54 protein-coding genes (1 of these 54 only partly in view) are annotated in these 57,671 nt (G+C 38.3%); 47 read left to right on the top strand and 7 right to left on the bottom strand.

What is annotated here, in order from left to right:
• The 6 genes from RG571_RS01260 to RG571_RS01235 all read left to right on the top strand — a co-directional run.
• A protein-coding gene (locus RG571_RS01260; protein ID WP_002307860.1) for a PTS sugar transporter subunit IIC crosses the window boundary here: on the top strand, positions 1-547 show its end. 770 nt of this gene lie to the left of the window's left edge; the window shows 547 of its 1,317 coding nt (coding positions 771-1,317); the start codon falls outside the window, past its left edge; its stop codon occupies positions 545-547.
• A 16-nt stretch (positions 548-563) separates the two neighbouring features.
• The gene (locus RG571_RS01255) at positions 564-1,979 is read left to right on the top strand and encodes a glycoside hydrolase family 1 protein (protein ID WP_308947423.1); all 1,416 of its coding nucleotides are present in this window, start codon (positions 564-566) and stop codon (positions 1,977-1,979) included.
• A gap of 463 nt (positions 1,980-2,442) precedes the next feature.
• Entirely contained in the window at positions 2,443-2,763 is a 321-nt protein-coding gene (locus RG571_RS01250; RefSeq protein ID WP_002287582.1) for a PTS sugar transporter subunit IIB, read from the top strand.
• Positions 2,764-2,788: 25 nt separating this feature from the next.
• Positions 2,789-3,106: a PTS lactose/cellobiose transporter subunit IIA gene (locus tag RG571_RS01245; RefSeq protein WP_002287579.1), complete on the top strand. Its 318-nt coding sequence runs from the start codon at positions 2,789-2,791 to the stop codon at positions 3,104-3,106.
• Positions 3,107-3,134: 28 nt separating this feature from the next.
• Positions 3,135-4,388 carry a PTS sugar transporter subunit IIC gene (locus tag RG571_RS01240; RefSeq protein WP_002287577.1) on the top strand — a complete coding sequence of 418 codons (1,254 nt, stop codon included), beginning with the start codon at positions 3,135-3,137 and terminating at the stop codon, positions 4,386-4,388.
• Between the two features lie 130 nt (positions 4,389-4,518).
• Positions 4,519-4,983, top strand: a complete 465-nt coding sequence (locus tag RG571_RS01235) for a GNAT family N-acetyltransferase (RefSeq protein WP_002299899.1) — start codon at positions 4,519-4,521, stop codon at positions 4,981-4,983.
• 28 nt (positions 4,984-5,011) lie between these two features.
• Here the strand turns inward: RG571_RS01235 and RG571_RS01230 are convergent, their stop codons facing one another.
• From RG571_RS01230 to RG571_RS01215, 4 genes are all read right to left on the bottom strand, one after another.
• Positions 5,012-5,332, bottom strand: coding sequence for a YrhK family protein (locus RG571_RS01230; protein WP_002287574.1), 321 nt, complete (start codon positions 5,330-5,332; stop codon positions 5,012-5,014).
• Between the two features lie 30 nt (positions 5,333-5,362).
• On the bottom strand, positions 5,363-6,496 hold the full coding sequence (locus RG571_RS01225) for an alcohol dehydrogenase catalytic domain-containing protein (RefSeq protein ID WP_002299903.1): 1,134 nt from the start codon (positions 6,494-6,496) through the stop codon (positions 5,363-5,365).
• Between the two features lie 527 nt (positions 6,497-7,023).
• Positions 7,024-8,718, bottom strand: a complete 1,695-nt coding sequence (locus RG571_RS01220; RefSeq protein ID WP_002326427.1) for an oleate hydratase — start codon at positions 8,716-8,718, stop codon at positions 7,024-7,026.
• Positions 8,719-8,774: 56 nt separating this feature from the next.
• Positions 8,775-8,903: a hypothetical protein gene (locus RG571_RS01215; RefSeq protein ID WP_002287569.1), complete on the bottom strand. Its 129-nt coding sequence runs from the start codon at positions 8,901-8,903 to the stop codon at positions 8,775-8,777.
• Here RG571_RS01215 and RG571_RS01210 point away from each other — a divergent pair.
• From RG571_RS01210 to RG571_RS01200, 3 genes are all read left to right on the top strand, one after another.
• Positions 8,902-9,150: a hypothetical protein gene (locus tag RG571_RS01210; protein WP_002321251.1), complete on the top strand. Its 249-nt coding sequence runs from the start codon at positions 8,902-8,904 to the stop codon at positions 9,148-9,150. The genes RG571_RS01215 and RG571_RS01210 overlap by 2 nt on opposite strands.
• 191 nt (positions 9,151-9,341) lie before the next feature.
• Positions 9,342-9,707 (top strand): DUF1622 domain-containing protein, encoded by a 366-nt coding sequence (locus tag RG571_RS01205; RefSeq protein ID WP_002287567.1) that lies wholly within the window; start codon positions 9,342-9,344, stop codon positions 9,705-9,707.
• Positions 9,704-10,069, top strand: a complete 366-nt coding sequence (locus RG571_RS01200) for a DUF1622 domain-containing protein (protein WP_002307868.1) — start codon at positions 9,704-9,706, stop codon at positions 10,067-10,069. The genes RG571_RS01205 and RG571_RS01200 overlap by 4 nt, the downstream gene beginning before the upstream one ends.
• A 91-nt stretch (positions 10,070-10,160) precedes the next feature.
• Here the strand turns inward: RG571_RS01200 and RG571_RS01195 are convergent, their stop codons facing one another.
• Positions 10,161-11,588, bottom strand: coding sequence for a helix-turn-helix domain-containing protein (locus RG571_RS01195; protein WP_258430218.1), 1,428 nt, complete (start codon positions 11,586-11,588; stop codon positions 10,161-10,163).
• Positions 11,589-12,057: 469 nt separating this feature from the next.
• On the opposite strand from RG571_RS01195, the gene tdc reads away from it, so the two are divergent.
• The 4 genes from tdc (at position 12,058) to RG571_RS01175 (ending at position 19,639) form a co-directional block, all read left to right on the top strand.
• The gene (tdc, locus tag RG571_RS01190; RefSeq protein ID WP_002338578.1) at positions 12,058-13,893 is read left to right on the top strand and encodes a tyrosine decarboxylase; all 1,836 of its coding nucleotides are present in this window, start codon (positions 12,058-12,060) and stop codon (positions 13,891-13,893) included.
• A 304-nt stretch (positions 13,894-14,197) separates the two neighbouring features.
• Positions 14,198-15,676: an amino acid permease gene (locus RG571_RS01185; RefSeq protein ID WP_002339529.1), complete on the top strand. Its 1,479-nt coding sequence runs from the start codon at positions 14,198-14,200 to the stop codon at positions 15,674-15,676.
• The gene (locus RG571_RS01180) at positions 15,642-16,973 is read left to right on the top strand and encodes an amino acid permease (RefSeq protein ID WP_308947425.1); all 1,332 of its coding nucleotides are present in this window, start codon (positions 15,642-15,644) and stop codon (positions 16,971-16,973) included. Before RG571_RS01185 ends, RG571_RS01180 begins: the two co-directional genes overlap by 35 nt.
• 113 nt (positions 16,974-17,086) lie before the next feature.
• Entirely contained in the window at positions 17,087-19,639 is a 2,553-nt protein-coding gene (locus RG571_RS01175) for an HAD-IC family P-type ATPase (RefSeq protein ID WP_002345779.1), read from the top strand.
• Positions 19,640-19,645: 6 nt separating this feature from the next.
• On the opposite strand, the gene RG571_RS01170 is transcribed toward RG571_RS01175, so the two are convergent.
• Entirely contained in the window at positions 19,646-21,085 is a 1,440-nt protein-coding gene (locus RG571_RS01170) for a helix-turn-helix domain-containing protein (protein ID WP_002339532.1), read from the bottom strand.
• Between RG571_RS01170 and RG571_RS01165 the strand changes: the two genes are divergently transcribed.
• Both RG571_RS01165 and RG571_RS01160 read left to right on the top strand, forming a co-directional pair.
• Positions 21,060-21,242 (top strand): hypothetical protein, encoded by a 183-nt coding sequence (locus tag RG571_RS01165; RefSeq protein WP_002349831.1) that lies wholly within the window; start codon positions 21,060-21,062, stop codon positions 21,240-21,242. The two genes, RG571_RS01170 and RG571_RS01165, sit on opposite strands and share 26 nt — an antisense overlap.
• A gap of 188 nt (positions 21,243-21,430) precedes the next feature.
• Entirely contained in the window at positions 21,431-21,793 is a 363-nt protein-coding gene (locus tag RG571_RS01160) for an MmcQ/YjbR family DNA-binding protein (RefSeq protein WP_002287552.1), read from the top strand.
• A 184-nt stretch (positions 21,794-21,977) separates the two neighbouring features.
• Here the strand turns inward: RG571_RS01160 and RG571_RS01155 are convergent, their stop codons facing one another.
• Positions 21,978-22,835, bottom strand: a complete 858-nt coding sequence (locus RG571_RS01155; protein ID WP_308947428.1) for a LysR family transcriptional regulator — start codon at positions 22,833-22,835, stop codon at positions 21,978-21,980.
• A gap of 119 nt (positions 22,836-22,954) precedes the next feature.
• Between RG571_RS01155 and RG571_RS01150 the strand changes: the two genes are divergently transcribed.
• From RG571_RS01150 to RG571_RS00995, 32 genes are all read left to right on the top strand, one after another.
• Positions 22,955-23,866 (top strand): ACP S-malonyltransferase, encoded by a 912-nt coding sequence (locus RG571_RS01150; RefSeq protein WP_114634718.1) that lies wholly within the window; start codon positions 22,955-22,957, stop codon positions 23,864-23,866.
• Positions 23,867-23,872: 6 nt separating this feature from the next.
• On the top strand, positions 23,873-25,519 hold the full coding sequence (gene mdcA / locus RG571_RS01145; protein WP_114634717.1) for a malonate decarboxylase subunit alpha: 1,647 nt from the start codon (positions 23,873-23,875) through the stop codon (positions 25,517-25,519).
• Positions 25,520-25,620: 101 nt separating this feature from the next.
• Positions 25,621-25,920: a malonate decarboxylase subunit delta gene (locus tag RG571_RS01140; RefSeq protein WP_002287548.1), complete on the top strand. Its 300-nt coding sequence runs from the start codon at positions 25,621-25,623 to the stop codon at positions 25,918-25,920.
• Positions 25,910-27,586, top strand: a complete 1,677-nt coding sequence (mdcD, locus tag RG571_RS01135) for a biotin-independent malonate decarboxylase subunit beta (RefSeq protein WP_114634716.1) — start codon at positions 25,910-25,912, stop codon at positions 27,584-27,586. The genes RG571_RS01140 and mdcD overlap by 11 nt, the downstream gene beginning before the upstream one ends.
• A gap of 3 nt (positions 27,587-27,589) precedes the next feature.
• Positions 27,590-28,183, top strand: coding sequence for a malonate decarboxylase holo-ACP synthase (locus RG571_RS01130; RefSeq protein WP_002325259.1), 594 nt, complete (start codon positions 27,590-27,592; stop codon positions 28,181-28,183).
• A 23-nt stretch (positions 28,184-28,206) separates the two neighbouring features.
• Positions 28,207-29,292 carry an acyltransferase family protein gene (locus RG571_RS01125; protein ID WP_139902974.1) on the top strand — a complete coding sequence of 362 codons (1,086 nt, stop codon included), beginning with the start codon at positions 28,207-28,209 and terminating at the stop codon, positions 29,290-29,292.
• A gap of 24 nt (positions 29,293-29,316) precedes the next feature.
• The gene (gene mdcB, locus RG571_RS01120) at positions 29,317-30,186 is read left to right on the top strand and encodes a triphosphoribosyl-dephospho-CoA synthase MdcB (RefSeq protein ID WP_002339538.1); all 870 of its coding nucleotides are present in this window, start codon (positions 29,317-29,319) and stop codon (positions 30,184-30,186) included.
• Positions 30,187-30,296: 110 nt separating this feature from the next.
• Positions 30,297-31,061, top strand: coding sequence for a TIM44-like domain-containing protein (locus RG571_RS01115; protein WP_002339539.1), 765 nt, complete (start codon positions 30,297-30,299; stop codon positions 31,059-31,061).
• A gap of 488 nt (positions 31,062-31,549) precedes the next feature.
• Positions 31,550-33,643: a PTS sugar transporter subunit IIA gene (locus RG571_RS01110; RefSeq protein ID WP_002339541.1), complete on the top strand. Its 2,094-nt coding sequence runs from the start codon at positions 31,550-31,552 to the stop codon at positions 33,641-33,643.
• Between the two features lie 24 nt (positions 33,644-33,667).
• Positions 33,668-33,970, top strand: coding sequence for a PTS sugar transporter subunit IIB (locus RG571_RS01105; RefSeq protein ID WP_002287534.1), 303 nt, complete (start codon positions 33,668-33,670; stop codon positions 33,968-33,970).
• Positions 33,971-33,996: 26 nt separating this feature from the next.
• Positions 33,997-35,286 (top strand): PTS sugar transporter subunit IIC, encoded by a 1,290-nt coding sequence (locus RG571_RS01100; protein ID WP_002294703.1) that lies wholly within the window; start codon positions 33,997-33,999, stop codon positions 35,284-35,286.
• An 18-nt stretch (positions 35,287-35,304) separates the two neighbouring features.
• Positions 35,305-35,712 (top strand): hypothetical protein, encoded by a 408-nt coding sequence (locus tag RG571_RS01095; protein WP_002307887.1) that lies wholly within the window; start codon positions 35,305-35,307, stop codon positions 35,710-35,712.
• A 22-nt stretch (positions 35,713-35,734) separates the two neighbouring features.
• Positions 35,735-36,604, top strand: a complete 870-nt coding sequence (locus RG571_RS01090) for a class II fructose-bisphosphate aldolase (protein WP_002294699.1) — start codon at positions 35,735-35,737, stop codon at positions 36,602-36,604.
• Between the two features lies 1 nt (position 36,605).
• Positions 36,606-37,226 (top strand): AAA family ATPase, encoded by a 621-nt coding sequence (locus RG571_RS01085; RefSeq protein WP_002294697.1) that lies wholly within the window; start codon positions 36,606-36,608, stop codon positions 37,224-37,226.
• Between the two features lie 448 nt (positions 37,227-37,674).
• Positions 37,675-38,280 (top strand): NUDIX hydrolase N-terminal domain-containing protein, encoded by a 606-nt coding sequence (locus RG571_RS01080; RefSeq protein WP_114634712.1) that lies wholly within the window; start codon positions 37,675-37,677, stop codon positions 38,278-38,280.
• Between the two features lie 134 nt (positions 38,281-38,414).
• The gene (locus RG571_RS01075; RefSeq protein WP_002294693.1) at positions 38,415-38,867 is read left to right on the top strand and encodes a MarR family winged helix-turn-helix transcriptional regulator; all 453 of its coding nucleotides are present in this window, start codon (positions 38,415-38,417) and stop codon (positions 38,865-38,867) included.
• Between the two features lie 36 nt (positions 38,868-38,903).
• Positions 38,904-39,401, top strand: coding sequence for an N-acetyltransferase (locus tag RG571_RS01070; protein ID WP_308947447.1), 498 nt, complete (start codon positions 38,904-38,906; stop codon positions 39,399-39,401).
• A 17-nt stretch (positions 39,402-39,418) separates the two neighbouring features.
• Positions 39,419-40,129 carry a B3/4 domain-containing protein gene (locus RG571_RS01065; protein ID WP_002296773.1) on the top strand — a complete coding sequence of 237 codons (711 nt, stop codon included), beginning with the start codon at positions 39,419-39,421 and terminating at the stop codon, positions 40,127-40,129.
• Positions 40,130-40,270: 141 nt separating this feature from the next.
• Positions 40,271-40,693 (top strand): VOC family protein, encoded by a 423-nt coding sequence (locus tag RG571_RS01060; protein WP_002376108.1) that lies wholly within the window; start codon positions 40,271-40,273, stop codon positions 40,691-40,693.
• A gap of 19 nt (positions 40,694-40,712) precedes the next feature.
• Positions 40,713-40,937 carry a hypothetical protein gene (locus tag RG571_RS01055; RefSeq protein ID WP_308947432.1) on the top strand — a complete coding sequence of 75 codons (225 nt, stop codon included), beginning with the start codon at positions 40,713-40,715 and terminating at the stop codon, positions 40,935-40,937.
• Between the two features lie 244 nt (positions 40,938-41,181).
• Positions 41,182-42,495, top strand: a complete 1,314-nt coding sequence (locus RG571_RS01050; RefSeq protein ID WP_002307889.1) for an NCS2 family permease — start codon at positions 41,182-41,184, stop codon at positions 42,493-42,495.
• A gap of 448 nt (positions 42,496-42,943) precedes the next feature.
• On the top strand, positions 42,944-44,581 hold the full coding sequence (locus RG571_RS01045; RefSeq protein WP_114634711.1) for an alpha-glucosidase: 1,638 nt from the start codon (positions 42,944-42,946) through the stop codon (positions 44,579-44,581).
• Between the two features lie 147 nt (positions 44,582-44,728).
• On the top strand, positions 44,729-45,163 hold the full coding sequence (locus RG571_RS01040) for a MarR family winged helix-turn-helix transcriptional regulator (RefSeq protein ID WP_002315975.1): 435 nt from the start codon (positions 44,729-44,731) through the stop codon (positions 45,161-45,163).
• A gap of 101 nt (positions 45,164-45,264) precedes the next feature.
• Entirely contained in the window at positions 45,265-46,356 is a 1,092-nt protein-coding gene (locus RG571_RS01035; protein WP_002328304.1) for an NADH-dependent flavin oxidoreductase, read from the top strand.
• 29 nt (positions 46,357-46,385) lie between these two features.
• Entirely contained in the window at positions 46,386-47,063 is a 678-nt protein-coding gene (locus RG571_RS01030) for a type 1 glutamine amidotransferase domain-containing protein (protein ID WP_002319529.1), read from the top strand.
• A gap of 342 nt (positions 47,064-47,405) precedes the next feature.
• Positions 47,406-48,701, top strand: a complete 1,296-nt coding sequence (locus tag RG571_RS01025) for an FAD/NAD(P)-binding oxidoreductase (RefSeq protein ID WP_308947759.1) — start codon at positions 47,406-47,408, stop codon at positions 48,699-48,701.
• A complete protein-coding gene (locus RG571_RS01020) occupies positions 48,691-50,151 on the top strand; it encodes a helix-turn-helix domain-containing protein (RefSeq protein ID WP_002339544.1) in 1,461 nt (486 codons plus the stop codon). Before RG571_RS01025 ends, RG571_RS01020 begins: the two co-directional genes overlap by 11 nt.
• A gap of 135 nt (positions 50,152-50,286) precedes the next feature.
• Positions 50,287-51,783, top strand: a complete 1,497-nt coding sequence (glpK, locus tag RG571_RS01015; RefSeq protein WP_002294668.1) for a glycerol kinase GlpK — start codon at positions 50,287-50,289, stop codon at positions 51,781-51,783.
• A 13-nt stretch (positions 51,784-51,796) separates the two neighbouring features.
• On the top strand, positions 51,797-53,620 hold the full coding sequence (gene glpO, locus RG571_RS01010) for a type 1 glycerol-3-phosphate oxidase (RefSeq protein ID WP_002317146.1): 1,824 nt from the start codon (positions 51,797-51,799) through the stop codon (positions 53,618-53,620).
• Complete coding sequence (locus tag RG571_RS01005) at positions 53,621-54,337, top strand: MIP/aquaporin family protein (protein WP_002292560.1); 717 nt, start codon at positions 53,621-53,623, stop codon at positions 54,335-54,337.
• A gap of 305 nt (positions 54,338-54,642) precedes the next feature.
• On the top strand, positions 54,643-56,571 hold the full coding sequence (locus RG571_RS01000) for an endonuclease MutS2 (protein ID WP_131774615.1): 1,929 nt from the start codon (positions 54,643-54,645) through the stop codon (positions 56,569-56,571).
• A gap of 125 nt (positions 56,572-56,696) precedes the next feature.
• Complete coding sequence (locus RG571_RS00995) at positions 56,697-57,251, top strand: CDP-alcohol phosphatidyltransferase family protein (RefSeq protein ID WP_002294657.1); 555 nt, start codon at positions 56,697-56,699, stop codon at positions 57,249-57,251.
• Positions 57,252-57,671 lie beyond the last annotated feature (420 nt).

Here is a 57,671-nt window from a genome sequence, read left to right as displayed (position 1 = left end):
TATCCATGGAAATCAAATGGTGAAGCCGATACGGGAACCGTTGCTTTTAGCGGCAATTGCTGTAAATACGGAAGCTTTTGAAGCTGGAAAAGAAGTACCTAACATTATTACTATGCCATTTTGGGATATGTATATGAGTATGGGCGGGTCTGGAGTCACGATCGGTTTACTGATTGCAGTATTGTTAGTTGGAAAACGGGAAGATATGAAACAAATCACCAAGTTATCCCTTGCTCCTGGGATCTTCAACATCAATGAACCAGTTATTTTTGGTATGCCGATCATGCTGAATCCAATTTTAGCTATTCCGTTTATCTTAACGCCTCTTATCACCGGAACGATTGGTTATTTTGCAACCGCTTTAGGATTTGCGGCGAAAGCAGTTGTAATGGTCCCTTGGCCGATGCCGCCGATCGTCAATGCTTATCTGGCAACAGCAGGAAATATCGGTGCAGTTATTACGCAACTTGTTTGTATTATTGTTTCTATTTTGATCTATCTGCCATTCGTAAAAGTAGCAAATCGTGTGGAAAATGATGGGGTCTAAAAAACAGGAGGAAATCATGAAAATTACTATTCCAAAAAATTTTATTCTTGGTGCTGCATCTTCTGCTTGGCAAACGGAAGGTTGGAAAGGAAAAAAAGAAGGACAGGATTCGTTTATAGATAGCTGGTATAAAAATGAACATTTTGTTTGGCATAATGGGTATGGCCCAGCCGTAGCAACTAATTTTATGGAACAATACCAGCAGGATGTGGATCTGATGAAATCCATCCATCTGACACATTATCGGACTTCTATCAATTGGGCTCGTTTTTTTACTGATTATGAGAACTGTATAGTAGATGAAGAATATGCTCATCATATAAGTGAAATGATCGACTCTTTGATCGAAGCAGACGTAGAACCGATGATTTGTTTGGAACATTATGAAGTCCCAGCTTTTCTTTTGGAAAAATATGATGGCTGGTCTTCAAGAAAAGTAGTTGATTTTTATGCTAAGTATGCTCAAATTGCCTTTGATCGTTACGGTGATAGGGTAAAAAACTGGTTTACATTCAACGAACCAATCGTTCCCCAAACGCGTTGCTATTTGGATGCTGTTCGCTGGCCGCATGAACAAAACACAAAAAAGTGGATGATGTGGAATTATCATAAAGTTTTAGCAACGGCTAAAGCAGTAGAGATTTACCGCAGCGGAAATTATGGTGGAAGGATTGGCTGTATTTTAAATCCTGAAATGGTCTATGCTCGATCCAATTCTCCAGAAGACCAAAAAGCTGCTTATATGTATGATTTGTTTTATAATCGAGTATCTTTTGATCCGATGGTAAAAGGGTATTACACAGAAGAGTTCCTGGAGTTGTGTCAAAAACAATCGATTTATTTCGATCCTGCAACAGAGGATTTAGAAACGATTCAGCATCATACAGTAGATTTCCTTGGAATCAATCAATATTATCCTAAACGCGTTCGCGCTCCTCGTTATCAATGGAATGAAGAGACACCTTTCCATCCAGAACGATATTATGAAGTCTTTGATTTACCTGGGAAGAAAATGAATAATTCCAGGGGATGGGAAATCTATCCGAAAATCATGTATGATATAGCCATGTATCTAAAAGAAAATTATCATAATATCCCTTGGCTGATAACAGAAAACGGTATGGGAAGAGAACATGAAGAACGGTATATGGATGAGAAAGAAATCGTGCAAGATGATTACCGTATCGAATTTATCGGACAGCATTTGCGTTATTTGATCAAAGCAACAGAAGAAGGCGCAAATTGCGAAGGCTATATGTTATGGGCATTCACTGACTGTGTGTCACCAATGAATGCATTTAAGAATCGATATGGATTAGTTCGAATCGAATTGAACGATGAACGAAGCAGAACATTGAAAAAATCTGCTTCGTGGTATCAGACTTTGATTGATAAGAGAGAATTGGATTTGCCTGACGAAATCTATAAATAAATAGAAGTTTTTTGTAGACGTTCATTGTATTTACTGGTTATTTGAAATAAAAGAGGTTGTGAATCCAGCGTTTTGAGCTAATACCCAGGGTCAGCTGATTGAACACCGTTTATTGAGAGGTTGTGAAAAAGCTGTCCTGCAACAAGTAATAAGAACAGCAAAGTAAAAACAACATCTTATGTTTTTAACTTGGTTGGACTTATTACCGCAGATGCAAGCTTTTGAATACCGTTTATTCGAAAAAAGTTGTGACAAGTTTTGTGTCACAACTTTTTTTGTGCACGTTAAAAGAAAAAAGGTAATAAAAATTAATTTGTGTGTTTAGTGTGCGCTTTCTTTTTTAGTGTGTATGCAACTTGGTATAGACCTTAAATGTGATGATATCAACTTTTTAAAGCGCTTTTAAAGTTGGCACGCTACTTGCTTATATACAAGTGTAAGTATAGAAAGGAACGTGTTTAAAATGGAAAAGAAAACAATCATGCTTGTATGTTCAGCTGGAATGAGTACAAGTCTCCTAGTCACAAAAATGCAAAAGGCAGCAGAAGCAAAAGGAATGGAAGCAGACATCTTTGCTGTATCTGCTTCAGATGCGGATAATCAACTAGAATCTAAAAATGTAGACGTTTTACTTTTAGGACCGCAAGTACGCTTTATGCAAAATCAATTTGCTGAAAAGCTAGCACCTAAAGGCATTCCTTTAGATGTAATCAATATGGCTGACTATGGCATGATGAATGGTGAAAAAGTACTCGACCAAGCAGAAAAACTAATAAACAAATAATAAAAATTATCGGAGGATACAATAAATGGAAGATCAAAAAAATCTAGAAGCCATCATGGGTCTGATCATGTTTGGCGGAAATGCAAAAAGCGATGCAATGGAAGCGATTGCTGCTGCGAAAAAAGGTGATTTCACTTTAGCAGATGAAAAAATCAAAGATGCAGAGGAATCTTTAGTCCAAGCACATCACTCTCAAACAGAGATGCTGACACAAGAAGCACAAGGAAATCACGTTGAAGTCACGCTTTTGACGGTCCACAGTCAAGATCATCTGATGACATCCATAGCTTTTACAGATTTAGCAAAAGAGATCATTGATCTGTATCGTCGATTGAACGCGTAATCTACAGTAAAGAAAAGAGGGAAGATTTATGGATAAATTTGTTGCATTTATGGAGAAACATTTTATACCTGTAGCATCAAAAATTGGTGCACAACGGCATTTAGTTGCGATTCGGGACTCATTTATGGTGAGTATGCCGTTAATGATCTTAGGAGCATTAGCAGTAATGATCAATAACTTACCGATTCCCGGGTTCCAAGAATTGATGAACTCAATTTTTGGTGGTGAATCATGGAAAGGATTCGGGGCTGCTGCTTGGAACGGTACATTTGCCATTCTTTCTGTCTTGATTGCTTTCTTGCTTGCTTATCATTTAGCTAACGGCTACCGAAAAGACGGTGTTTCCGCAGGTGTGATTTCTTTAGGCTCTTTCTTCGCTTTAGGCGGAGCATTAGGTATGAGCTCAAACGGTTTGTTTATTGCTATTATTGTTGGGATTATTTCAACAGAAATCTTTGTACGTTTAAGCGGAAATGAAAAATTGATCATCAAAATGCCTGATGGTGTGCCACCGGCAGTTGCAAAAGCATTTGCTTCATTACTACCAGCAATGATCACTATCTCTGCGTTTGCTTTAGTTGCTGCAATTTTTGCTGCATTCGGTGTTGATGATATCGTAGGTTCTTTCTATACAGTGGTCCAAGAACCATTTATGGGACTTGCAAACTCTTATCCATCTGCCTTACTGCTTGCATTTATCACACCATTCTTATGGTTCTTTGGTTTACACGGAGCGAATATGGTCGATCCTTTGATGCAAACAATCAATGCGCCAGCCATTGAAGCAAATGTTAATGCAATCGCAGCTGGACATAGCGCACCGTTTATCGTGAACAAACCTTTCTTTGACAGCTTTGTCAACTTAGGAGGAACAGGTGCAACTTTAGGTTTACTGTTAGCTATTTATTTAGTAGGACGTAAAAACAAACCATATATGGTTGTAACAAACTTGTCGATTGCGCCAGGTGTCTTCAATATTAATGAACCAACGATGTTTGGGTTACCTATCGTGTTGAACCCGATCATGTTCATTCCATTTATTTTGACACCAATGGTCTTAGTTAGTGTTGCTTACTTTGCGACTTCTACAGGTTTAGTGCCAGCAGCTACCGTTATGCCTCCATGGGTAACTCCACCAATTATTGGCGGTGTATTGGCAACAAAAAGTATTGCAGGTGGTGTACTAGCCGCTGTCAATTTGGTTCTTTCTATTTTGATCTATCTACCGTTCGTCAAGGTAGCTACGATCCAAGAAAGAAGAAAAGAAGCTTTAGATGCTTGATTAATCAAAAAACGGAGAACAAGTGATTGTTTTCCGTTTTTTTTTTACATCACTATTGTTGTCATTGCTAATTTTCATAAAGACTTGTATAATTTTTGTAAACGTTTTATTTTAGTCGGAGGTTTAAACATTGGTTACATATAACTGGATCAAATTAAGAGAACACCCAGAATTAGTAAAACAAAGTGCGAAGTGGTTTTCATCAAAATGGGGAGTTCCTGCTGTTGTGTATGAGGAAAGTATTCGTACTGGAATCGCTAATAAGGAAAGTATTCCTCAATGGTATGTGGTCTTAGATGAAAAAGAAACCATCGTCGGAGGAGCGGGCGTTATTGAAAACGACTTCCATAACCGCCCTGATTTGACACCAAATCTTTGTGCCCTGTTTGTTGAACCGGAAAAGCGTAAGCAGGGGATAGCCAAGCGGATATTAGCGGAAATCAGAAAAGAAATGCATCAACTTGGGTACGAAAAACTTTACTTAATTACAGATCATACCACGTTTTATGAACGATACGAGTGGACATTTTTGACAATGGTCAAGGAAGAAAGTGGGACGACCGCTCGTCTGTATCAAAGTGATACGATAGGGTGAAAAAAGAGGCATGAGATTTGAAAAATTCTCATGCCTCTTTTTTTTTGCTTGTTCTCTTCATTGCTTTTTTTTCGTCGTAAATAAAAATGTTCCTTACGATTCTGAGAATAGGACGAATCGTCAAGAAAATAGCACCAGCCAAATAAAAATAGGTGCCATATCGATCGGGGATTTTAGTTAAGGAAGCAAGGCTTCCAAAAATATAGAAAATCCCGGTTAATAAATCGACAGCCAGTGAGATCAATGTGTAACGATTTTGGAAATAGAAGCGGAAGCGACGTCCTCGTATTTCGATATCTTCTTCTTTTCCTATTTCGATCTCATGGGTATTTCGTTTGATTTTGGGCATAAAGAAAATCACCTGTATTTTTTACTGAATTCAAGGTTTCAAAACAACTTTTATATTTTTATCTTCTTTTTTGTCAAAGATCTCATATGCTTGTGCTGCTTCTGATAGTGGCAGCGAATGAGTAATGATTTGTGTAGGATCGAATAGTCCTTCTGCAATCATTTCGTAAATTTTTGGCATTAGATGGATAATTGGTGCCTGTCCATGCTTGACAGCGATATCCCGCATAAAAAATTCTTGCAGCGGGTAAGAAGAAGCTGGAGTCATATAAACACCAGTTACTTGGACTGTTCCGAATTTTTTGACAGCTTGCGATGCCATCTGTAATGGAGAGATTGTGCCGCTTTGTAAGCTTACTAAATTTTTCGCTTTTTCTTTGACAGGCTCTAATCCGTCCATTCCTACACAATCGATAATGACATCTGCGCCACCTTTAGCCAGTTCATACAATTCCGTTCCAGCTTGTGCCGTGTCTTCTAAGAAATAAGTTTCCACCCCATTGTAATTAGCTGCTTTATCTAGACGGTGCTGTACTGGATCTACTGCGATCACGCGCTCTGCTCCAGCCATAACAGCGAATTTTTGAGCGAATAGACCGACTGGACCAGAACCTAGAATCACAACTGTATCGCCTTTTTTTACTCCTGCATTTTCAACGCTCCAATAAGCTGTGGGCAAAATATCTGATAGAAATAAAACTTTTTCATCAGGAAGATCATTATCTGGTACAACAAATGAAGTAGAGTCTGCATAAGGAACTCTTAGATACTCCGCTTGACCACCCCAATGATTACCGTTCAACTTGCCAAATCCGAAAAGCCCGCCATATAACTGATCTGGATTTGATTCATCACATTGGCTTTCCATGTGATTCAGGCAGAAATGACAATGACCACAACTAATATTAAAAGGGATAACCACACGTTGCCCTTTTTTCAATGTTTGAACTTGAGATCCCACTTCTTCAACGATTCCCATTGGTTCGTGTCCTACAACATACCCTTTTTCCAAAACTGCTTCACCATGATGGTAAAGATGCAGATCGGAGCCGCAAATGGCTGTTGCTGTGATACGGATGATTGCATCTGTTGGTTCTAATATTTTTGGATCATCTACGTTTCTGATTTCCATTTTCTGTTTTCCTTGCCAAGTGACTGCTTTCATTGGAGATGCTCCTTTCAGATTCATAAAATTGTCTGCATTATTAGTACTACAGATAATTTCATTTTAAAGGAGATCTTACCTTTTTGATAATGAAACGCTTTTTTTCTTAAATGAAACATTCTATAGTCTTATGTATTTGTGTTCGGAGAGGTGTGTTTCCGATTTTTTAGTGTAATGGTAATCATTGAAATAGTTGTATCCGTTAGATGATGTTGGATTGGCAAGAGAGTAAACGTTGAAAAAATAGTTGTTTTCAAAAAGAAACAGACATAAATAAAAAGAGGTTATGACAGAAGGGATCAGTTTCTCGGTATTAAGTCAAATTTATGCAAAAACGTGAGGAACCATTTTCACAAAATTTTTCTTCATACTCGAAACTAAACGCCTTTTTCATAACCTCTTGGTAAACGGTGTTCAAAAGCTTGCATCTGCGGTAATAAGTCCAACCAAATCAAAAACATAAGAAGCTGTTTTAGCCTGGTTGTTCTTATTACTTGATGCAGGGCAGCTTTTTCACAACCTCTTGGTTATTCAAACATTTTTTTTGCGGCACGAGCTAGAGTAGGAATATCTTTGTCGTAACGCGGTGTTTTGACAAGACGGGACATAGGGATACCCGCAAAATGGAAAGCAGCGATTTCTCCAGAACGTACAGCACTTTGTTCAGTAAAGATCATCTGATAAGGCTGCTCGACAAATTCTCCTGTAAAGGCCAGATTGGTCGAATGTTTAGGAATGACTTTTGGCCGATCGCTTTTGGCACGATTATTGAACAACGCGGAAGCATAAGGCATATAGACAGGGATATTATTTATTACGCTGTCGAAAATTTCTGTTTCTTTTTCACGAATATTCACTGGTCCAGGATCTACTTTTGAAAGTTGTCCGATCAGTTCTTCTAGCATTTCTTTTCCATTCATTTTAATATACTGTTTATCCACAAATTCGCCACGTCGTCTTGGATAAAGGAAATAACCCCAAATAACTGTTTCATTTGGTTTCTGAGACGTAAAATGCGGTTGATGATGCACGACGATAGACATATTGACATCTTTTTGGCCTAACGGCGTGATCGGTGTGGATGAAATAAATGAATTCAAGGCATTTCCTGGTTCTTGAGTCGTGATACGGGTGATTTCATTCAACAACAAATGGTTTTTCGTCGTCAGGGTAAAGCTGACCCATTCGCTTGCATCTCGATCAGCAAAGAATTTGTCAGGATTTCCCAAGTTGTAGAAACGTTCACTGGCTTTTTTCCAGAGACTAGAAGCTGCACCATAATCCATATTTTCTACAGCTGGTGTTTCGTAATCTCCTAAAGTAGCTGAATCTGTAATGGACCCATTAGTGAAAATAACTGCTGTATCTTCATCGACCACAACGTGTTCTTCTTCTTGAGTCAGTGTATTGGTCATTTTCAAACCAGTCACAGTGATTTCATCTTGCATCGGTGTTTCTTTGAATTCCCAGTCAGTGACACGGCGGTTCAAAATGATTTTGCATCCTTGTTCTTTCAAGTACTCGATCAAAGGAAGCATAATACTTTCGTATTGATTGTAACGTGTTCGATTGACGCCCACTAGATGTTCGATTTGAGTGAATTCATAAATCATTTGATGCATATAGCGACGCAATTCTTGAGCAGAACTACGTGTTCTGAAAGCAAATGTTGTTTCCCACATAAACCAGAAGTTTGTTTCAAAAAAGTGTGGATCATCTTTGAAATATTCTTCGATAGTGATATTGTCTAGTTTTTCTTCTTCTGAATCAGGCATAGCAATCAGTTTAGTCAGAAGAATACGGTCTTTATTATTGAATCCCAGTTTTCCGCCATCAATGATTCCTTTGCCACCTTCCATCAAACGTGCTTTGTCAAAGGTTCGGTGTTTTGCATCAAAATCTCTCGTATCTTCTTCAGCAGTCATCCCTGGCTCAGTAACAGAAGGTATTCGACTTAACAGATCCATCAAATCTACATAGGTACGGTAATTAAGCATGCGACCGCCTCGAGCAATATAGCCTTTTTGGTTTTCTAATGGATGGTTTTTATTCCAATATTCATCCACTACAGTGTCGGTCGGTGCACCATCATTTGAACCGTGATCATCCAATGAATAAAAGGTGATCTGATCCCCTTTCCATTTGCCTTCTTGAATCAAATAAACAGCCGCTGCCATATTGGCAATACCGGCACCAATCATTATTGCTTTACTTTTTCTCATTGTGATTCCTCCAATGTCTTCCAAGTATGTCCGTAGTGATTCAACTAAATAGGATGCTAGATTGATTCGAATTCATCATATAAATGACTGTCATCTTCGAATAGTCCTGTCTTTTTTCCTAGATATGCAGCGCCAAGGGCAAGCAAACCTAAACCGATGCCGACTTTGATTAATTTTTTACTCATGAAAAACGCCTCCTTGTTTTCTCTTTCTATATCCAAGGATAGTTCGTTTTTATTAGAATGCCAAATGATAGGACGAGAAGAAAAAGGAAATTTTGACAAAAAAGAAGAAGTGTCTGATTTTCCTGTAAATAAAAATAGGGTAGGTAAGAAGAAAAGATTTGAGGAGGTGTATGGTTCTATTTTTAGAAATTTGGGTACAAAAAAAGCACCGAGACAGTGCTTCTTTGAAAAGCTGATGACGGACTAAGCCTTATTTTAACTTGCTACGTTGTTTTGGATACTTCCACGATTTATGGATGGGGGGAGAAAAATGGGAGAGTGAAAAAGAAAAATTTAAGCGAACCGTTATCATTAGAACAACTTTTAAATAGACGAACAAGGTAACTTTCTTTTACAATAAAAGAATAGGAACAAATTAAAAGAAAGTAGGTAGCGTATATGTTTCGCTCAAATTTAATTGAATTTCTAGAATGGATCATTGCTATTTTAAATATTTGTTCTATCGGTATCTTAATTGTCGGGATCGTTCTTGTTCTATTCAAACTTTTTGATTGGTCTCATGTCAAGAAAAACTATGCAGAACGTAATACTCGTAATGCAGATACAAGAAAATTGCTAGCAAGTTATATTTTGTTAAGCTTGGAAGTACTAGTCGTTGCTGATATCATCGAGTCAGTTATCAAGCCGACTTGGACAGATATTTTGAAGCTTGCACTTATTATTATCATTCGAACAGTCATTTCTTATTTCTTGAATCAGGAAATAGAAGACAAAGAAAAACAAAGAAGAGGAGAGGTAGGATGACGACAGAGTTGATGCAGTTTCTTCTTCCATATTTTGAAAAACTTGTACTGGGACTTGATATCTTTGCTATCTGTTTATTGGTTTGGGGTGTTTGTCTATCAATCAAGGATTTTTTGAAATATTTATTTGTCCATACAAAAGTGCAAAACGACCGAGTCAGCGAGAACAATGCTATTAAAAAGATGTTGGGAGGCTATATACTTCTAAGTTTGGAAATTCTTGTTTCAGCTGGGATCATCGAATCGATTATCAAACCTACCTTGCAGGATATTTTCCAACTAGCGGCGTTGGTAGTTATCCGAACCATCATTTCTTATTTTTTAAATAAAGAGATCGGACCCGTAGATGTCCAAAATAAGTGAGGTTGTGAGCCTGACGTGTATCAAGAGATTGTTACAGAAATGGGCATCTTCAACAAATAAGAGGCTGTGACATGATTTTTGTCACAGCCCCTTATTTGTTTTGCACAGCTGAAATGATAGCTCGATCGATCGTATTGATCGAAATAGGAATAATATTTTCATATTGGACCGCATCTGGTGTATATAATGTACGTTCACATAATACCCGGTTTGAGGACTGCTGCGCATACTTCTTTATATCAGATATACTTGAATAAATTGTTGGTGCAACTTGAAAATCGAAAGTAGTTACAGCTTCCAAGGCTTCCCGATAAATCAGATAATGAACATCCGAATTTGTGACGATATAGATAGTCAGATGTTCTTTTGTCAGACGGAGAATTCCGCTCAATTCGATCACAAAAGCCCGCATGCAATTAGGATTCAACCGTAGATCATAAGGTAACTGGCTGGACCAGCTGGAAAAAATTGTCTGGACTTCTTTATATAAATTTGTCTGTTCCTCATTTAAAAGATAAAATTTTTCTGGCATGAATAATTGATAGTTATCCCAAGCCGAACGCATCAGATGAATCAGCGCACGTTCGAACGGTTGGTTTCCGAATAATTCTTGATTGAAGTGAGATTCAAAGGTAGCAACTAGTTCTTTTATTTCGGGAGTATTGTCAATAAACACTTGGTATAGCTGTTGAAAGTCTTCCGCAATCAACTGATAAGAATGGAAACCATAATTACAAAGATTGAATAGTGTCAAAATAAAGGCGAATTCTTCTTTTTTATAATAGGTTTGGAAATCAGTGTTTTCCCATGCTGATTCGACATAATTGTAAATAGGACGTTTTTTGATTTCTTCGATAAATTTTGAATCTATTGTCACAGCACACACTTGCTGGCGTAGGAAACTGATAGCAAAACCAATCGATAAGATTTCTTTATTTTCTTTATCATAAAATCTACCACTATTTTCCGTTACGGATTCAATGAAACGATCGGCACGTTCAAAAAACGATTCAGGTAGCTCCCAAGAATTAAAACCGCCTAAACGATACGACACATTAAGAAGCAGCAGACGTCTTTCCATTTCAGTGAATCGAGGGGAGTAGCGGTCGATTTCGATCCCGCAGTCATTAAAATAAGCTAATACTTGTTTTTTTAATGAATAAGCTTTGCTGACAGAGATGAATTCACATTCAGTTAATTGAAGATAATCAGGTTCATCTTCTTCCAAATAAAGCAGACAAGTTTTTAAAAACAACGAATTTTGAGACAATTGCTGCATGATCTTGCATCGAGGTATATGTTCTGAAAAATATAAAGTGTAACGGTCCTTTTCCCGATGTGTATAAGCGATCTGTTCTTCAAATTCTTTTTTTATGTTATTGATATCATTGAGCAAAGTGGTTTTGCAAAAATGCAGGAGATTGGAGAGCTTTTCTAGATTGACTTCTTTATTTACATAGAATTGCCCACATAAAAACAGCTGTCTTAAAATATTTTTCTCAATATATTCTTCAATCATAGTAGAGCCTCCACCTTGTATTTTTTTGCACAATATGGGAAATATTATGACATGTTTTCTTTTTGAAATCATCAGTTAATTTCTGAAAAAGCACATAAATGCCGTTAAAAAAGGTTTTTTATGTTATAAAATTTGGAAAACAGATAATTCTATTAAAAAATAAATTGTGAATTTTTAACAATATAAAAAAATAAAAATATGTTTAGTGAATGAAGGACAGTCATTTTATTTGTTTGTTCGTTTTTTTTAGGTTATCTATTTTAGAAGACTGATTTATTGAAAAATTGTTCGTTTTTTTGCGTTGAATTATCAGAAAAATCCGACTTTATTTATTTTTGTTTGTAAAAATCTACGTGGATTTGATGTTATAAAAAAAAAATTCTCATTTTTGGCGCTATAGTGAAGAGGTGTTACAGATAAACACATGTATCTGCGAGACATTGACCAACAAAATATGGAGGGAAGAAAAATGAAAGATATGGATATCAAGGCCGTCTTTATAGGCGACAAAGCTGAAAATGGACCAGTTTATAAAATGTTGTTGAACAAGATGGTAGATGAACATCTTGGATGGAGAGAAAATTATATTCCTTCAGATATGCCTGCAATTAGCGAAGGAGATAAGCTCACTCCAGATTATCTAGCCACCCGCGACCATATGATAGAGGTCTTGGATGAAGTCAGTCAGCGATTACGCGCAGGATCGATCCCATGGCATTCAGCAGGCCGTTACTGGGGACAAATGAATGCTGAAACATTGATGCCTGCTTTATTAGCTTACAACTATGCGATGCTGTGGAACCCAAATAATGTTGCATTGGAATCTTCTATGGCAACTTCGCAAATGGAAGCAGAAGTAGGACAGGATTTTGCTTCATTATTCAATATGACAGACGGATGGGGACACATTGCAGCAGATGGTTCTATTGCTAATCTTGAAGGATTATGGTACGCCCGTTGCATCAAATCGATTCCTTTAGCTGTCAAGGAAGTGCTGCCTGAAAAAGTGAAAAAAATGTCTGAGTGGGAACTTTTGAATTTATCTGTTGAAGAAATTTTGGAAATGACCGAAAGCTTTACGGACGAAGAAATGGATGAGGTCAAAGCAGCTTCTTCCCGTAGCGGAAAAAATATCCAAAGATTAGGGAAATGGCTGGTCCCTCAAACAAAACACTATTCTTGGATGAAGGCGTTAGATATTTGCGGAGTAGGCTTAGATCAGATGGTTGCTATCCCAGTTCAAGAGGATTATCGAATGGATATTAATGCTTTGGAAAAAACAATTCGTGAATTAGCTGAACAAAAAATCCCAATTCTAGGTGTGGTTGCTGTCGTAGGAACGACAGAAGAAGGTCAAGTAGACAGTGTAGATAAAATCGTCCAATTAAGAGAAAGGTTAAAAGATGAAGGGATCTATTTCTATTTACATGTTGATGCCGCATATGGCGGCTATGCGCGTTCACTGTTTCTAAACGAAGCAGGAGAATTTGTGCCGTATGCTTCCTTAGCTGAATTCTTTGAAGAACATCATGTTTTCCACCACTGCGTAACGATTGACAAAGAGGTATATGAAGGGTTCAGAGCTATTTCAGAAGCGGATTCTGTCACGATAGATCCTCATAAGATGGGCTATGTCCCTTATGCTGCTGGAGGAATCGTAATCAAACATAAAAATATGAGAAATATCATTTCTTATTTCGCGCCATATGTGTTTGAAAAATCAGTAAAGGCTCCAGATATGTTAGGAGCTTATATTTTGGAAGGATCAAAAGCTGGAGCAACCGCCGCCGCAGTCTGGACAGCACATCGTGTATTGCCATTGAATGTGACCGGATATGGTCAATTGATTGGGGCTTCAATCGAGGCAGCTCAAAGATTCAGAGAATTTCTCGATCATCTGACTTTTACTGTTAAAGGAAAAACAATCGAAGTCTATCCATTGAATCATCCTGATTTTAATATGGTCAATTGGGTATTCAAAGAACAAGGCTGTACAGATTTGAACGCTATCAATGAATTAAATGAAAAAATGTTCGATCGGTCTTCTTATATGGATGGCGATGTTTATGGTGAACGGTTTATTACTTCTCATACTACATTTACACAAGAAGATTACGGTGATTCTCCGATTCGTTTTGTTGAAAGAATGGGTCTAACGAAAGAAGAATGGAAAAAAGAACAGAAAATCACTCTGCTACGTGCGGCTATCATGACTCCTTATTTGAATGATGATCGAATTTTCAATTTTTATACAAAAGAAATCGCCAAAGCAATGGAAAAGAAACTAAACGAAATCATCCAATAGAACTGATTTTTGTGTGAAAGAATAACAAGAGACATATGGAGAACAGACAATTATTTGCTTCATCAAAACAATTGTATTTCCCCCTGTTTTTCATATATTCCTCGCCAAGATATTCTTTTTTATAAAACGTTCTATAAGTTGGATCGTTCGTTTCATGTATCAAACCCAGTTCACTAAGATCGTTCAATGGATGTTTCGGTGATACTGGGTTTTGTACTGAATCGATGAAACCTTGTCATTTCTGTTCTTGAACAAAAATAAAAGAAAACAAAAACATATGTCGCTATTGAAAGAAGGAATAAAGATGAAAGATACTGGTTCATCAAAGCAAATCACGACCATGACCTTTATCGGAATGACCTGCGCCCTTGTAGCAAGTGTACGAAATATTCCAGATGTAGCAGCAACGAGCTGGATGATGATTTTTTACATGCTGGTTGCAGTATTATTGTACGCTTTTCCAATCTCATTGATCTCTGGTGAATTTGCCGGAATGTTTCCCCAAAAAGGTGGTCCAGAACTTTGGGTATCGAATGCTCTAGGAAAAAAATGGGGGTTCGTTGTCTCATGGCTGTTATGGGTCCAAATGTTTCCTGGGATGGTGATGGTCGCTTCAGCACTTGCTCCGTTGTTTGGTAATATTATCGATAATGTGCCGCTTGGTTTGAACAGCAAATTTACATTAGTTGTTATTTTAGTCGTTTATTGGATCATCACTTTTTTGAATTTGAAATTTGATATGGCAAAAATCGGCGGAAAAGTCGGTGTTTGGTTAGGATTGTACGTGCCTTTGACGATGATGCTCTTATTAGGGTTTGCTGCGTGGATCAAAGTTGGGATCGTACCAACCGGAACATTAGGCAGTTTTTCATGGGACAAATTAATACCAGATACTACGACTGCATCCTCATTTGTTTATTTTGCGCCGATCATGTTTATTTTTACTGGTATCGAAATGTCCTCTGTGTATATCACTCGGTTGAAAAATCCAGTTAAAACGTATATTCGCGGAGTATTTGCCGCGTTAATTTTTATATTTTTCGTCAATATTTTGAATGCTTTAGTTGTAGCAAATGTCGTACCAAAAGGACAAATGGAATTGAATAATATCGCGCAATCTATTTCGATTTATTGCCAAATTCTTGGTTTGCCACATCTTATTGTGAATCTGTTTAGTTTACTTGTCTTCATTGGTGTAGCAGTCCAATTATCTGCTTGGGCCTCAGGACCAGCAAAGACAGTGACAGAAAGTGCTAGAAAAGGTGCGTATCCACCAAAATTCAATTTTTGGAAGACGAATCAATTTGACGTATCCAAATCCGTTATTTTGACTCAGTCCGTCATTATCTCAATCTTTGCACTTTTTTATTTGCTGATTCCTGGCGTCAATCAAGCATTTTTGATGCTCGTAAATTCAACTACTGTTATCTACTGTATCGTCTATGTCATCATGGGGATCGCAGTTTTGAGATTGCGTTATACACATGCAAAGTTGAATCGACCATTTAGAATTGGAAAAAAAGAGAAAAAGAGCAATCTTGGAGTTTGGACTGTCGTTATTGTTTTATTTGCGGCAATCGGATTTTCTGTCGGGCTGACGATGAAAGCTGGAACATGGATCAATCTAATTGCAGTCACCGCCATCAGTGTCATTTTGTTTGTAGTACCACTCTGTATTGAAAAAATAAAGAAACCTTCTTGGGAACAGGAAGTCGCCATGCTGCTTGAAAAAGAAAAAGGTGAACTTGATGGAAAAACCGGCCATGAAACGGACTCTAACTAATCGAAATATCCAGTTAATCGCATTAGGTGGCGCAATTGGAACAGGATTATTTTTAGGTTCAGCAAAGGCAATTGCATCAGCAGGGCCAGCTGTTATTCTCGTCTATTTGATATGCGGTTTGGCTATTTATGGTTTGATGCGGGCCATGGGTGATTTATTTTTAGCAAATAGTACATTTAACTCTATCAGTGATTTCATTGACTACTATTTAGGCAAAAAGTGGGCATTTTTTGTCAATTGGACTTATTGGCTTTGCTGGATTGGAGCTGGACTTGCGGAATTAACAGCAATAGGATTGTATATCCATTTCTGGTTTGTACATGTACCAGCTTTGATAAGCGGAGGTAGCGCACTAATGATCTTAATGGCAGTCAACCTTGTTGCAGTCAAGTGGTTTGGTGAATTGGAATCTTTTTTCTCAATCATCAAGATCTTGGGGGTTTTCCTTTTTATCTTATTGGGTATAGGATTGAGTGTCTCAGATTTTCATACCCAGTCTATCGGAATCAAAGAAAATTTTGGACAGATCGATGAATTACTACCGTTTGGCTTTGCTGGAATGGTAGTCTCATTTCCTATGGTTTTATTCAGTTTTGCTGGAATTGAAATGATCGGCTTAACCGTTGGCGAGACAAGTGATCCGCAAAAGAATTTGAAAAAAGCAATCAACTGTCTGCCTTGGCGTATTCTCTTTTTCTATATAGGAACGATTTTGTCGATTTTATTTGTTGTTCCATGGCATTGTTTAGATTTAAAAGAAAGTCCTTTAGTGACTATGCTGCAAGTGATCCATTGCCAAAGCGGAGCAGCAATTGTCAATCTAATGATTTTGGTTGCTTCTTTGTCCTCAGCAAATAGTGCAGTCTACAGTACTAGCAGGATTTTATATCAAACAGCAAAAGAAAAAAGTTTGCCCCATTGGTTTTGTGCGCTTTCTAAGAAAGGCGTACCTTTACACGGTATTTTAATTACAGGGATGTTATTTTTTGCCGGTCTTTGTCTACATTTTTTTGTAGCTGATAGTCGATTGTTTTTTCAGCTTTTGGCAGGCATGACAACGAGTTGTTTTCTATTTGTGTGGTCTTCGATCTTGTGTGCACATGTTCAATTTATTAAAGAAAAGAAACGGAACACTACACAAAGATATAAAGATCTTGCTTTGTTGGTGTTTTTTACTTCAATTGCTTTCAGCTTGTTATTCGAAAGCACGACACGCTTTATTCCTTTTTTATTGGTTATCTGGTTTGTATTCTTAAATTTTGTATATAAAAGAATAAGCAATAGAAATATCAGTTAGGCCCAGATACATTCTGCAAAACGAATTATTTCAGACCCCCCTGAAATAATCGATACGCCTGAAAAAACTTCCCTGCGTATAATAACAGTATCAATTAAACAGGAGGGGATAGGATGAACTGGTACAGATTGACGGTAGAAGATGTATTGAAAAACTATCAAACATCAACAGAAGGCTTGTCGCAAGAAGAACGACAGAAACGCCTGACTGATCAAGGATATAATGAAATAAAAGCAAGGCAGCAGACAAAACGATGGAAAAAAATAGCAAAGCATTTTACTGATCTGCTGATGATCGTGTTGATCATTGCCTCTTTTTTGAAATTTGCTTCTAGTGAATATATTGAAGGAAGTATTATTTTATTCGTAGTGATCGTCAATGGACTCGTTAGTTACTGGCAAGAAAGAAAAGCGGAAGAATCATTGAATGGTTTGAAGCAGCTGATGGGACAAGAAGCGATAGTACTATCAGACGGGATGCAAGAAAAAATCCCTGCGAAAGAACTGGTAAAAGGAGATGTCATTGTCTTACGTGCCGGAGATGTCGTTCCAGCAGATATCCGATTAATCGAAGCACATGATTTATTAGTGGAAGAATCGATTTTGACGGGAGAATCAGAAGCATCTGAAAAAAGTCATGCCGTTTTGACAGAAGAAGAATCGATCGGCGACCAGAAAAATATGGCTTTTTCAGGAACGCTTGTACAATCTGGTTCTGCAGTCGGTGTCGTTGTAGAAACAGGAAACACGACAGAAATCGGTAAAATCAATCAAGCATTGCAATCGGTCGAACAACAAACGACGCCTCTGATTAAAAAAATCAACCGATTAAACAAACAAATTTTTCAAGGCATTCTTTGTTTGAGTCTATTCTTAGTTATTTTTACGACATTTCGCTATGGTATGGATTGGCATATCCTTCTTTCGGCTATGATTGCTTTGGTGGTGTCAATGGTACCCGAAGGATTGCCAGCTGTTTTGACCATGATCCTATCCGTTGGAGTACATGAAATGGCAAAAGAAAAGGCGATCATCAAAGGACTTCCTTCGGTAGAAACATTAGGTTCTATGACAGTGATCTGTTCAGATAAGACAGGGACATTGACAAAAAATGAAATGACAGTTGTGGATGTATCTGCAAAAGAAGAAGCCTGCGTGTTGTCCATTATGAAAAACTGTCAGGAATTAAAAACAAAAGAAGAACAGAAATCAGAAAATTTAAGTGGCAATCCGACAGAAGTTGCGCTGATTCGACACACAGAAACAGCCAATCTGCCTTTGAAAAAAATAGAAGCAAAGATTCCGTTCAGTTCTGAATACAAATATATGGCAACGATGCATGCGGAGGAAAAAGGAGCGGTGATTTACGTCAAAGGTGCACCAGAAGTATTATTTGCTAAATCAACTCTTTCTTCTGCAGAACAAGAAGCATGGAGTCAGACAGCTGCAGAATTTGCGAGAAAAGGTCAGCGTGTTTTAGGATTTGCTTATAAAAAAGTAGATTCGAAACAGGAACTCACGCATGAGACTTTAACCCAATTAACTTTTGCAGGGATCGCCGGATTGATCGATCCGCCAAAAGAAAGTGCAGTCAAAGCTGTAAAGGAATGTCAACAAGCAGGGATCTCAGTGAAAATGATTACAGGGGATCACAAAGACACAGCAAAAGCGATTGCGGAACAAATTGGCTTAAAACATACTGCCAAAGTTTTAGAAGGGATCGATTTGGATCTTATGTCTGATGAAGAGTTGATTCAGCAAGTGCCAATAGTCGATGTCTTTGCTCGAACGACGCCAGAACATAAACTGCGGATTGTTAAAGCTTTGCAGAAAAATGGAGAAATCGTCGGAATGACCGGAGACGGCGTAAATGATGCACCTGCTTTGAAACGATCCGATGTAGGAATTGCTATGGGAATCAAAGGTAGTGAAGTAAGCAAACAGGCAGCTGATATGGTTTTAGGAGATGATAATTTCCATACGATTGCAAAAGCCGTAAAAGAGGGCCGGCGGATTTTGGATAATTTGCAAAAAACCATCAATTTCTTCTTGCCAACTGCATTAGCTCAAGGATTGATCTTGATTTGGGCACTTATGCTGAATCGCCCGCTACCTTTGTCCCCAGTACAGATTTTATGGGTCAATATGGTAACGACAATCACTTTATCTTATGCACTAGGGTTCGAGTCGCCAGATCCAGAAATCATGAAGCGCCCACCAAGAGATCCAAAGCAAGGAATCCTATCTGGTTATCATTTGTTTCGGATCATCTATGTCTCCCTACTGATCATGGTTCCTGCCTATTTATTGGCTATGCAGTTTGAAGGGCAAAGCTTACAGCAAACCATTCTTCTACAAAATATCGTCTTAGCTCAAGCTGTTTACATGATCAATTGCAGAGAGTTGTCCAAGCCGTCATTGAACCAGGGCCTTTTGCAAAACAAAGCGCTTTTTCTTTCATTAGGTATCCTTGCTTTATTGCAAGGGATGGTTATTTTTCTACCAGTCGGCCAGCAGCTGATCGGTACAGTAAGTTTAACGATGACACAACAGTTATTGATTGGGGCAAATGTGATTCTTCTATTCTTAGTTGTAGAAATAGAAAAAGGGATCATGAATAAACTGTTTCGCAAAAAAGAAAAAACAGCTAGAGAATACAGTCGCTAGCCGTTACTATAAAAAAGTTTTGAAAGTGAGTTCAGTCAAACGATTGAGCTCATTTTTCGTAGGAATAGAAGAAATGTATACGATAGGGATATCTAGAGAATCCAGCGGGAAATTGGAAATCAAGATATCTGTTTTTTCGAAAGAAATAGTGGAAAGATCGGTTAGTTCGATAGGTAAGAAGCAGACACGTTTTCCCAAGTAATCTTTTAATTCCTGCTGCAAGAATGCCTTCCATGAAGGTTCTCCTTGGAAAATAAAATAGACATTGAACAAATTCGGTTTGATAGAAAAAATCGTTTGTTGGATCAGTAAGGACAAGAGTTGAAGGAAGAAATTCGGTTCATTGATTTCCATTTCTTTTTTTAGATCGTTCAGTAAATTCTCTTTCTGTTGAGACAAATGTGCATATTGCTGATCATATGTTTCTAAAAAACGATGGTATTGACGGTCCAATGCTTCAATCAATATCGGCGATTCATGATATTTTAATACGAGAAGAGCCAAGTTATCAGTTAGAGATGTTTTTTTTAGTTGATCAAGAGACAGCTCTGAAGCTAGTTCCTCTACAAACGTTTCGAGGCGTTCGAAAAATGGAGAATGATGCAGGCAGCAAGCGGTTTCTTTTCCATAGTTATTGTTGTAATTCCAACTTTCCAGAAAGCAGAAAGAAGCAAAAGAAAGCTCAGTGTCTTTGAGATAAATACCTTCCGTTAAATACAATTTTTTCAATGCAGAGTCATACAGGGAGGAGAGTGTACTGTTGATATGGATAGAAGAATCTAATCGGCAATTCGCTTTTATACGGATCGTATTGATAAAGAACCAACATGTTCCAAAAATCTCTTCTGTTTCAACCGCTAGCTCCGTTCGATTTATTGTTTTTAAAAATTGAAAATAATGGGATTCATGAATCGAATAATCTTCGAAAAAATAGTTGTTATGAGTAAAAGGAATCAGCAGTCGATGATAGAAAGTGCGAATCGCACGCTCTTTCCCAAGAATAGAAGCGGTATATTTCGTCAAATCGATCTGCAAGTCGTAACTTGCTAAACGCTGATTGATTTTAGTCACATGTCTTTTCAATGTCCCATAAGAAAGCCCATGGTCGGCTAGAAAATCAGGGACAGCAACTTTTTTTGTAAAAAGCAGACTTTTCAATAGTTCGACACTGACTGATTGTTTGAAAAAAATCTCCCAAAGGTCATTTGCTAATAAATTTTGCTGGTTTTGCAAACTAATCCCTGCTTGATCGCTAATGATGTCCCAGCCTTCAGGCAGTTGAGAGCGAATAGATTGAAGGTCAGAATAAATCGTTCGTTCGGTTGTCCCTATGATTTCAGCTAATTCATTTACGGTTATCTTTGTATGATTCAGCAATTGTTCTACTAAAGAAACATGACGTCGAATATCTTTTTCGGTAATGATTTTTTTCATTAGTGAATACATCAATCAGACTCCCTTCTATTCTAAGAATACGGAGAAAATAAACGGTGGTCAAGTTTCAACTGATTTTTCAATCAGTGTTTATTTTTATGGAGCATTTACTGATGATAAGAATTTCATCATGAACTTGAAAAATGATACCACTAAAATAAAAAAATAGGTGGGCAAACAATAATCAACATTTTAATAGTAGATGGTAGCAAGACCAACACAGGCGGATTGAACATTTAAGAGTTGATAAAAAAGAAAAATATCGAAGTATTTGATTAGCAACTACTTGTATTCATTTTTCTATTCTTACGTGGTATCTTTGAATAAAGCGAATCAATAAGAAAGAGATGGAAGCAGATGCTAACGAAAAAAGAACTAATCGATCACATCAATGAAACATACAATTTGTCTCCAGAATATATTTTTAAAAAATTTCCTGATTATTGCGTATTCAGACATCAAAAAAGCAAAAAATGGTTTGGGGTCCTGATGTCTGTTCCAGAAGAAAAAATCTATGATGATGCAAGTGACCATAGGATCATCAATATTCTTGATTTGAAGGTCGATCCTGAACTTGGCGGAATTTTGCGAGGAAAAGAGGGGTATTTTCCAGCCTATCACATGAATAAAGAACATTGGATCTCTATTGATCTACGTAAAATAGAAAAGCTAGATGAACTAGCAGATTTGATTGATGGAAGTTTTAAATCAACGCAATGAATGTCTAGGACAATAGAGAAGAGGTTGTGACAGAAATGTTTAGCTTCAAGAAATAAGAAGGAATTTACGAAAATTGCTTCTCAAATTTTTGGGAAATTTCGGCTTATTTTCTAAGAAATTACTTCTGGAACACCGTTTGTTCGAAAAAAGAGCTGCGACAAGAATTTTGTCCCAGCTCTTTTTTTTATTTTCCTAAATAAAATTCCCGCATCGTTTTTGCAATCATTTTGATCAAAGGATGATCTTCTGTGAAGCTAGAAGATAAATAAATTGTTCGTGTCAAGGGCAAATCTTTGATTTCCCGCAAGACGAAAGGATCATTTTTATCGTAAGACCAAGAAACTTTTGGGAAAAAGCTAACAGCTAATCCTTGCTTGACAATAGAACGTAATGTCGCAGGATCATCTGTCGTCGAACTGATCGTCAATTCGATACTTTTCGCTTCAAGTGCTGCATCCGGTGTATGACGGAAGGCGTTGCTCTTTGACAGCATCAAGATGGGGGTGCGCTGGATATCTTCTAATTGCAGATGTTCTTTTTTCGCAAGAGGATGTTTCTTAGGAATGGCGACATAAACAGGTTCTTTCATGATAGGAATATTGGTCATGCCAGGCTTCATCTCCGAAGTGATGTACAGTACAGGATCGGTAATATCATCTGGTAAATGATGTTGCATGATCGTTAATTGGATATCAGGATGCTTTTCCATAAAAATTCGGACCAAGTTCGGAATAGAAACAGAGGCTACCTCTAAATACAATATGACGGAAGTAACGATCTTCTCATTGACCGAAGACAATAATTTGATTCCTTCTTCTAATGTGTCTAATGTCTTGACTGCATATGGATAAAATTCTTCTGCAAAAACGGTCGTCTCAATGTTTCTGCCGCTATGGTAAAACAAAGGGACCCCTAATTCGTTTTCCAAATGTTTGATCGCACGGCTCAAGGCAGGTTGAGAAATAAATAATTCTTTGGCTGCTTGGGTAACATTTTTTGTTTCGAATACTTTTTTAAAATACTGCAGATGAAGCAATTTCATAATTATCCATCCCATCCATACCTTTTTGTTATGGTTTTTTCTTTTTTTGGCATTTTTTATTATAGCAGAAATTGACTAAGATAGCAGTGGAAAAAGTAAGTGCTGAGGAGGCGAGGCTCATGAGTACAGGTTTCTTATTTCCTGGACAAGGCAGTCAGAAGTTAGGGATGTTAGCGGATATCCCTGAAATGTACATGGAACGTTTAGAAAATGTGACGGGGTATCGGTTAGTTGATAAAGAAGAAAACTATCAAGATACGGTTTTTATCCAGCTAGCATTACTGACAAAAGCAGTATTTTATTTAGATGAAATGGAAAAAAACGGTATTCAGCCTGATATTGCAGCAGGACATTCGATTGGTGCTTTTTGTGCAGCTGTTGCTTGTCGATCTTTGAGATTTGAGAATGCAGCGGAACTAGTCTATCACCGCGCAGTCTTAATGAAAGAAGCTTATCCAAGCGGTTATGCAATGGGCGTAGTAGTAGGTGTGACGAGAAGCGAAGCTGAGGAAATTGTAGCAAAAACATTTGATCCTGACCATCCAGTTTATCTGTCAAATGAAAATTGTCCGATGCAACATACGTTATCTGGGAGTATCGAAGGTTTATCCGTTACGTTGGCAGAAGCCAAACGGCACCAAGCGCAAACAGCGAAGCTGCTGAAAGTCCCTGTGCCATCTCACTGTCTCTTGATGAATGATACGGTCAAGAAATTCAAGCCGTATATGCAGTCTGTCCATCTATCTGATGCTAGATGTTTGTATATAAAAAATACGGATGGAAGAGCCACTCAGGACGCAGAAGAGATTTGTAAAGATTTGTTGGAAAACCTAGCTTTCCCTGTGCAGTGGAACCAAATGATGGACTTGGCAAAAGAATTAGGAATGGATCTGACGATTGAATGTCCCCCCGGCAATACTTTGACAAAGCTGATTCATACAAAATTTGGTGTAGATAAAGGGATCCGTACGATCAATCTAGACCAACATGGTATTGATGACGCCACGTTTCTATATCAAAAATGGAGATGACTAATTATGGAAAAACCAAACCGCAACTGGGCTTCTAAACGCGAAAAAAAAGCGCAGCGATTGGAAAAAATCAGCAACTTGCTCAATGGCAAGTATGTAGAAACTGAAAAAATCGTAGAAGTAATGGAAAAACTGATTGCTCCCGGCGACAAAGTTGTATTAGAAGGCGACAATCAAAAACAAGCAAGTTTTCTTTCAGAAAGTCTTGAAAAAGTAGATGCAGAAAAAGTGAATGATCTGCATTTGATCATGTCTAGTATCTCACGACCAGAACATTTGAATATTTTTGAAAAAGGAATCGCAAGCAAGATCGATTTCTCTTATGCTGGTGCACAAAGCTTGCGTGTCGCCCAAATGATTGAAGACGGCACAATGAAATTAGGTGATATCCATACTTATTTGGAACTTTATGGACGCTTATTCATCGATTTGATTCCAAATGTTGTTTTAGTAGCTGCAGATAAAGCAGATAAAGACGGCAACTTGTACACAGGTTTCAATACGGAAGAAACACCAACAATCATCGAAGCTGCAGCTTTCAAAGATGGTATCGTGATCGTTCAAGTCAACGAAGTTGTCGATTCTTTACCACGTGTAGATATCCCTGGTGACTGGGTAGACGTTGTCGTGAAAGCAGATAAACCTTATCAATTAGAAGCTTTATTCACACGAGATCCTCAAAACATCACAGAATTGCAAATTCTAATGGCAATGATGGCAATCAAAGGAATCTACGCAGAACACGGCGTACAATCTTTGAATCACGGTATTGGATTCAATACAGCAGCTATCGAATTGTTACTGCCAACTTATGGTGAATCACTAGGGTTAAAAGGGAAAATCGCGAAGAACTGGGTATTGAACCCACATCCAACGATGATTCCAGCCATCGAATCAGGTTGGGTTGAAAGCATCCATAGTTTTGGTGGCGAAGTTGGTATGGAAAAATATATTTCTGCTCGCCCAGATGTCTTTTTTGTCGGTAAAGACGGCACGATGCGCAGTAACCGAACATTATCACAAGCAGCTGGACAATATGCAATCGATATGTTTATCGGTTCAACCTTGCAATTAGATTACGAAGGAAATTCTTCTACCGTAACAAAAGGACGTTTATCTGGTTTTGGTGGAGCGCCTAACATGGGACATAATCCTGGCGGTCGTCGTCATTCTACACCAGCATGGCAATCACTTCGCGACAATGATGATCCATTAGGTAAAGGACAAAAATTAGTTGTTCAAATGGTTGAAACATATGGTTCAAATAAAAAACCAGTCTTTGTCGAAGAATTAGATGCATTAGCTGTTCAAAAACAGGCAGGCTTAGCCAATGCACCAGTGATGATCTATAGCGAAGATACTACCCATATCGTGACAGAAGAAGGAATTGCTTATTTGTACAAAGCAAAAACAAAAGAAGAACGTCAAGCAGCAATTGCAGCAATTGGCGGTGTTACACCTCTTGGAATGACTAGCACGAAAGAATCACTAGATAGCTTGCGTGAAGCCGGCATCGTGAAATTACCAGAAGATCTAGGTATCAAACGCAGTGAAGCGAAACGTTCATTATTAGCTGCACAAACAATCGATGATTTGATCGAATGGTCAGATGGCCTGTATGAACCACCAATGAAATTCAGAACTTGGTCATAAAATTGGCGAGAAAAACCTTTTGTCGCCATTTACCCAGATGGAAGAAGAAAGACGAATAAGCAGAACGTGTATGCTCTGTTTTACAAAAAGGGGAGAGATCCATGGAACAATTAGCTTATAAATATCCAACGAAACAGCCGATCAATAAGAAAATTCATGTAGGAGTGGTCGGTTCAGGAGATTTGGAAATCTTGATGTTTCCAACAGAAAAAACAGAATCTACTGTAAAAATCTGTACAGGAAGCGATGGCTTCGGCGAAGTATGGAACAATGTATTAACGAGATTTTTTGATCGTTATCCAATTTCAGCAGATATCGTTATCAATGACTTCGGTGCTACACCAGGAGTTGTGTACCTGCGATTGACGCAAGCAATGGAGGAACTTTCAGATGAAAAATAGTTTTGTAGAATTAAATGCCAGAGAACGAGTGAATGCTCTACTTGACAATGGACGTGAATTGATTGGCCCATTCGATCAAATCATCGCGCCAAGTTTACCAGCACAAGGAATCGTCCCTGAAAGTGATGACGGGATCGTTGTCAGCCGTGGAACGATCAATGGCAAACAAGCAGTAGTAATCGCTATGGAAGGAAAATTCCAAGGTGGCGGTATCGGTGAAGTTTCCGGTGCAAAAATCGTTGCTGCACTTGAACATGTGTTAGAAGAAAATAAAAAAGGAAATGAGATCTTTCCAGTCATTGTACTAGATACAGGTGGTGTTCGTTTGCAAGAAGCAAACTACGGACTGTTATCTATTTCAGAAATCGGAAATGCAATCATTGCTCTAAAACAATATGTACCAGTCATCGGTTTGATTCCAGGACGTGTAGGATCATTTGGCGGTATGTCGATTACTTCAGCATTAATGAGTTATTTAATCGCAACAAAAAAAGCGAGAGTCGGTTTGAATGGACCAGAAGTTATTGAACAAGAAGCAGGCGTTCGAGAATTTGATTCTAGTGACAAAGACTTGATTTGGAATACATTAGGATCTCGTCAACGGGTAGAATCAAAAATCATTGATGAATTAGTGACTGATAGTGTAGAAGCAATCAAAGCTGCTGTCATCGCAGCAATGGACGAACGAAAAGACACGCATCGCAGTGAAAGCTCAGCATTTTATTTATCATTACTTGATTCTTTAGATCTTTCAAAACCAATGGCCATTGACGATTACAATGAAGCAATTGCTAACCATCAAGCAAAATCAATTGACTTACCAGAAGTAGCAGAAGGAAATGAACCAGCTGCAGCAAGTGTTGGTTACGATTGGTTTGCGGCACTAACTGGCATGAAAAATCCAACTTCTTCTATTAGTACTGTGTATTATGGTAAATCAAGTAAATTCATAGAAGAAGCCATCGTGACATCAATCGTACCTGATCCTAAAAACCCGATGTACCGTGTACGAAACGGTGAAGTTGGTTTAGTTGAAGGTTTCCGCATGGGACAAATTTTGGATCACGTTTACGAAGAAGATAAAGACAAAAAAGTGAAACGGCCAATCATCGTTGTGATCGATGTACCAAGCCAAGCATACGGCTATAACGAAGAATTGATCGGTATCCATGTGGCTTTGGCTAATAGTGCTGCTGCTTATGCAAAACTCCGTCAAGCTGGACATCCAGTTATTGGATTGATTGCAGGAAATGCTATTTCAGGTGCATTTTTAGCACATGGATTACAATCAAGCCGCTTGATTGCTTTAAACAATAAAGAAATTACCGTCCAAGCGATGTCTAAAGAAAGTGCTGCACGTGTGACAAAACGTTCGGTTGCTGAAATCGAAGCAGCTGCTGAAAAAGTTCCAGCTATCGCTTACGATATCAATAATTATACAAAACTAGGAGCGATCTATCATTTCCTAGAAGATATCACCGACCAAGCTTCTTCAGAACAAAATGTCAGCAAAGTCATCGAAGCAATCAATGAAGCCATTCAAGATGTCCGCAATACAAATGACACGATGCTGACAAATCGATACACAAACGAAACAGCCAAAACATTCGGACGTGTCGAAACAAATAAAGTCCGTGCCAAAATGGACGAAGAATGGGATGCATAAAAAATGATTCAAGCACATGATATTGTCCTTTTTGATAAACATGAAATAGAAGGGTTTACCTTGCCTGAATGGGTCGTTCTAACTGAAAAGATGTTCGGAACAGTTCGTCGTGCGTCGACGGATCACGCAGAAATACTACCGATTGGTTTACGTGGACCTGCCCGCAATCAGAGATGGGCAACAGAAATCTCAAAACATGCCGTCAAACAAGTCATTCATCCGTGGGACATCATCGAACAAGAATCGTATAGACAAGAGAAAATCATGGATTATCCTGTTTATCAGCAATTTCATGCTGCTAGAAACATATTATCAGGATGTAAATGGGGAATCGGCGGCAGCTTAGGATTTGAATTATCGACTGGGATTCCGGCAGTAAAAGAAACCAGTGATTTTGATTTGCTACTGTACGCAGATTCACCGATTGAATTGCCAATTCAGGTAATTCAATCGCATCCTGCTTTTTTTGAGCAATTCGATACCCAAGTAGTGACTCGGCAAGGCGGTTTTTCACTAAAAGAGTATTTGAGAGAGCCAGAGAAAAAAATTCTATTGAAAACAGTCGAAGGACCTAAATTAACCAAAGAACTTTGGTAATAAAGAAAAAGAGAGAGAAAGAGATGTTTGAAAACAAAAAAATCAAAATCAACGTAAGTGACTTCCAGAAAGTATCAGCTGTAACGGCTGTTATGATGCAAACGATATTGAGCTTTGCTTTGGCAAACAGCCACAGCGCAACAAATACAGCTTTTCTTGGTACCTTTTACGTCATCGTTAAATACACAGCACCAATGTTTATTTTTGCAATTGTTTATAATATGGTAAAAACAAGCCAGCATTTGTCTTATTGGGAATTTTTGAAAGAAAAGTTTTTTGAACTAGTCGTTCCGTATCTTCTATGGACGACGGCTTATCTTTGGCTATTTCCAGCAGTCCAACAACAAACTCCGTATACGGATACTGCAAGCTTTTTACTGAAATATGTCACAGGTGATGGAGCGCCTCATTTATGGTATACCGTTATGATGCTGCAGATCCAATTGTTCATGCCGTTTTTTGTTTGGCTCGGTTACAAAGTATTTGCTAATAAAAAATATGTATGGCCAGTATTGATTGGTTCAACGATTTTATATGTCGCATGGTATCTGTTCTATCAAACACAAGTATTGACTGAGCCTTATCATGACAGCTGGTACTTGTTAGATCGGTTTGTTGCTAGTTTCATGATTTACGGGATTTATGGGGTAGCCGCATTTGTTTATCATGAAAAAGTTTATCAATATTTGGACAGAGTACGTTATCTTTTCTTACCTGTTGCCTTAGTTATCGCGTTCTTTTCTGTCCGTTCATTGCTCGCACATCCAGGAGACTTGAGCTTTGCGACTGCGCCTTACTTGAATACGCTCCAAAGTTTATACAGTTTAGTCATCATCTTTGCTGTCTTCATAGGCGCTTCCAAAATGATTGTAAACGATTCGCCAAAATTGCCATTGTTCAAATGGTTGTCTGTTTATGCTTATCGTACGTATTTAGCCAATGTATTTGTTTTCCAAGTACTGTTATTATTGTTTAAAGATAGTTGGCTGCAGTTACCTTCAGGAGTCATGATTCTTGTAGCTTATCTAATGACGGCAAGTTGTGCATTTGCTTTAAGCTGGTTACTTCATATCATTTGGGTAGCTATCAAAAAAGGTTTCAGCAAGTAATAGTAGGAAGAAGGAGTGAGTGTCATGATAAATGACGAACGAAAAAAAGCAGTGACTCAGCAACTCGCTGCGTTGGTAGAGGAAGCATTGATCGCAGAAGTAACATTAAGTCCAAAACCTGGATTAGTGGATGCACTGGATGCGGGTGCACATTCCGATATGGACTATGCTTTATTTCTTAAGTCTGCTAAGACGCTAACTCCTTTTTTTGAAGAAATGGCTCAAATAGCGTGGCATCATGCTATTGATCAGGAGTTAAGAGAAAGAATTGCTGAGATTGGGCGAAAAGCGGAAAAGGCAATGCTGATTGCTACAAATGGCATCAATACCCATAAAGGAGCGATTTGGGCAATGGGGCTATTGATCAGTGTCATTGCACAAAAAATCAGTATGGAACAGCCTTTTTCTTTATCGAAAATACTTGATGATGTCAGCAAGCTTGCTGCTTTTCCTGATACAAAATATCGTCATAAAAAAACCACTCATGGTCATACGGTGAAGCAAAAATATGGCGTAAATGGTGCATATGAAGAAGCGATATTAGGGTATCCGCATATCAGGCTTGCAATCCAAGCAGCTAAGGAGCTAGATAATGATTCATATGTACAGAAACAAATGCATATGTTGTTAGTTTTGATGAGTTCGCTAGATGACACATGCGTATTGCATCGCAGTGATCAGAAAACGTTAGTGGAAATGCAAAAACTTGCTCATGCTGCTAGTCAAAGTGCTTTACCAAATCGTCCATTTACAGCACTGTTGCACTTTTGTCAGGAAAACCAAATCTCTCCTGGAGGAAGCGCAGATCTCTTGTCTGCAAGCTTGTTCATGCTGAAGATAGAGGAATTATGGACTGCCGACACATACATCTGTCCGATGTTACTCAATGACTAAATAAGACAAAATTGCTAAAAAAACAGTTTATGCATCTGGTTATTGACTCTTCCTTTTAGCAAGGCTATGATAAAAATAGTTTTTTGTAATAAAAGATAACGAGGAAGACAATGAAAAAAATCAATTATTTAGCAATCATTTTGTTAGTGGGCCTATGTTTGTTTGCTCTGCCGACCCAAGGATTCGCTGTCGCGGGTGGTCATGGTGGAGGTACATCTAGCGGTCGAAGTTCGGGCAGAGGTTCATTTGGCGGTCGTTCATATGGGGGCAGTTATTTTGGCAGTCGTTCTTACGGCAGAGATTCTTATGGGTATTATGGTCCAAGTACAGGTCCTTCTAGTTATGAGCAAACGGGATTTCTTGCATTAGCTGTTTTGTCAGTAGGAGGGGTTTCTGCTTTTTCTATCGTCAAGAATAAAAGACAAAAGAAAAGGCTGAAAGCGGAGATATTGTCCCGCATGTCAGGAACGGCTAAAGAAAAGAAAGCACAGTTTCTGGAAATCCAAAAGATATTCATGAAGATCCAATCCGCTTGGGAAGAAGAAACTCCTGAAAAAGCCAGAAGCTGTTATACAGACAAGCTGTTTGCCGAACATCAGAAAGTTCTGCAAAAAAACAAAGCAGACGGTGTAAGAAATCATACTAAAAAAATAACTATTCAGGAAGTAGGAAATTATCGACAGATCCACGAAAATAGTTTTGCCATCCGAATTGATTTCAGATGCTGTGATTATTCAGTCGATCGAAAAGATGGGCGATTGATCTCAGGAAGTAAGACACAACGACAGTATTTTTCTCAGATATGGTATTTTGATTTTTCTGAGAAAGAAAAAAGATGGCAAGCCGATTTTATTCAGCCGATTATGCTGGATTGACAGGAAATATTTATGAATGGAGCTGTGACAAAAGCCTTGTTGCAGCTCCTTTTTCTGAATAAACGGTGTGCCAGAGATAGCCTATCGGCAATAAGGCACGATTTTGTAAAAGATGGGAAGCTATTTTTCAAAATCGCTTCTTATCGCTCAAGGCTGAACATCTCTGTCACAACCTCTCCACTAAATGGTGTTTAAAAGCTTGCATCTGCGATAATATGAACAACCAAACGAAAAATAGGAAGCACTATTTTAGTTTAGTTGTTCTTATTACTTGATGCAGGACAGCTTTTTCACAACCTCTTTTTTGTATAGATGGGCAAAATTTTTGTAATAATAGGCGTATGTCTTTTTCGTTGAGGAGATGAAAAAGCATATGGCTTATTTTTTGTTTGCTTTGCTTACTTTCTTTCCACTTCAAGTGGCAGAAATATCTACTTTTTATTATGTAAGCGGAACCATATACTTGAAATCAGAAGGAGATCATTTCTATGAAAACAAGAACAATTGAAATACTTCACAGAATCATGACAGCCCAATATCCAGTAAAAGCAAAACATCTAGCAAGTGAGTTCAATGTCAGTCAGCGGACGATTCGTCAGGAAGTTCTTGAAGCGAATATCTGGTTGAGCAGTAAAAAGCTTCCGGAGATCCGTACAATTCGCAACAAAGGTTTTTTGTTGAAGCTGGAAAAGGAAAAGCAAGCTCGATTAGAAACTGAAATAAAAGATGTGAAAGACGGCTTTTTGAATCGGCGCGAACGTATTTTTGATCTAGTTTTAGCCGTTGCTTACAGCCGAATCCCGATCCATCTAAACAAAAAAGAAGAAGAATTTCAAATCTCTAAAAGTACATTAGATGAAGATATGAGACGGTTACGAGCAACACTGGTCAGTTATGGGATAGAGATCGTCAGTTATGGAAAGCAAGGACTGGTTTATAAAGGTTCAGAACGATCTATCCGTACGATGATCTATGATTTTATCAATCAGAATCTGGGAATGACCGGCTTCTTTATGAATCAAGATGCACAATTAACACCGGCTCAAAAAATCTTTCTCCATTATTTTCCTTTGGTGGAAATCAAAAGAATACAGGAGATCTATTCCAATAAGTTGTTGAAACAAGAAGATGATATTTATAAAAAACAAATCCTGCTTTTTACATTGATCTGGATCCAGCGAATCAGGAAACATGAATTTATCTCTGCCATTAATTGGAAAAATACAGAAATAAAAGACAGTAGCTTTTCTGCATTTATTGACCACATGATCGAGGAATTTCAATTGGACAATGTCCCGCAAGTAGAAAGAAATTATCTTCGTTTCACTATTGAGACGTTCAATGCTAGAGATATCTCCAATTCAATCGAGTGGGTACAAGCTCAATTACTAACGATCCAATTGATCCAATTTGTAGAGAACGAGACACACGTACCTTTCCATCTAAAGGAAGAAGCTTTATTCGAAAATCTCTATAAGCACATGGCTGCACTGATTGTAAGAATCAAGAATCATATCCAAGTCATGAATCCATTGAAAGAAAACATCCGAACAAATTATTTCCCAATCTACCGCGCAGTCACTCATTTTGTTCCTACGATCGAAGAAGTAATTGGTGGCAAGATACTGGAGGACGAGATAGCTTTTCTTGTCATCCACTTTTCGACGATCGCCAGTGTAATCAAGCGAGACTTGAATTATGTTTATAAATCAGTCGTTGTCTGTAACCATGGGATGGCTACTGGAAATCTGTTAGCAGAGAATCTGAAAGAAAAGTTTCCTCAGATCGAGATTACTGCAGTTTTAAGTTCAAAAGAAATCGAATTAGTAGATAAATTGGATGTCAATCTGGTTTTCAGCACCTTTCAATTGAATTATCGAAATAAGCCGCTTTTAGTTGTCGATCCGATTTTAACTGAGACGAATATCTTGGTTATAGAAGACTTTTTGAAAAGAAATGAAGAACTACAGCGGTTAGAGCCTAACAGTCATGAATCGACGGAGTTATTCACTCAAATAATAGATGTCATGAAAGAAAGTGGTGGCCGAGTAGATCGAATCATCTATGGCAAGTTAGAAAAATTATTCGAAACAAACAATTTAGAAATCAACAAAAGGGAGATCCAGCCTATGTTAAAAGATATTTTGACGGACAGCAATATCATGATCAAAGAAAAAGCCACTACTTGGGAGGAATCGATTGAACTAGCTGCTAGACCATTGGTTAAAGAAAACATTGTCGAAGAGCGCTATGTCGAAGCGATGATTCGTGCAGTGAATGAATATGGACCGTATATCGTGATTGGCAAACACATGGCGCTAGCCCATGCCCGACCAGAAGATGGGGTCAATAAATTAGGAGTCAGCGTAGCTACGATTGAGCAACCAATCGATTTCGGTAATCCTGAAATGGATCCAGTAAAGATTATTTTTTGTTTGGCAGCAGTAGACTCCTACTCGCATCTGAACATCATGAAAGAACTAATTGAATTGATCAACAACGAAGAGAAATTGGATCGATTGATTGAATGCACAAATATCGAAGATTTCAAACAACTGCTTTTTTCAGTAGTTGAGAAATAATAAATGATACGGGGGAGAACAAAGATGAACAAATTGAACATTTTATTCGTATGCGGTGCAGGTTTAGGAAGCAGTTTTGCAGCACAGATGTCTGCTGAGGATGTTTTGAACAAATTAGGAGTAGAAGCCAAACTGGACCATTGTGATATTTCTTCCGCAGTTTCCATGAAACCAGATGTGATCATCACAGCAGAAAATTTTCGTTCGCAGTTCGAAAAGTTCGCAGTTGATCCTAAAACGGCGATGATCTATTTGAAAAATATTGTTTCAAAAAATGAAATTGAAGAAAAAATCACCCCAGTTCTGCAAGATAAGGGAGTTATCTAAATACAAAAAGAAAAGAGGGTAAAAACATGGGCGTTATCAATTTTATCATCGAAAATATTTTGACTCAGGCATCGATCACCATTGCATTGATTGCTATGTTGGGTCTACTACTGCAGAAGAAATCAGCAGGACAAGTCATCTCTGGCACGTTAAAAACACTCCTAGGATTTCAAGTATTGAGTGCCGGTTCGAGCATCATCGTTGGAAGTTTAACTTATTTCGGGAAAATCTTTACTGAAGGATTTCATATGCAAGGGATCATCCCTTCTATTGAATCTATCAATGGTCAAGCAATGAATGATTTGGGTTTAGGTAGAGATATTGCACTGACATTCTTAGCCATTTTTGTATTCAATATTATTTTGGCTCGTTTCACAAAATGGAAGTACATTTTTTTAACTGGTCAAGCAATTTTATGGATGGCAACGATGACGACAGTCTTTGGCTATTTTGCCGGTCTGCGAGGGATCGTATTGATCTTGGTCGGTGGTTTTATCGGAGCTTGTTTCGCCATTGCTATGCCGGCAGTAGCGCAACCGATCATTCGTAAAATCACTGGATCAAATGATATTGCTTTAGGTCATTTTTGTACGATCGGGTACTTATTTGAAGCCGGTGTTGCTAAGCTTTTTGGTGAGAAAGGCGAAAATAAAAAGTCGATCGAAGATATCAAGTTGCCGACACATTTCGAATTTCTGCAAGATACTTATTTGTCTGTCATGGTCGTGATGGTCCCGCTATATATCATCACTGTTTTATTTGCAGGCGAACCATTCGCTTCTGAATTATCAGGAGATCAAAACTATATCATGTTTGCCTTTTTACAAGCCATCCAATTCGTAGTGGGTGTGTATGTATTGCTAGCTGGTGTACGTCTACTGTTAGGTGAAATCGTGCCGGCATTTCGAGGGATAGCTATGAAATTAGTTCCTGATGCGATCCCTGCCTTAGATTGTCCAGTTTTCTTTCCTTATAGCCCAAATGCTGTCATTTTAGGTTTCATTACGACAACGATTGGTACGATTATTGCCATGTTTACTTTGCCCATGTTCGGCTTAGCGATGATTTTACCTGGTATGCTAACCAATTTCTTTGCCGGAGGGACAGCAGGGATATTTGGCAACGCAGTTGGCGGACGCCGAGGAGCGATCATTGGCGGTATTGCTCATGGTTTCTTTATTACATTATTGCCCGCTTTGCTAGTAACGATCTTTAATTCGATGGGATTCATCAATGCTACAGCAACCGATGTAGATACAGTAGCCGCAGCACTCTTATATGCCTGGATCTTAAGCCCAGTTTTGAAAGCATTTTAATTGAAAGTAGGGAAAATGATGTTTGGATTTTTTAAGAAAAAAGAAAAAGAACCGAAAAAAGTTCTGGCAAAAGAAGAAAAAGCCCTATCGCCAGAAGCGACCGAAAAGATTCAATCAGAGATTACACAATTGAAACAAGAGATTTCCACTACCCAAGATAGGCATAAATTAGCGGAACTTTATGAACAAGTTGGACTTAAATTTTCTGAATTGTATGAGAACGATCAAGCCATCCAATATTTAGAAAAGAGCTTGGAAAATAAACAGACGATCGGAGATGGGTATAAAAAACTGATGAGCCTCTATAACCAGAAGCGTGCAGATGCTGCTCGTGCTGGTGATGATCAAGGGATCGATTACTACATGGGCAAAATGGATGAGATGCGACAAATTGCAAAACAAGTAACGATCAAAGGAAACAAATAAAAAGATAAGGTGGCAATAAAAGATGTATACAACATTGAAAGAAGTAACAAAAACAGCAGAAGAGTTGAATTTTACAGTTGGAGCTTTTAATACGCATAACCTAGAAATGCTTCCTGCCATGCTAGGCGCAGCAAAAGAAATGGGTTCGCCAATCATTATTCAAACAAGTGTCGATACCGCTAAATATATCGGCATGCATGTGTTAGTCAATGTAATGACAGCTATTGCAGAAGAAGAAATGGTTGATGCAGTCTTGCACTTAGACCACGCCCGAGACTTTGATGATATCAAAGAAGCAATCGACAGCGGATATACTTCTGTCATGTATGATGGGTCCCATCTGCCTTTCAAAGAAAATATCCTGAAGACAAAAGCAGTAGTAGAATATGCCCATGCGCACGGTGTTTCCGTAGAAGGAGAACTTGGAACAATCGGCGGTACAGAAGAAGGAATCCATGTCGCTGAAAATGACAAGGTATATACAAGACCGGAAGACGCAGTGAAATTTGTAGAAGCTACAGGCGTGGATGCATTAGCTATTGCTATCGGTACGAATCATGGACAATTCAAATCAAAAACAGAAGTAAACATTCCCTTGCTGAAAGAAATCGATGCAGTAGTTGATGTCCCCCTAGTTATCCATGGAGGAACAGGTGTGAAAGAAGAAGATTATCCTGAATTGATCAATAACGGGATCCGCAAATTCAATGTTGGAACGGAGCTTTTAGTCAACTGGACGAAAGTAGCTAAAGAAACCTTTAGTGAAACAGAAATCAACAAGTCTCTTCGCCATAATGTGATTCCAGCAAATGAAGCAGTAAAAGAAATTGTCAAGCATAAGATTGGACTGTTTATGAACTTGGAAAGTCCAATTAACTTAGGAAATAAATGAGATGAAAAAGTATTTCATTCTTCTGGCTGGTAGTCCTGGTACAGGAAAAACATATCTTATGAATAAACTACGGGAACGATTTCCAGATATGTATGCCATCACGCTCGATGAAATCAAGGAATACTATGCAGAATCCATCGGGTTTAACAATTTGGAAGAACGGGCGGAACAAGAAAGGACGAAAGTTTATCCTTTCTATTACAAAGCACTTGATTTGTATATGGAAGCAGGAAAGAAAGTGATTGTGTCCGAGTATCCTTTTAGTGATAAGCAAAAAGCACGACTCCAAGAATTAGCAGATAGATACGGATATCAGGTGATCACGATTCGCCTAACAGCAGACTTTGAAGTGTTATGGCAACGTCGGTACAAACGTGATCGTGAATCAGATCGTCATTTGAGCTATATCATGGATCATTATCACTATGGTGACGTATTGGAAGATCGAACGAAAGGGACCAATCATATTACGAAAGAAGCATTCAAAAAGATCATCGCCGACCGAAAATATGACAAATTCCAGTTAGGAACACTATATGAATTTGATGTAACAGACTATACTCAAGTGGATTACACTCCACTATTGGATAAATTAGAAAAAGAAATCAATGACAATAAGTAACAAAGAAATGGCTTAATATCGAAAAATTGGCTTTTGAACACCGTTTAAGGAAGAGGTTGTGAAGTCAGTGTTTTAATATGAGTATTATAGAAAAAAACGGCAAAATAGCTCCTCATATTTTGCCGTTTTTTTAGTGAATACCGAGCATCAGCTGATTGAACACCGTTTAGTGGGGAGGTTGTGAAAAAGCTGTCCTGCCTCAATTAATAAGAACAGCCAAACAAGAATAGCTCATCATATTTTTCGTTTGGTGGGGCTTATTACTGCAGATGCAAGCTTTTGAACGCCGTTTATTCACAGCCCCAGAGAAGTCGAATGTCTTTTGTTCTCGAGTTTTTTAACATTCTTTTATTTATTGCAGATTTCATTATATTTATTTGCCGTAATTAAACTAGTCTTCTATACTTGATTACATAGTCATACATTTGCTAAAAAAGAAGGGAAGAGAATGAACAAGAAGTTGGCTCAATACAAAAGACTACTCGCACTTTCTCAAGCTGGTCTATATTATGGAAAAGATGTATTTGATAAAGAGCGTTTTGAGGAGATCCGGACGATTTCATTGGAATTGATCAGTGAAATAGGAAAAGAAACTTTCGAAGAAATAAAAGCGCTCACAACGATTGGAGAAGGACATCCAACACCAAAAATAGATGTTCGTGCCTATATCAAAAAAGAAGGCAAGGTCCTACTAATCGAAGATAAACGGACGAAAGAATGGTCACTTCCTGGTGGATTTGCTGAAATAGGATTGTCTCCTGAAGAAAATGTGCGTAAAGAAGTCTATGAAGAAATAGGATTAACAGTAGAAACTACTCAGTTGCGAGCAGTTTTTGATACGAATAAACAAAAAGATATTCCACAGCTTTTTCAGTATTATAAACTTGTTTTTGCTTGTGCGATCCACGGTGAAGAGGCCAAGTTTATTGAGAATAATGAAACTTCCAACATGGGATTTTTTAGTATAGAAGAGTTGCCAAAGCTATCAGAAAAGCGAACAACGAAGAAACAGTTACTTATTTTAGAAAACAAAAACCAGATCTATTGTGATTGAGCTTTTTCGTAAAAGAAGAAAAGAATATACTTTACTAGTTATTAAAAAAGAACTTGATTTTTTTATTGAAAATAGTTGCATTTGCAACAAAAAGAGGTAAACTAGTCTTACAAACAAAATAAAGGTGGGATGAAATGGCTGAAATCCTTCGAGACATCGGAATGATTGCCCGAGCGCTAGATTCTATTAGCAATATCGAATTCAAAGAAGTCGATTTAACAAGAGGACAGTATCTTTATTTAGTACGTATTTGCGAAAATCCTGGAATCATCCAAGAAAAACTAGCAGAAATGATCAAAGTAGATCGTACAACGACTGCCCGAGCAATCAAGAAATTAGAATCCAATGGGATGATCGAACGTTTGGAAGATAAAGAAAATAAAAAAATCAAGAAACTCTATCCGACTAAAAAAGGAGCAGAAATCTATCCTTTCATCATTCGAGAAAACAACTACTCCAATGCAGTCGCATTAAATGGTCTTTCTGACGAAGAAGCAAAACAATTGGAATATCTTTTAAATAAAGTATGCAAGAATGTTAGCGAAGATTGGAATTTTGTCAAAAAAGGCAATAAAAGGATCTATTGAAAGGAAGAAGCCGTGAATAAATACGAAATTCGAAAAATGACGCCTTCAGATGTAGACTTACTACAACAAATTAGTATCGAAACATTTACAGATACATTTGGAAAAGATAATTCACAGGAGCATTTAGCTGATTACTTGACACAAGCTTATGCACTAGAAAAACTTACAGAAGAGCTAAAAGATAAAGAAACCGATTTTTTCCTAGTGAGTATCGATCAAGAGCCTGCGGGTTACCTGAAACTAAATACAGGAACGAGTCAATCTGAGGAAATGGCTGATCATTTTTTAGAAATCGAGCGAATCTATGTACGAAAAAAATTTAAACATCAAGGTATCGGTACATTTTTACTAGATACAGCTATTGAAAAAGCAAAAGAAAAGCAAAAAACAGCCATTTGGCTCGGTGTTTGGGAACACAACGATGTTGCGCTCGCTTTTTATCGTAAAAAAGGATTTATCAAATACAGCGAACATGTTTTTTATATGGGAGATGATCCCCAAACAGACTATCTATTCATCAAGCAATTATTCTAATCAAGAGGTGTGAACAGATGAAAAAAGTAATAGTGGATACCAATTTCTGGGAAGTATTTCCTGAAGCAACCATCGAAATCTTATCCGTAAATGGTATCGATAACCACGTAACAAAAGAAAGTGAAGAAACGTATCATCAATTATTGAATGAGGCAGCAAAAGAAGCAAGAAATTACCTTACAGAAGAAACATTCAGCCAAAACGAAGTCATTGCTCAGTGGCGTCAGGCATTTACCACATTCAAGACTAAAAAAGGTGCACGTTCTTCTATTGAAGCTTTACTGAAACGTGCAAATCAAGAACGGGAATTTTTCCCAATCAATCCGCTTGTAGATATCTATAATAGTATTTCCTTGTCTTTTGGCGTACCTTGCGGCGGAGAAGATATCGAAAAGATCGCAGGAAATCTGCATTTAGGAAAAGCCCAAGGTGGCGAATCATTCCTGCCTTTAGGTGCAGATTCCGATGCTCCGGCACTTCCGGAAGAAATCATCTACTATGATGAACAAGGAGCGATCTGTCGCTGTCTCAACTGGCGTGAAGCCCAAAGAACGATGCTGACGGAAGAAACACAAGCAGCGGTGCTGGTCATTGAATCCATCAATGCTGAACAAGCGGCACGTGGCGCACAGGCAATCGAAGCGTTGAAGGAAAAAATCGATCAAACATTTGGCGTAACTAGTGTTAGACACACACTAACCAAAGATGAATCAGAAGCAGAATTATAAAAGAATCGAAAAAAGAAGAGCGGCATTCATTGCCGTTTTTTTTTTGTAAAAAAAGTTTGTGGAGGAAAGCAATCCTAGAAACTATTGCTTTATTTTTCTTGAATAGTATCAAACACAAGGTGTTTGCGCTTTCGTGATATAATGAAATCAGTTTATAGACAGGAAAGAAAATCAAATAGAAAGAAGGGTCAAACGATGATACAAAAAACACGTGTGATGCTTTATGTCAATGACGTAGAGATGATTTGCCGATTCTTTGTAGAAAAAATTGGTGCAGAAATTTCTGAAACAATCGAATTGCCAGAAGAATTTAAGAGTATTGTACTCAGCATCTCAAAAGAATTAGAATTAGGCGTATTCCCAAAAGTATTTGTGCAGAAATTTTCACCAGAAGTATTAGGACCACCGCCTTCTTTAGTGTTTTTTACGGACGAATTTGAGACTATCTACGAGAACATGGAAGAACCAGGAGAAATCACAGATAACAATGGCATCTTGACTTTCAATTTTTCTGACCCTGAAGGCAATTATTTTGTTATAGGAAAAGCTGAGTCGTCTGATTGAATAAAAAGGAGGAAAAACAGTGGATCTAATGGGAAGATTAGAAGGTTATTTGAAGTATCGGCGAGCAAAACATAGTGAGAAGCTTCGAGCAAAGAATCTCAAATCAGGAAAAAAGAAGACAAAAGTCTGGGGAAAAATGGTCGATACAGGTTTTGGCGGACTAAATAATCTGAATCCTGTCGATACAAAAGAATTCATCAAAGAAGAACAGAAACGAAATGGTAAAATCAAATCACACTATTGATTTTTGAGACTAGAATGAAGAAACTTTATTAACACAATAAAGAAATTCTTGTAATCCAAAGTGAATGTTCATGAACTTTGAGATAAAGAGATTTAATCAGATGGAACGTTCGGATTTTGCTTAAAATCCGAATTTTTTGTTTACTTATGTTTTGTTTTAGTATATGATAAAACACGTTGTTTTATTAATAAATCGAAATTTTAACGGACTTTATTTATAATGTTCGGATTTAGGGGGATGGAAGATGAAGGAAAAAATACTTTCCTACTTCGAAATAGAAAAATTGAACACCACGGTAAAACGTGAGGTACTGGCAGGATTTACAACATTTATCTCAATGGCTTATATCTTATTTGTAAATCCAACTGTATTAGGTGCTTCTGGAATGGATGAAGGAGCAGTGTTTACTGCGACTGCATTAGCCAGTGCGATCGGCTGTATTTTAATGGGGGTATTAGCCCGTTATCCAATTGGAACGGCACCTGCTCTTGGGATCAATGCTTTTTTTGCTTATTCTGTTTGTTTAGGAATGGGGATTCCATGGGAAACAGCATTAGCCGGCGTATTCGTTGCTTCTTTGATTTTTATTTTGATCACAATCTTCAAGCTGCGGGAAATGATCATTGATGCGATCCCAGCAGATTTGAAATATGCGATTTCTGGCGGTATCGGTCTATTTATCGCTTTCCTTGGTCTGAGCGAAGGTGGGATCATCGTTTCGAATGAATCTACATTAGTAGGATTAGGATCACTCAACGTTGGTTCTACTTGGTTGACGATTTTTGGATTAGTCGTAACTGCTATCTTGCTTGTTCGGCGTGTACCAGGTGGCATCTTCATCGGGATGGCAGCTACAACGATTTTAGGTCTGGTCACAGGTTTGATTCCAATGCCTTCTGAAATTGTTGCCGCAGCACCAAGTTTGAAACCAACATTTTTAGTTGCATTAAAACATGTAGGGGACATCAATTCTCTTCAAATGTGGGTCGTAGTGCTGACATTCTTGCTTGTGACTTTCTTTGATACAGCAGGAACTTTAGTTGGATTAGCAAACCAAGCAGGTTTCATGAAAGACAACAAGATGCCTCGCGTAGGGAAAGCTTTAGCTTCTGATTCAACAGCTATGCTTGCGGGTTCCTTATTAGGTACTTCTCCTGTTGGTGCATTTGTAGAATCATCAGCTGGTATCGCCGTTGGAGGACGTTCAGGTATCACAGCTATTACTACAGGGATTTTCTTCTTGTTAGGCTTGTTCTTTTCTCCATTACTATCAGTTGTTACTTCACAAGTAACTGCACCAGCATTGATTATGGTAGGAGTATTGATGGCACAATCTTTGCGACAAATCGAATGGGGAAAATTAGAGATTGCGATCCCTTCATTCTTGATCTTGATCGGCATGCCTTTGACTTATAGTATTTCAGATGGGATTGCATTAGGTTTTATCTTCTATCCAATTACCATGTTAGCAGCTAAAAGAGGAAAAGAAGTATCTCCCATCATGTATGGTCTGTTCTTTGTATTCGTGGGATTCATGTGGATATTGAATGTGAAATAAAGAGGTTGTGAAATCAGTGTTCTGGCCTGAGTATTAGAGAAAAAAACGAAAAAATAGTTCCTCATATTTTGCCGTTTTTTGAGCTAATACCAAGGGACAGCTGAGTGAACACCGTTTATAAAGAGGTTGTGAAATCAGTGTTCTGGCCTGAGTATTAGAGAAAAAAACGAAAAAATAGTTTCTTATATTTTGCCGTTTTTTGAGCTAATACCAAGGGACAGCTGAGTGAACACCGTTTATAAAGAAGTTGTGAAATCAGCATTCTTTCCTGCATAAATCAATCCTTTCAAAAAACAGTTGAGGAAATTTCCTCAGCTGTTTTTTTGTTTTATTCTGTTACCGATAACAAGGTGCAATAGCTATTTGAAAGCGTTACAATTTTTAGTGAGAGAGACTAAAATAAATGATTAAGCAAAAAATAGAAACATCCATTTATAGGAGGAAAATCATGGAACAAAAATGGTGGCACCATTCAGTTGTTTATCAAATCTATCCAAGAAGTTTTCAAGATTCAAATCAAGATGGTATTGGAGATTTGCGGGGGATTATTTCCAGGTTGGATTATCTGGCGTATTTAGGTATTGATGCAATTTGGCTTTCTCCAGTATACGAGTCTCCGAATGATGACAATGGGTATGATATCAGTAATTATCAAGCAATCATGGCAGAATTCGGTACGATGGAAGAAATGGAAGAACTGATTGAAGAAGCAAAGAAAAGAAATATCCGTATCATCATGGATCTGGTGGTGAATCATACTTCTGATGAACATCCGTGGTTCATTGAGGCCCGTAAAAATAAAGAAAATCCTTATCGGGACTATTATATTTGGCGTGATCTGGTCAATGGAAAAGAGCCTAATAGATTGCGCTCAATATTCAGTGGTTCTGCTTGGCAGTTGGATGAAAAAACGGGGCAATATTTTCTGCACTTGTATAGCAAGCGTCAACCTGATTTGAATTGGAAAAATAAACAGGTTCGCCAAGAGATTTATCAAATGATGAATTTCTGGATCGATAAAGGTATTGGTGGCTTTCGTATGGACGTGATCGATATGATTGGCAAAGAACCGGATAAAGAAATCACAAGTAATGGACCTAAACTGCATGAGTATCTTCAGGAAATGAATCAAGCAACTTTTGGTGACAAAAATCTGATGACTGTTGGCGAAACATGGGGAGCAACTACCGAAATCGCGAAACTTTATTCCAATCCTAAAAGAAATGAATTATCCATGGTCTTCCAATTCGAACACATAGGATTAGATCAGCAAGAAGGCAAAGACAAATGGGATTTGAAACCCTTGAGTATCTCTGAACTGAAAAAAGTATTATCGAAATGGCAAACTTCTTTGGGTGGTGAAGGATGGAATAGTTTATTTTGGAATAATCATGATCTTCCGCGAATTGTTTCTCGTTGGGGAAATGACGATGTGTATCGAAAAGAAAGTGCCAAGATGTTTGCTATCTTGCTTCATATGATGAAAGGTACTCCTTATATCTATCAAGGAGAAGAATTAGGCATGACGAATTGCCCAATTGATGATATCGCGGAAGCAAAAGATATTGAGACAATCAATATGTATAACGAAAGGATTTCTTCTGGATTTACAAAAGAGGAAATCTTGGAATCAATCAATGTGAAAGGAAGAGACAATGCTAGGACGCCTATGCAATGGAACGCCCGTGAACATGCTGGGTTTACTACTGGAATTCCATGGCTTCGAGTCAACCCAAATTATAAAGAAATCAATGCAGAAGAAGCGTTAGCAGATCAAGATTCTGTTTTTTATATGTACAAGAAATTGATCGATTTGCGTAGAAAACATGACATCATCGTCTGGGGAGACTATGAATTAGTAGAAGAGACGCCAGAGCATGTCTTTGCCTATTCTCGCATATATGAAGATCAGCGATGGCTCGTTGTTTGCAATATGTCTAGTGAAAAACAGGTGTTCACTGTTCCACGTGAAGCTTTAAGGATTATTGTGTCAAATTATCCTCTGAAACAGTTACCAGACGGCAAAGTCGAGTTACGACCATATGAAGCATTTGTGGTGGAAGTAAATAAAGAAAAGCTTATTTGATTGAAACGTATTACCGAGAGGTTGTGACACATTTTTTGTCACAACTTCTTTTTCTCAAAACTAAACAGAGGAGGCGGTCATTACTCCGTGTTTTTTGACAAAAAATAAAAATCATACTATGATATGTACGCCAATGGAGGGGATGAAATGGAAAAGCCAATTGAAAAAGCGTTGGATGAATGTCTTTTCTTTAGCGTGAAAAAGCTAGATCGCCTATTGAATAAATTAGCTGATGAAGCGTTTAGAAAAACAGGTCTGGCACCAACTTATGGATTTATTTTATTGATATTAAAAGAAAAAGATGGTATACCGCAAAAAGATATTGCACAAATGCTCTATTCTGCGCCTTCAACAATCGCTCGTTTTGTTGAAAAATTAGAATATAAAGGATACGTCAAAACAGTTAGCGAAGGGCGCTTGTCATTAGTTTATCTTACAGAACAAGGACGCCAATTTACTAAGGAAGTCGATGGTAGTTGGGAAGAACTCCATCAGTCGTACAAAGCAGTCTTGGGAAATGAAGCAAGTAAAGAATTAGCCGAGATAATGAATGAAGCAACAGATAAGTTACAAAAAAAATAAAAATTTTTTAAGCAAATTAGTTGCATGTGCAACTAACAGAGTGGTTTAATGATAGATGATTCTCGATAGGTTAATCAGAGCGAATTATGGGAGGAATGACAATGTCACAATTTGATCAATCAATTACTTTACCTTCAGGAGTTCAATTGAAGAACCGATTGATGCTGTCGCCTATGACGACACAACTCAGCTTCTTCAATGGAGTGATCACCGAAGATGAGATCACTTATTATAAACAACGTTCTAAAGGACTTGGTGCTGTTATTACTGGTGCTGCAAATGTCCAAGATATCGGAAAAGGCTGGCCAGGTGAACTGAGCATCGCTCACGATGAAATGATTCCTCGGTTAAGTGAACTAGCTAAAGCAATCCAAGGAGAAGGTGCAAAAGCGATTGTTCAGATTTTCCACGGTGGACGAATGACTAGTCGAGCTACTCTATCAGGAGAACAGCCTGTATCTGCAAGTGCAGTTGCAGCGGAACGACCTGATGCAGAAACACCGCGAGCATTAAGTGAAAATGAAATCAAAGAAACAATCCAAGCATTTGGCGAAGCCACACGCAGAGCGATTGAATCAGGATTTGATGGAATCGAGTTGCATGGAGCAAATACGTATTTGATTCAACAATTTTTCTCTCCGCATTCGAATAGACGAGAGGATCAATGGGGCGGTAGCTTGGAAAGTCGTTATCGTTTTATTGAAGAATTATTAACAACGGTTTTCTCAGCGGTTGAACAATATGCTAAAAAACCATTCATCGTAGGGTATCGTTTCTCACCAGAAGAATATGAAACACCAGGTATCCGTTTTGAAGACACGATCTGGCTTCTTGAACGATTACGTGAGTCAAAACTAGATTATCTGCATGTTTCATTAAATATGTATGATCGAATAGCTCGTTCTGATAAATACAACGATAAATCGATTCTTGAAGTGGTCCATAACACGATTCAAGGAAAGATCCCTTTAGTTGGTGTCGGTGGGATCCGCAATCGCGAAGATGTAGAGCAGGTATTGAAATATGCAGAACTTGCAGCAATTGGACAGCAAATGATCGTCGATCCTGACTGGGCAGAGAAATTATTGGAAAACCGTGAGGATGAATTTGTAACGAAACCCTTCGAAGAAGCATATAAAGAGCTTTATTTGCCAAGTCCATTATATAATTTCTTGAAAGCACGTTATCAATAACGCAATTTTTATAGAAAGAGGATGGGAAAATGAAAGTATTGATCGTATTAACAAATGTAGAAAAGTACGAAAAGATCGAGCGTCCTACAGGTTTGTGGTTAAGTGAACTGACTCATTTTTATGATGTATTAGTAAAAAATGGGATCGATGCAGATTTTGTCAGTCCTAAAGGCGGATATGTACCTTTAGAACCGCAAAGTGTTTTGAATATGGATGAAATCGATTGGGCCTATTATAAAGATGAAGATTTCAGAAATCGGGCCTTGGGAAATACCTTACGTCCTGATGATGTGGATGCAAATGATTATGCAGCGGTTTATTATGCTGGTGGCCACGGAACAATGTGGGATTTTCCAGAAGCAATAGATCTTGGGAAAGTCGCTTCACAAATCTATCGAAATGAAGGGCTGGTCTCAGCTGTTTGTCACGGTGTTGTAGGATTGTTGCCAGTTACAGATGAGTCTGGAAAATCTATTTTAGCTGGACGTACAGTGACTGGGTTCAGTAATGAAGAAGAGGAAGCAAATGGTACAACGAATGAAGTACCATTCTTAGCAGAAGATGCTTTGAAAGAAAAAGGAGCAAACTATCAGTCTGGTGGAGCTTTTTCAGAAGTGGTTCACATTGATGGGCGGCTTCTTACAGGGCAAAATCCTCAATCTGCTCATCAATTAGGCGAAGCAGTTGTTGAAGCATTAAAGAATTAAAAATTGTTAGCATAAAAATGATGTGTCTATTCTAACTATTACATTACACACACTAAAACTCGTCTTTTCGTTCTTTTCTGTTTCCTATTTGGACAGAGGTACGTAAAAGGCGAGTTTTTTTCTTTTATAAGAGTACATTTTTTGAAACATCTCTTCAGAAATGATACTCTTCAATTAGGTCCACTAGTATATTATTGAGAAACAGACCTAGAACACGGTATGATGGAGAGGGTTGATTCTGCTGCATCGCTATGTATCATAAGGTTGAAAGCGAGTTATGAATACTGTGTTTTCTGATTGAGAAGTTAGCAGTAGAACACCTTATAAGAAAGAGGAATGCAGATGAACATTGTAATTGTCGGCGGGTCGTTTGCAGGGATTCATGCGGCTATTTATCTTCGCCAATTGATGCCAACAAGTGAAATATATTTGATTGAAAAGCAATCGAAGTTAGGATGGATTCCCAGCGGGTTCAATTTGATATTAAAAGGAAAGGTTACCAGTGAAAAACAACTTTCTTGGATCACGAAAGAAGAACTGACTGACCGCTATCGAATCCATGTTTACACAGAAAAGACAGTAATAGGATTGAAAGAAAAAAAAGTCGTTTTAGCAGGAGGAAAAAAATTGGATTTTGATCGTTTGATTCTAGCGACTGGTTCAAATCAAAAGTTTCGAAATATTTCTGCAGAATCAACGCTTATTCATCCAGTTAAAAAGATACAAAACGTAACGGCTCTTCAGCAAAAGATCATGAATGCAAAGAAAATTGCAATTATTGGTGCAGGACAAGCAGGAATCGAAATAGCTGAAGGTTTGGCATCAAGAAAAAAACAAATCCATCTTTACGAAAGCCGAGAGTCAATTCTTTTTCGTTATCTAGATCCTGAAATGACAGAACCGTTAGTAAAGGAAATGAAAAATCAAGGGCTTTCACTTTTTTTAGAAGAACAAGTTGTGTCTTTGACTGAAAATGAAACCGCTATTGTAGAGACGGAAAAAAGAAAGGAGAACTATGATCTTGTTTTGCTGGCTAATCATTCTCGCCCCGACAATCAGATGTGGGAAGAACAATTAACATTGAATGATGATGGAACGATCTGGGTAGATGACTACTTGCAAACGTCTCAAAAAGACGTCTATGCGATTGGCGATGCGATCCAAGTAACTTTTCGTCCAACAAATGAAAAAATGTATGTTTCTCTAGTAAATAACGCTGTCCGTACAGCACGAAATGTCAGCAAGACAATTAGTGGCTCACAGACAAAGGATCAGGGAACCTATCGTCCAGTCGGCAATCAGTGGTTTGGCTATTTCTTAGGAAGCGTAGGTTTGACAGAAGAAGAGAGCATTTTTTATCCCCAAAAAATTGAAACAGGATACGTAGAATACAAGCTTACAGCAATAAATCAAAGCAAAGTTAAACTCAAATTTCTATTTGATTCTGAAAAAAAGATTCTTGGAGCACAGCTCCAAAGCAAAAAAGAGATGTTCCACCTTCTTGACCAACTGACAATTGCAGTAGAAGAAGGATGGACGTTTGAACAGTTAGAAGAACATGAGCTATTTTTCCAGCCAGAATACCGTGTGGCAGATATGGTGTGGTCAAAGGTGGCGAATACTGCCTATGAAGATTGAAGCATTATTAGAAAGAAAAGAGCAGTTACAGATCCTGATTTTGCGAAACCTTGTTCTGCAAGGGGGAACAGCCTCTATCAATGGTTTGAGAGAGCATGTCCAACTGTCAAAAGCCTCGTTTGATCAATATTTGGAAGATATTGAATTGATTGGCCGAATGATGGAAAAAAAAGTAGAAGTACAGCGAAATGAGTATCAGGCGCTGCTGGTGTTGGACGAAGATGTAAGTTTGGAAAAAATTCTATTGTTTTTATTGCAGGAAAGCTTGAAGTTTAAGATGCTCGTCTATTTATTAGAACATCAGCAAGTATCCATCATTCGATTAGCGACAGCGTTTAATATCAGTGAGTCTTCTGTTTTTCGAAAGATCAAAGAATTGAACCAGCTCTTAGAGGAATTTGGATTACAAATCAAAAACGGTCAATTATACGGAGAAGAGCTACAGATACGATATTTTTATTATGAACTATTCCAATATATCCCGGAAGATCAGCGACCGCTTTTTTTGCAAAATACACCAGAAAAAAGACCGTTCATTCTAGGATTGGACCGTGTATTAGAAACAACGTTTACGGCATCAGCAGAAGCACAGATTGCTTGCTGGCTCGGGATTACGAAAAAAAGACTATTGAATGAAAAAAGTACGTACGCAACTTTGAAAGAAAAGAAATTACTCTATCAGTCGGACCGGCTTTATCAAGCAATCGATCCAATCATCGTGATGCATCTTAGTCGAACAGCAGCAGAACTGAATGTATACGAAACAATGATGTTTTACAGCTTTTTTGTTTCTTTTTCGATAGTAGACGAAGAAATATTTTATCAGTATGATTTGACACGGAGCAAAAAGTTACCAACCGCTGTTTTAGATACTTACATTCGGGAAACGATGTTATGGCATTATCGTCCTCGTCGTTTGAAAATCAAAGAAGAAAAGGCAGTAGGCTACCAAATTTCCCAGATCAACAATGAATGGTTTTTCTTTGTTGGAAAGATCGAAGTCTACGAGCGTGATCGGCTTTTGGAACAGCAGCAGAAAATGCTCGGGCATTCCTTAACACAGTTACTGGCGAAACTACAGGAAACAGCGGTGCAGCAATTGCCGAGGAAAAGAGCTGAAGGCAGTGAGCTTAGTTACCTGATGATCCAGTATGCCAATGTTCTTTTGATGATCGATTTTTATATTGCAAAACCAGTAGTGATTGGAATCGATTTAGAAAGTCTGCCGATTTATCGTATTGCTTTTCAACAATATCTGATCAGAGAACTGAGGGGAATCGGCGGTATTGAGATTGGAAGTTATGAAGAAGGTAAAGAATATGATTTGGTGATCACATTTTGCCAGAGAAACAAAAAACAGTGTGAATATTATCTGTCAGAATTTGCGTCACCTTACGACATTATTCGATTGAAAAGAAGAATAGAGACGCTGAAAAAAGAAAAGAATTGATTAAAAAATAGCTTCATAATAAAAAACTGTCAAAAAAAGAAAAAAAGAATAAAATTTTGACAGTTTCTTTTTTTAAAACAGTAGTATGATAAGAGTAGTTAAAGAAAGCGTTTGCATATAATGGAGGGAATCACAATGACAGAATCAACGTATATCATGGCGATTGACCAAGGTACAACTAGCTCACGAGCAATTATCTTTGACAAGAAAGGAAGACACATCGGCAGTTCTCAAAAAGAGTTCACGCAATATTTCCCGCAAGAAAGTTGGGTGGAACATGATGCAAATGAAATCTGGAATTCTGTACAGTCAGTTATTGCCGGAGCGTTCATCGAATCAGGGATCAAACCAAATCAGATTGCTGGGATTGGCATAACGAACCAGCGTGAAACAACAGTAATATGGGAAAAAGATACAGGACGTCCAATCTATCATGCAGTTGTTTGGCAATCCAGACAGTCAGCTGGAATTGCAGATAACTTAAAAAATGAAGGCTATCAAGAATTTTTCCACGAAAAAACAGGGTTAGTGATCGATGCCTATTTCTCAGCAACGAAGATACGCTGGATTCTTGATCATGTAGAAGGCGCGCAAGAACGAGCTGAAAAAGGCGAATTGATGTTTGGAACGATCGATTCTTGGTTAGTATGGAAACTAACTGATGGGCAAGCGCACGTTACTGATTACTCGAATGCCAGCCGGACGATGTTGTTCAATATCCATCAGCTAGATTGGGATCAGGAGATTTTAGATTTACTAAATATTCCTCGAGTGATGTTACCAAAAGTCACTTCTAACTCAGAAGTTTATGGTTATACGCAAGGTTATCATTTTTATGGAAGCGAAGCACCAATTTCAGGGATGGCAGGAGACCAGCAAGCCGCATTATTCGGACAAATGGCATTCGAACCAGGCATGGTCAAGAATACTTATGGTACAGGTTCATTTATTGTCATGAATACCGGTGAAAAACCGCAATTATCCAAAAATAATTTATTGACGACAATTGGTTACGGCATAAATGGAAAGGTTTACTATGCTTTAGAAGGAAGTATTTTTGTGGCTGGTTCTTCGATTCAATGGCTGAGAGATGGACTTCAAATGTTGCAAAAAGCTAGCGATTCAGAAGACGCAGCGAAACGCTCTACAAGCGAAGATGAGGTCTATGTTGTTCCTGCATTTGTTGGACTGGGTGCTCCTTATTGGGATCAGGCAGCACGAGGGGCTATGTTTGGTTTGACACGTGGAACGACAAAAGAAGATATCATTAAAGCTACTTTGCAGTCGATTGCCTATCAAGTGAGAGATATCATCGATACGATGCAAGATGACACTGGAATCAAGATTCCTGTATTGAAAGTAGATGGCGGTGCAGCAAACAATGAATATCTGATGCAATTCCAAACAGATATCTTGAATGTACCGATCCAACGAGCAGAAAACTTGGAAACAACGGCGCTAGGGGCAGCATTTTTAGCAGGATTAGCTGTCGGTTATTGGAAAGATACAGACGAGATCCGCGAATTTTATGAAGCTGGCAAGCTATTTGAAGTTCAAATGGAGGAAGAGCGCCGAGAAAAACTTTACAACGGTTGGAAAAAAGCAGTAAAAGCTACCCAAGCATTTGAATAAGGAGGAAATCCATATGTTTTCAAACAAGACAAGACAAGATAGCATTCAAAAAATGCAGCAAGAAGAATTGGATCTGTTGATCATCGGTGGCGGAATCACTGGTGCCGGTGTGGCAGTACAGTCAGCAGCATCAGGAATCAAAACAGGATTGATCGAAATGCAGGATTTTGCAGAAGGGACTTCCTCTCGCTCGACCAAACTTGTTCATGGCGGTATTCGTTATCTGAAGACATTTGATGTGGAAGTAGTAGCTGACACAGTTGGTGAACGTGCAGTCGTACAAAGTATTGCCCCACACATCCCAAAACCAGATCCAATGCTTTTGCCAATCTATGAGGGAGAAGGAGCAACAACCTTCAATATGTTCTCGGTCAAAGTAGCAATGGACCTTTATGACAAATTGGCAAATGTGACAGGAACCAAATATGAGAATTATACGCTGACACCAGAAGAAGTATTGGAAAGAGAACCGTTTTTGAAAAAAGAAGGGCTAAAAGGCGCGGGTGTCTATCTAGATTTCCGCAACAATGATGCCCGTTTAGTGATTGATAATATCAAAAAGGCTGCCGAAGATGGGGCTTATCTAGTAAGTAAAATGAAAGCGGTTGGCTTTTTATATGATGGCGATCAAATCGTTGGCGTCAAAGCTCGTGACCTGCTGACAGATGAAGTGATCGAAATCAAAGCAAAATTAGTGATCAATACGAGTGGTCCTTGGGTAGATAAAGTACGAAACTTGAATTTTACGCGTCCAGTCTCTCCTAAAATGCGTCCAACTAAAGGGATCCATTTAGTTGTAGATGCGAAAAAACTGCCTGTACCGCAACCCACATACTTCGATACAGGAAAGCAAGATGGGCGGATGGTTTTTGCTATTCCAAGAGAAAACAAGACTTATTTTGGTACGACAGATACGGATTACCAAGGAGATTTTACGGATCCGAAAGTCACACAAGAAGATGTAGATTATCTATTGGATGTGATCAATCATCGCTATCCAGAAGCAAATATCACATTGAAAGATATCGAAGCAAGCTGGGCAGGACTTCGTCCACTGTTGATTGGTAATTCTGGTTCTGATTACAATGGTGGAGATAATGGATCGATTTCAGACAAGAGCTTCAATAAAGTTGTCGATACAGTAAGTGAATATAAGGAAAACAAAGTTTCTCGTGCTGAAGTAGAAGACGTGCTGAACCATTTGGAAAACAGCCGTGATGAAAAAGCACCTTCTACGATTTCCAGAGGTAGTTCTTTAGAAAGAGAACCAGATGGTTTGCTGACTTTATCTGGCGGGAAAATCACCGATTACCGTAAGATGGCAGAAGGAGCTTTGCGATTGATCCGTCAGCTGTTAAAAGAAGAATACGGAATAGAGACGAAAGAAATCGACTCTAAAAAATATCAGATTTCAGGTGGAAACTTCGATCCAACTAAATTAGAAGAAACAGTGACAGAATTGGCAAAAGAAGGAGTAGCAGCCGGCTTAGAGGAAGAAGACGCTACTTATATCGCTGATTTTTACGGGACTAATGCCCGACGTATCTTTGAATTAGCAAAAGAAATGGCACCTTATCCTGGTTTGAGTCGTGCTGAGTCAGCTCGGTTACGTTATGGATTAGAAGAAGAAATGGTTTTGGCCCCAGGCGATTATCTCATTCGTCGTACAAATCATCTGTTGTTTGAACGAGATCAGCTTGATGAGATCAAGCAACCTGTGATCGATGCAATTGCTGGGTATTTTGGGTGGACAGAAGAGGAGAAGGCGCAACAGACTAAACGTTTAGAAGCATTGATTGCAGAATCAGATCTGCGGGAACTAAAGGGGGAGAAATAAATGAACAGTGATATGACTCAAATCATGGGGGAGTTTATTGGGACACTGATCCTAGTTTTGCTTGGAGATGGTGTGTGTGCGGCTGTGAATTTAAACAAAAGTAAAGCACAGGCTTCTGGCTGGATTGTCATCGCATTTGGTTGGGGACTCGCTGTAACAATGGCTGTCTATATTTCTGGATTCATGGGCCCAGCTCATTTGAATCCTGCAGTCTCTCTAGCTATGGCGATGACAGGGGCAATTAGTTGGAATCTTGTCGTTCCTTTCATCATTGCGCAAGTTTTAGGAGCTTTTGCAGGGGCCATTCTTGTTTGGCTTTCTTATTTGCCACATTGGAATGCAACGAAAGATGAAAGTGCGATTTTAGGCACGTTTGCAACAGGTCCTGCTATACGGAATTATCCAGCAAATGTGATAACAGAATTAATTGGTACATTTGTATTAGTTCTTGGGTTGCTAGCTTTTGGACAAAACGAATTTGCACCTGGAACGAACGTATTCGCTGTAGGTGGATTAATCTTGGCAATCGGTCTTTCATTAGGAGGGCCAACAGGATATGCAATCAACCCTGCTCGGGACTTTGGTCCTCGATTAGCTCATGCGGTATTGCCAATAGCTAATAAAGGTACTTCAGATTGGGCATATTCATGGGTACCAATTGCAGGGCCAATGATTGGAGCAATTATCGCTGTAGGTGTCTATTCATTAATGGTGTAAATCTATAAAACATACTAAAGTTTGACAACCAAAATGTGTCTTGCTATAGTTAAGTGGAAAATAAATAAGACCTAGAAGAATGGGGTATGTTTTGTGAGTGTAGCTGGTATCTAATCAGTAAGTCGAATAGCCAATAAACAAAGTTTATTTGGTGTGCTTATGAAACGGTACCTGTCAGGAAAACAATATCTTTGTATTCTAATAAGGATAGGACATGACTTTTTTAAGCTGTGTTCTATCCTTTTATTTATCTCTAGGCCCTTATTTATTTTGTGATAGGTATCTCTTCAAGAAAAGGAGAGAGTATGAACAACGAAATGATTAGTCAATTACAATTTGATCGGATCAAAAAGGAAATTCAAGCAAGAGCAATTGGAAACTATAGCAAAAAACGAATCAGCGATATGACGGTCTCGACAAACCTACAAACTGTCTTGGATCGTCAAGAAGAAACAAGAGAAGCACGCTTGATCTTAGAAAGCAGTCAGCATGTTCCATTTATGGGGTTGCCGAGGATCGATGCACTGACAGAACAAGTCAAAAAAGGGTTGATTCTGCAGCCAACCGATTTGATCGAATATGCGGATTTTCTTAGAAGCAGTCGGATGATCACAAAGTTTTTTGATAAGAATCAATACCAGACATCCTTGTTGTTTGCTTATAGCAAACATCTTCCTGATTTGATAAATGTAGAAGAGTTGATTGACCAGAAAATAAAAAATAATAAAGTCAGTGACGACGCGTCACGTAATTTGCGTAAAGTACGCAAACAATTGCAACTAATCGAAAAAGAAATCCAGTCAAAATTGCTGAAATTCTTGCGTCATCCGAAAAACAAAGAAATGATCCAAGAAGCAATGATTGTTCAAAAAGGCGAATACTATACGATTCCTATCAAAGCCAGCTATAAAAATAAAATAGATGGAACGATTATCGATGAATCAAATAAAAGAACGACGGTTTTTATTGAACCAACTGTGATTTCTAAATTGAATGAACGCTATCAGTTGTTAAAAGCTGAAGAAATCAGTGAAGAATATCAAGTCCTGGCGGCATTAACTGGTGCTATCGCAGAAAACGAAGAAGTGATCGATTTATTGATCGAAACGATCACGGTGTTAGATATCATCTTTGCTCGGGCAAAAGTTAGCCGAGAAATCAATGGAATCACACCTAGAATCAATAAATCAGAACATATCATTATCAAGCAAGGCAGACATCCATTTTTACCTGAGCATGCGGTACCATTGGATGTTGAAATCGGTAAAGACTATCGAGGCTTGATTATCACCGGAGCAAATGCCGGAGGCAAAACAGTCGTGTTGAAGACGGTCGGTTTATTGACTTTGATGGCGATGTTCGGTATGCAAGTTCCGGCAAAAGAAGGGACAGAGCTTGCTGTCTTTGATGAGATTTTCGTCGATGTCGGTGACCACCAAAATTTAGAAAATGCGTTGAGTACATTTTCTGGTCATATGCAAAACATCGCTGCTATTTTGAAAAAGATAAAAAGGAATACGTTGGTACTTTTAGATGAGATTGGCAGTGGAACAGAGCCAAATGAAGGGGCTGCACTAGCGATCGCAATCATGGAATCTATATATGAGCAAGGGGCATTGATCATTGCCACGACCCATTATGGAGAAATCAAGAAATTCGCCGGAGATCATGAAGATTTTGTGCCGGCTGCTATGGCTTTCGATCGGGAAGCACTTCGTCCTAAATATCAGTTGCGGGTTGGAGAAACAGGAGAAAGCCAAGCTTTGTGGATTGCTCATAAAATGGATATGTCGATGAAATTGATCCATCAAGCAGAGCGTTACTTGGCGGAAAAAGCCTATCGGACACAGAAAAAAGAATTTCTTCCTAAGACAGCTGTTACAAATAGGAAGGACAATAAAAAAGAACGCCAGCTCTTTGCAAAAGGTGATCGGATATTTGTCAATGAATACCAAAAAGAAGCGTTAGTTTATGAAGATATAGGTGAAGATACGATTGATGTATATTTAGGCAAAAAAATAATCCACGTGCCTCGTCAGCGTGTTCGTCTGGTGCGTTCAGCAGAAGATCTGTACCCGACAGGTTACGATTTAGACAGTCTGTTTATCGATTATAAAACACGTAAACGGCAGCGTGACCTAGAGCGAGGATCAAAAAAAGCTCATAAAGTACTAGTAAAAGAAATGCGCAAACGACAGGAAGAAAGAAGAGTAAACGATGAAAACAGCAAGTGATTATCTCAAATTAGCTCATAATATCAGTGGCTGTAAAGAAAAATAAAAACAGTGAAATCATTGGTTTTATTCCCCGTGTAAGCTAAAATAAAAAGAAAAGAGTGCTGAGGAGGTGGGGCGATAAAATGAAATTAAGCACAGACTGGCGTAAAGAAATACAAACGATTCCGAATCTTTTATCGATATTCCGTATTTTTTTGCTGCCAATTTATCTTTATTTTGTGCTGAGACAGTCATTTTATATAGCAGGAGCGGTCATTGTTGTCTCAGGTTTGTCTGATTATCTAGACGGGGTCATTGCTCGGAGATATAATCAGGTAACAGACTTAGGGAAGGTGCTTGATCCGTTTGCAGATAAATTGACACAACTTTTTCTGATTTTGTCTATGGCATGGTATCGACCGTGGCTTTGGCTGTTGTTTGGTCTATTCTTGATAAAAGAAGGCTTTATGTTTGTAGCTGGATTAATCGGGCTATCTAAAAATATCAAATTAAGTGGAGCGAAGTGGTATGGCAAAGTAGCGACTGCTGTCATCTATGTTGGCATGATCCTTTTGCTGCTTTTCCCAGAATTACCAACGCTGTGGGTGAGAGTCATTTTTGCCGTCATCACTTACGGTCTTTTACAATCTTTTGTCTTGTATGCTGTCGAGTACCGAAAGATGTTTCAAAGAAAATAAAAAAGGGGTGTGACCTATGTCGCATTCCTTTTTTTGATAAATAGACTCCCAGTAGCTACTTCTCGATAATAAGCCAACCAAACCAAAAACAGGAGAAGTTGTTTTTGAAATTATTTCTTGTGATTCGGAGTTAAATGGTAGGCTCACAACCTCTGGATAAACGGTATTCAAAAGCCAGTTTCTCGGTATTAAGCCAAATTTATGCAAAAATGTAGAAAGCCATTTTCACAAAATTTTTCTTAATACTCGAAACTAAGCGACTTTTTCACAATCTCTTCCTTAAACGGTGTTCAAAAGCTTGCATCTGCGGTAATAAGCCCAACCAAACGAAAAATATGAGAAGCTATTTTTGTTTGGCTGTTCTTATTACTTGATGCAGGACAGCGTTTTCGCAACCTTTGATTCACGGTTTTCCAGAAG

The organism is Enterococcus sp. FR204 (assembly GCF_031143325.1).
In the GTDB taxonomy this organism is placed as follows: Bacteria; Bacillota; Bacilli; order Lactobacillales; family Enterococcaceae; genus Enterococcus_B; species Enterococcus_B faecium.
This window is presented reverse-complemented; position numbering and strand designations above follow the sequence as displayed.

What these genes read in the sequence shown, in the direction of transcription:
- RG571_RS01110 (WP_002339541.1), top strand. Translation starts at nt 31,550, where the DNA reads ATGAAAACAAGAACAATTGAAATACTTCACAGAATCATGACAGCCCAA.
- RG571_RS01060 (WP_002376108.1), top strand. Translation starts at nt 40,271, where the DNA reads ATGAAATCAGTTTATAGACAGGAAAGAAAATCAAATAGAAAGAAGGGT.
- RG571_RS01255 (WP_308947423.1), top strand. Translation starts at nt 564, where the DNA reads ATGAAAATTACTATTCCAAAAAATTTTATTCTTGGTGCTGCATCTTCT.
- RG571_RS01225 (WP_002299903.1), bottom strand. Translation starts at nt 6,496, where the DNA reads ATGAAAGCAGTCACTTGGCAAGGAAAACAGAAAATGGAAATCAGAAAC.
- RG571_RS01090 (WP_002294699.1), top strand. Translation starts at nt 35,735, where the DNA reads ATGTATACAACATTGAAAGAAGTAACAAAAACAGCAGAAGAGTTGAAT.
- glpO (WP_002317146.1), top strand. Translation starts at nt 51,797, where the DNA reads ATGTTTTCAAACAAGACAAGACAAGATAGCATTCAAAAAATGCAGCAA.
- RG571_RS01080 (WP_114634712.1), top strand. Translation starts at nt 37,675, where the DNA reads ATGAACAAGAAGTTGGCTCAATACAAAAGACTACTCGCACTTTCTCAA.
- RG571_RS01150 (WP_114634718.1), top strand. Translation starts at nt 22,955, where the DNA reads ATGAGTACAGGTTTCTTATTTCCTGGACAAGGCAGTCAGAAGTTAGGG.
- RG571_RS01000 (WP_131774615.1), top strand. Translation starts at nt 54,643, where the DNA reads ATGAACAACGAAATGATTAGTCAATTACAATTTGATCGGATCAAAAAG.
- RG571_RS01025 (WP_308947759.1), top strand. Translation starts at nt 47,406, where the DNA reads ATGAACATTGTAATTGTCGGCGGGTCGTTTGCAGGGATTCATGCGGCT.
- RG571_RS01115 (WP_002339539.1), top strand. Translation starts at nt 30,297, where the DNA reads ATGAAAAAAATCAATTATTTAGCAATCATTTTGTTAGTGGGCCTATGT.
- RG571_RS01030 (WP_002319529.1), top strand. Translation starts at nt 46,386, where the DNA reads ATGAAAGTATTGATCGTATTAACAAATGTAGAAAAGTACGAAAAGATC.
- RG571_RS00995 (WP_002294657.1), top strand. Translation starts at nt 56,697, where the DNA reads ATGAAATTAAGCACAGACTGGCGTAAAGAAATACAAACGATTCCGAAT.
- RG571_RS01045 (WP_114634711.1), top strand. Translation starts at nt 42,944, where the DNA reads ATGGAACAAAAATGGTGGCACCATTCAGTTGTTTATCAAATCTATCCA.
- RG571_RS01155 (WP_308947428.1), bottom strand. Translation starts at nt 22,835, where the DNA reads ATGAAATTGCTTCATCTGCAGTATTTTAAAAAAGTATTCGAAACAAAA.
- RG571_RS01125 (WP_139902974.1), top strand. Translation starts at nt 28,207, where the DNA reads ATGTTTGAAAACAAAAAAATCAAAATCAACGTAAGTGACTTCCAGAAA.
- RG571_RS01240 (WP_002287577.1), top strand. Translation starts at nt 3,135, where the DNA reads ATGGATAAATTTGTTGCATTTATGGAGAAACATTTTATACCTGTAGCA.
- RG571_RS01185 (WP_002339529.1), top strand. Translation starts at nt 14,198, where the DNA reads ATGAAAGATACTGGTTCATCAAAGCAAATCACGACCATGACCTTTATC.
- RG571_RS01205 (WP_002287567.1), top strand. Translation starts at nt 9,342, where the DNA reads ATGTTTCGCTCAAATTTAATTGAATTTCTAGAATGGATCATTGCTATT.
- RG571_RS01070 (WP_308947447.1), top strand. Translation starts at nt 38,904, where the DNA reads ATGACGCCTTCAGATGTAGACTTACTACAACAAATTAGTATCGAAACA.
- RG571_RS01075 (WP_002294693.1), top strand. Translation starts at nt 38,415, where the DNA reads ATGGCTGAAATCCTTCGAGACATCGGAATGATTGCCCGAGCGCTAGAT.
- RG571_RS01210 (WP_002321251.1), top strand. Translation starts at nt 8,902, where the DNA reads ATGAAAAACGCCTCCTTGTTTTCTCTTTCTATATCCAAGGATAGTTCG.
- RG571_RS01160 (WP_002287552.1), top strand. Translation starts at nt 21,431, where the DNA reads ATGCTAACGAAAAAAGAACTAATCGATCACATCAATGAAACATACAAT.
- tdc (WP_002338578.1), top strand. Translation starts at nt 12,058, where the DNA reads ATGAAAGATATGGATATCAAGGCCGTCTTTATAGGCGACAAAGCTGAA.
- RG571_RS01085 (WP_002294697.1), top strand. Translation starts at nt 36,606, where the DNA reads ATGAAAAAGTATTTCATTCTTCTGGCTGGTAGTCCTGGTACAGGAAAA.
- RG571_RS01170 (WP_002339532.1), bottom strand. Translation starts at nt 21,085, where the DNA reads ATGTATTCACTAATGAAAAAAATCATTACCGAAAAAGATATTCGACGT.
- mdcD (WP_114634716.1), top strand. Translation starts at nt 25,910, where the DNA reads ATGAAAAATAGTTTTGTAGAATTAAATGCCAGAGAACGAGTGAATGCT.
- mdcB (WP_002339538.1), top strand. Translation starts at nt 29,317, where the DNA reads ATGATAAATGACGAACGAAAAAAAGCAGTGACTCAGCAACTCGCTGCG.
- RG571_RS01200 (WP_002307868.1), top strand. Translation starts at nt 9,704, where the DNA reads ATGACGACAGAGTTGATGCAGTTTCTTCTTCCATATTTTGAAAAACTT.
- RG571_RS01065 (WP_002296773.1), top strand. Translation starts at nt 39,419, where the DNA reads ATGAAAAAAGTAATAGTGGATACCAATTTCTGGGAAGTATTTCCTGAA.
- RG571_RS01020 (WP_002339544.1), top strand. Translation starts at nt 48,691, where the DNA reads ATGAAGATTGAAGCATTATTAGAAAGAAAAGAGCAGTTACAGATCCTG.
- glpK (WP_002294668.1), top strand. Translation starts at nt 50,287, where the DNA reads ATGACAGAATCAACGTATATCATGGCGATTGACCAAGGTACAACTAGC.
- RG571_RS01130 (WP_002325259.1), top strand. Translation starts at nt 27,590, where the DNA reads ATGATTCAAGCACATGATATTGTCCTTTTTGATAAACATGAAATAGAA.
- RG571_RS01105 (WP_002287534.1), top strand. Translation starts at nt 33,668, where the DNA reads ATGAACAAATTGAACATTTTATTCGTATGCGGTGCAGGTTTAGGAAGC.
- RG571_RS01175 (WP_002345779.1), top strand. Translation starts at nt 17,087, where the DNA reads ATGAACTGGTACAGATTGACGGTAGAAGATGTATTGAAAAACTATCAA.
- mdcA (WP_114634717.1), top strand. Translation starts at nt 23,873, where the DNA reads ATGGAAAAACCAAACCGCAACTGGGCTTCTAAACGCGAAAAAAAAGCG.
- RG571_RS01245 (WP_002287579.1), top strand. Translation starts at nt 2,789, where the DNA reads ATGGAAGATCAAAAAAATCTAGAAGCCATCATGGGTCTGATCATGTTT.
- RG571_RS01250 (WP_002287582.1), top strand. Translation starts at nt 2,443, where the DNA reads ATGGAAAAGAAAACAATCATGCTTGTATGTTCAGCTGGAATGAGTACA.
- RG571_RS01095 (WP_002307887.1), top strand. Translation starts at nt 35,305, where the DNA reads ATGTTTGGATTTTTTAAGAAAAAAGAAAAAGAACCGAAAAAAGTTCTG.
- RG571_RS01050 (WP_002307889.1), top strand. Translation starts at nt 41,182, where the DNA reads ATGAAGGAAAAAATACTTTCCTACTTCGAAATAGAAAAATTGAACACC.
- RG571_RS01035 (WP_002328304.1), top strand. Translation starts at nt 45,265, where the DNA reads ATGTCACAATTTGATCAATCAATTACTTTACCTTCAGGAGTTCAATTG.
- RG571_RS01220 (WP_002326427.1), bottom strand. Translation starts at nt 8,718, where the DNA reads ATGAGAAAAAGTAAAGCAATAATGATTGGTGCCGGTATTGCCAATATG.
- RG571_RS01230 (WP_002287574.1), bottom strand. Translation starts at nt 5,332, where the DNA reads ATGCCCAAAATCAAACGAAATACCCATGAGATCGAAATAGGAAAAGAA.
- RG571_RS01040 (WP_002315975.1), top strand. Translation starts at nt 44,729, where the DNA reads ATGGAAAAGCCAATTGAAAAAGCGTTGGATGAATGTCTTTTCTTTAGC.
- RG571_RS01165 (WP_002349831.1), top strand. Translation starts at nt 21,060, where the DNA reads ATGATTTTTTTCATTAGTGAATACATCAATCAGACTCCCTTCTATTCT.
- RG571_RS01195 (WP_258430218.1), bottom strand. Translation starts at nt 11,588, where the DNA reads ATGATTGAAGAATATATTGAGAAAAATATTTTAAGACAGCTGTTTTTA.
- RG571_RS01100 (WP_002294703.1), top strand. Translation starts at nt 33,997, where the DNA reads ATGGGCGTTATCAATTTTATCATCGAAAATATTTTGACTCAGGCATCG.
- RG571_RS01215 (WP_002287569.1), bottom strand. Translation starts at nt 8,903, where the DNA reads ATGAGTAAAAAATTAATCAAAGTCGGCATCGGTTTAGGTTTGCTTGCC.
- RG571_RS01180 (WP_308947425.1), top strand. Translation starts at nt 15,642, where the DNA reads ATGGAAAAACCGGCCATGAAACGGACTCTAACTAATCGAAATATCCAG.
- RG571_RS01140 (WP_002287548.1), top strand. Translation starts at nt 25,621, where the DNA reads ATGGAACAATTAGCTTATAAATATCCAACGAAACAGCCGATCAATAAG.
- RG571_RS01005 (WP_002292560.1), top strand. Translation starts at nt 53,621, where the DNA reads ATGAACAGTGATATGACTCAAATCATGGGGGAGTTTATTGGGACACTG.